The sequence below is a fragment of the Chroogloeocystis siderophila 5.2 s.c.1 genome (assembly GCF_001904655.1).
GTDB lineage: Bacteria > Cyanobacteriota > Cyanobacteriia > Cyanobacteriales > Chroococcidiopsidaceae > Chroogloeocystis > Chroogloeocystis siderophila.
Window position 1 is genome coordinate 1 of record NZ_MRCC01000022.1, and the last position, 57,671, is coordinate 57,671.

General features: G+C 44.0%; 51 protein-coding genes and 2 pseudogenes (1 of these 53 running past the window's edge). 26 read left to right on the forward strand and 27 right to left on the reverse strand.

Annotation, left to right across the window (positions count from 1 at the left end; translation table 11 throughout):
• Positions 1 to 39: 39 nt before the first annotated feature.
• The 6 genes from NIES1031_RS20585 to gloA all read right to left on the reverse strand — a co-directional run bounded on the left by NIES1031_RS20585 (position 40) and on the right by gloA (position 8,196).
• Entirely contained in the window at positions 40 to 1,068 is a 1,029-nt protein-coding gene (locus NIES1031_RS20585) for an NAD-dependent epimerase/dehydratase family protein (protein ID WP_073551333.1), read from the reverse strand.
• Between the two features lie 11 nt (positions 1,069 to 1,079).
• Complete coding sequence (lhgO, locus tag NIES1031_RS20590) at positions 1,080 to 2,297, reverse strand: L-2-hydroxyglutarate oxidase (protein WP_073551334.1); 1,218 nt, start codon at positions 2,295 to 2,297, stop codon at positions 1,080 to 1,082.
• 52 nt (positions 2,298 to 2,349) lie between these two features.
• On the reverse strand, positions 2,350 to 3,123 hold the full coding sequence (gene rfbF / locus NIES1031_RS20595) for a glucose-1-phosphate cytidylyltransferase (RefSeq protein WP_073551335.1): 774 nt from the start codon (positions 3,121 to 3,123) through the stop codon (positions 2,350 to 2,352).
• Between the two features lie 352 nt (positions 3,124 to 3,475).
• On the reverse strand, positions 3,476 to 6,136 hold the full coding sequence (clpB, locus tag NIES1031_RS20605; RefSeq protein ID WP_073551337.1) for an ATP-dependent chaperone ClpB: 2,661 nt from the start codon (positions 6,134 to 6,136) through the stop codon (positions 3,476 to 3,478).
• A gap of 44 nt (positions 6,137 to 6,180) precedes the next feature.
• The gene (locus NIES1031_RS20610; RefSeq protein WP_073551338.1) at positions 6,181 to 7,752 is read right to left on the reverse strand and encodes an iron uptake porin; all 1,572 of its coding nucleotides are present in this window, start codon (positions 7,750 to 7,752) and stop codon (positions 6,181 to 6,183) included.
• A 9-nt stretch (positions 7,753 to 7,761) separates the two neighbouring features.
• Entirely contained in the window at positions 7,762 to 8,196 is a 435-nt protein-coding gene (gene gloA, locus NIES1031_RS20615; protein ID WP_073551372.1) for a lactoylglutathione lyase, read from the reverse strand.
• A gap of 268 nt (positions 8,197 to 8,464) precedes the next feature.
• Here gloA and eno point away from each other — a divergent pair, with 268 nt between their 5' ends.
• A complete protein-coding gene (eno, locus tag NIES1031_RS20620) occupies positions 8,465 to 9,754 on the forward strand; it encodes a phosphopyruvate hydratase (RefSeq protein WP_073551339.1) in 1,290 nt (429 codons plus the stop codon).
• Between the two features lie 85 nt (positions 9,755 to 9,839).
• Here eno and argC read toward each other — a convergent pair whose 3' ends face one another.
• On the reverse strand, positions 9,840 to 10,898 hold the full coding sequence (gene argC / locus NIES1031_RS20625; RefSeq protein ID WP_073551340.1) for an N-acetyl-gamma-glutamyl-phosphate reductase: 1,059 nt from the start codon (positions 10,896 to 10,898) through the stop codon (positions 9,840 to 9,842).
• Positions 10,899 to 11,164: 266 nt separating this feature from the next.
• On the opposite strand from argC, the gene ribBA reads away from it, so the two are divergent.
• Entirely contained in the window at positions 11,165 to 12,868 is a 1,704-nt protein-coding gene (gene ribBA / locus NIES1031_RS20630) for a bifunctional 3,4-dihydroxy-2-butanone-4-phosphate synthase/GTP cyclohydrolase II (RefSeq protein ID WP_073551341.1), read from the forward strand.
• 33 nt (positions 12,869 to 12,901) lie between these two features.
• Here ribBA and NIES1031_RS20635 read toward each other — a convergent pair whose 3' ends face one another.
• The 3 genes from NIES1031_RS20635 to NIES1031_RS20645 form a co-directional block, all read right to left on the reverse strand.
• Positions 12,902 to 13,771, reverse strand: coding sequence for an aldo/keto reductase (locus NIES1031_RS20635; protein WP_073551342.1), 870 nt, complete (start codon positions 13,769 to 13,771; stop codon positions 12,902 to 12,904).
• Between the two features lie 197 nt (positions 13,772 to 13,968).
• Positions 13,969 to 14,445 carry a GNAT family N-acetyltransferase gene (locus NIES1031_RS20640; RefSeq protein WP_073551343.1) on the reverse strand — a complete coding sequence of 159 codons (477 nt, stop codon included), beginning with the start codon at positions 14,443 to 14,445 and terminating at the stop codon, positions 13,969 to 13,971.
• Between the two features lie 9 nt (positions 14,446 to 14,454).
• Positions 14,455 to 15,237, reverse strand: a complete 783-nt coding sequence (locus NIES1031_RS20645; RefSeq protein ID WP_073551373.1) for an ABC transporter permease — start codon at positions 15,235 to 15,237, stop codon at positions 14,455 to 14,457.
• A 95-nt stretch (positions 15,238 to 15,332) separates the two neighbouring features.
• Here NIES1031_RS20645 and NIES1031_RS20650 point away from each other — a divergent pair, with 95 nt between their 5' ends.
• Both NIES1031_RS20650 and NIES1031_RS20655 read left to right on the forward strand, forming a co-directional pair.
• Positions 15,333 to 15,524 (forward strand): hypothetical protein, encoded by a 192-nt coding sequence (locus NIES1031_RS20650; protein WP_073551344.1) that lies wholly within the window; start codon positions 15,333 to 15,335, stop codon positions 15,522 to 15,524.
• 8 nt (positions 15,525 to 15,532) lie between these two features.
• Complete coding sequence (locus NIES1031_RS20655) at positions 15,533 to 15,808, forward strand: hypothetical protein (protein ID WP_073551345.1); 276 nt, start codon at positions 15,533 to 15,535, stop codon at positions 15,806 to 15,808.
• Positions 15,809 to 15,818: 10 nt separating this feature from the next.
• Here the strand turns inward: NIES1031_RS20655 and NIES1031_RS20660 are convergent.
• Positions 15,819 to 16,418, reverse strand: a pseudogene (locus NIES1031_RS20660) (Uma2 family endonuclease).
• 230 nt (positions 16,419 to 16,648) lie between these two features.
• Between NIES1031_RS20660 and NIES1031_RS24550 the strand changes: the two are divergent.
• The 3 genes from NIES1031_RS24550 to NIES1031_RS25180 all read left to right on the forward strand — a co-directional run bounded on the left by NIES1031_RS24550 (position 16,649) and on the right by NIES1031_RS25180 (position 17,764).
• The gene (locus tag NIES1031_RS24550) at positions 16,649 to 16,822 is read left to right on the forward strand and encodes a hypothetical protein (protein ID WP_178378207.1); all 174 of its coding nucleotides are present in this window, start codon (positions 16,649 to 16,651) and stop codon (positions 16,820 to 16,822) included.
• A gap of 113 nt (positions 16,823 to 16,935) precedes the next feature.
• On the forward strand, positions 16,936 to 17,304 hold the full coding sequence (locus NIES1031_RS25175) for an ABC transporter substrate-binding protein (protein WP_218596897.1): 369 nt from the start codon (positions 16,936 to 16,938) through the stop codon (positions 17,302 to 17,304).
• Complete coding sequence (locus NIES1031_RS25180; RefSeq protein WP_218596898.1) at positions 17,282 to 17,764, forward strand: TroA family protein; 483 nt, start codon at positions 17,282 to 17,284, stop codon at positions 17,762 to 17,764. The genes NIES1031_RS25175 and NIES1031_RS25180 overlap by 23 nt, the downstream gene beginning before the upstream one ends.
• Before the next feature lie 56 nt (positions 17,765 to 17,820).
• Here NIES1031_RS25180 and NIES1031_RS26450 read toward each other — a convergent pair whose 3' ends face one another.
• The 4 genes from NIES1031_RS26450 to NIES1031_RS20685 all read right to left on the reverse strand — a co-directional run bounded on the left by NIES1031_RS26450 (position 17,821) and on the right by NIES1031_RS20685 (position 20,163).
• Positions 17,821 to 17,925: a DUF4351 domain-containing protein gene (locus NIES1031_RS26450; protein ID WP_084544421.1), complete on the reverse strand. Its 105-nt coding sequence runs from the start codon at positions 17,923 to 17,925 to the stop codon at positions 17,821 to 17,823.
• A 174-nt stretch (positions 17,926 to 18,099) separates the two neighbouring features.
• Positions 18,100 to 18,342, reverse strand: a complete 243-nt coding sequence (locus NIES1031_RS20675) for a DUF4351 domain-containing protein (protein WP_218596899.1) — start codon at positions 18,340 to 18,342, stop codon at positions 18,100 to 18,102.
• A 52-nt stretch (positions 18,343 to 18,394) separates the two neighbouring features.
• Positions 18,395 to 19,183, reverse strand: a complete 789-nt coding sequence (locus tag NIES1031_RS20680; RefSeq protein ID WP_073551346.1) for an ABC transporter permease — start codon at positions 19,181 to 19,183, stop codon at positions 18,395 to 18,397.
• A complete protein-coding gene (locus NIES1031_RS20685) occupies positions 19,180 to 20,163 on the reverse strand; it encodes an ABC transporter ATP-binding protein (RefSeq protein WP_073551347.1) in 984 nt (327 codons plus the stop codon). The genes NIES1031_RS20680 and NIES1031_RS20685 overlap by 4 nt, the downstream gene beginning before the upstream one ends.
• Positions 20,164 to 20,344: 181 nt before the next feature.
• Between NIES1031_RS20685 and bioF the strand changes: the two genes are divergently transcribed.
• The gene (bioF, locus tag NIES1031_RS20690; protein ID WP_218596902.1) at positions 20,345 to 21,538 is read left to right on the forward strand and encodes an 8-amino-7-oxononanoate synthase; all 1,194 of its coding nucleotides are present in this window, start codon (positions 20,345 to 20,347) and stop codon (positions 21,536 to 21,538) included.
• On the opposite strand, the gene NIES1031_RS20695 is transcribed toward bioF, so the two are convergent.
• Positions 21,510 to 22,178, reverse strand: coding sequence for a general stress protein (locus NIES1031_RS20695; protein ID WP_073551349.1), 669 nt, complete (start codon positions 22,176 to 22,178; stop codon positions 21,510 to 21,512). The two genes, bioF and NIES1031_RS20695, sit on opposite strands and share 29 nt — an antisense overlap.
• Before the next feature lie 523 nt (positions 22,179 to 22,701).
• Between NIES1031_RS20695 and NIES1031_RS20700 the strand changes: the two genes are divergently transcribed.
• A complete protein-coding gene (locus NIES1031_RS20700; protein ID WP_073551350.1) occupies positions 22,702 to 24,198 on the forward strand; it encodes a sensor histidine kinase in 1,497 nt (498 codons plus the stop codon).
• Between the two features lie 61 nt (positions 24,199 to 24,259).
• Positions 24,260 to 24,598 (forward strand): ArsR/SmtB family transcription factor, encoded by a 339-nt coding sequence (locus NIES1031_RS20705; protein WP_236738932.1) that lies wholly within the window; start codon positions 24,260 to 24,262, stop codon positions 24,596 to 24,598.
• A gap of 72 nt (positions 24,599 to 24,670) precedes the next feature.
• On the opposite strand, the gene NIES1031_RS20710 is transcribed toward NIES1031_RS20705, so the two are convergent.
• From NIES1031_RS20710 to NIES1031_RS20720, 3 genes are all read right to left on the reverse strand, one after another.
• Positions 24,671 to 26,065 (reverse strand): DICT sensory domain-containing protein, encoded by a 1,395-nt coding sequence (locus NIES1031_RS20710; protein WP_073551351.1) that lies wholly within the window; start codon positions 26,063 to 26,065, stop codon positions 24,671 to 24,673.
• Positions 26,066 to 26,171: 106 nt separating this feature from the next.
• Positions 26,172 to 27,692 (reverse strand): UDP-N-acetylmuramoyl-L-alanyl-D-glutamate--2,6-diaminopimelate ligase, encoded by a 1,521-nt coding sequence (locus NIES1031_RS20715; protein WP_073551352.1) that lies wholly within the window; start codon positions 27,690 to 27,692, stop codon positions 26,172 to 26,174.
• Between the two features lie 129 nt (positions 27,693 to 27,821).
• Positions 27,822 to 28,094 (reverse strand): glutaredoxin family protein, encoded by a 273-nt coding sequence (locus NIES1031_RS20720; RefSeq protein WP_073551353.1) that lies wholly within the window; start codon positions 28,092 to 28,094, stop codon positions 27,822 to 27,824.
• 111 nt (positions 28,095 to 28,205) lie between these two features.
• Between NIES1031_RS20720 and cysH the strand changes: the two genes are divergently transcribed.
• The 5 genes from cysH (at position 28,206) to recJ (ending at position 38,579) form a co-directional block, all read left to right on the forward strand.
• Positions 28,206 to 28,931 (forward strand): phosphoadenosine phosphosulfate reductase, encoded by a 726-nt coding sequence (gene cysH, locus NIES1031_RS20725; protein ID WP_073551354.1) that lies wholly within the window; start codon positions 28,206 to 28,208, stop codon positions 28,929 to 28,931.
• Positions 28,932 to 28,967: 36 nt separating this feature from the next.
• Positions 28,968 to 30,287, forward strand: coding sequence for an exonuclease subunit SbcD (sbcD, locus tag NIES1031_RS20730; protein WP_073551355.1), 1,320 nt, complete (start codon positions 28,968 to 28,970; stop codon positions 30,285 to 30,287).
• A gap of 828 nt (positions 30,288 to 31,115) precedes the next feature.
• Positions 31,116 to 33,800: an ATP-binding protein gene (locus NIES1031_RS20735; protein ID WP_236738933.1), complete on the forward strand. Its 2,685-nt coding sequence runs from the start codon at positions 31,116 to 31,118 to the stop codon at positions 33,798 to 33,800.
• Entirely contained in the window at positions 33,797 to 36,040 is a 2,244-nt protein-coding gene (locus tag NIES1031_RS20740) for a two-component system response regulator (RefSeq protein WP_073551356.1), read from the forward strand. Before NIES1031_RS20735 ends, NIES1031_RS20740 begins: the two co-directional genes overlap by 4 nt.
• A 490-nt stretch (positions 36,041 to 36,530) precedes the next feature.
• The gene (gene recJ / locus NIES1031_RS20750) at positions 36,531 to 38,579 is read left to right on the forward strand and encodes a single-stranded-DNA-specific exonuclease RecJ (RefSeq protein ID WP_073551358.1); all 2,049 of its coding nucleotides are present in this window, start codon (positions 36,531 to 36,533) and stop codon (positions 38,577 to 38,579) included.
• Positions 38,580 to 38,819: 240 nt separating this feature from the next.
• On the opposite strand, the gene NIES1031_RS24555 is transcribed toward recJ, so the two are convergent.
• A complete protein-coding gene (locus NIES1031_RS24555; protein ID WP_178378206.1) occupies positions 38,820 to 38,975 on the reverse strand; it encodes a hypothetical protein in 156 nt (51 codons plus the stop codon).
• On the opposite strand from NIES1031_RS24555, the gene NIES1031_RS26455 reads away from it, so the two are divergent.
• The gene (locus tag NIES1031_RS26455; RefSeq protein WP_407919513.1) at positions 38,946 to 39,146 is read left to right on the forward strand and encodes a hypothetical protein; all 201 of its coding nucleotides are present in this window, start codon (positions 38,946 to 38,948) and stop codon (positions 39,144 to 39,146) included. The genes NIES1031_RS24555 and NIES1031_RS26455 overlap by 30 nt on opposite strands.
• A 106-nt stretch (positions 39,147 to 39,252) precedes the next feature.
• A complete protein-coding gene (locus NIES1031_RS25190; protein WP_218596901.1) occupies positions 39,253 to 39,411 on the forward strand; it encodes an LbetaH domain-containing protein in 159 nt (52 codons plus the stop codon).
• A gap of 392 nt (positions 39,412 to 39,803) precedes the next feature.
• On the opposite strand, the gene psb30 is transcribed toward NIES1031_RS25190, so the two are convergent.
• On the reverse strand, positions 39,804 to 39,944 hold the full coding sequence (gene psb30 / locus NIES1031_RS20765) for a photosystem II reaction center protein Ycf12/Psb30 (protein ID WP_015189210.1): 141 nt from the start codon (positions 39,942 to 39,944) through the stop codon (positions 39,804 to 39,806).
• A gap of 204 nt (positions 39,945 to 40,148) precedes the next feature.
• Between psb30 and NIES1031_RS20770 the strand changes: the two genes are divergently transcribed.
• From NIES1031_RS20770 to NIES1031_RS20780, 3 genes are all read left to right on the forward strand, one after another.
• Positions 40,149 to 40,499, forward strand: a complete 351-nt coding sequence (locus NIES1031_RS20770) for a YkgJ family cysteine cluster protein (RefSeq protein ID WP_073551359.1) — start codon at positions 40,149 to 40,151, stop codon at positions 40,497 to 40,499.
• Positions 40,500 to 40,683: 184 nt separating this feature from the next.
• Entirely contained in the window at positions 40,684 to 40,995 is a 312-nt protein-coding gene (locus NIES1031_RS20775) for a TMEM165/GDT1 family protein (RefSeq protein ID WP_196797608.1), read from the forward strand.
• Positions 40,996 to 41,018: 23 nt separating this feature from the next.
• Positions 41,019 to 41,312, forward strand: a complete 294-nt coding sequence (locus tag NIES1031_RS20780) for a TMEM165/GDT1 family protein (protein WP_073551361.1) — start codon at positions 41,019 to 41,021, stop codon at positions 41,310 to 41,312.
• Positions 41,313 to 41,367: 55 nt separating this feature from the next.
• On the opposite strand, the gene NIES1031_RS20785 is transcribed toward NIES1031_RS20780, so the two are convergent.
• Positions 41,368 to 41,859 carry a hypothetical protein gene (locus tag NIES1031_RS20785; RefSeq protein ID WP_073551362.1) on the reverse strand — a complete coding sequence of 164 codons (492 nt, stop codon included), beginning with the start codon at positions 41,857 to 41,859 and terminating at the stop codon, positions 41,368 to 41,370.
• A gap of 194 nt (positions 41,860 to 42,053) precedes the next feature.
• Here NIES1031_RS20785 and NIES1031_RS20790 point away from each other — a divergent pair, with 194 nt between their 5' ends.
• Positions 42,054 to 42,632, forward strand: a complete 579-nt coding sequence (locus NIES1031_RS20790) for a DUF2808 domain-containing protein (RefSeq protein ID WP_073551363.1) — start codon at positions 42,054 to 42,056, stop codon at positions 42,630 to 42,632.
• A 55-nt stretch (positions 42,633 to 42,687) separates the two neighbouring features.
• On the opposite strand, the gene NIES1031_RS23495 is transcribed toward NIES1031_RS20790, so the two are convergent.
• Positions 42,688 to 44,604, reverse strand: a complete 1,917-nt coding sequence (locus NIES1031_RS23495; RefSeq protein ID WP_143167840.1) for an SBBP repeat-containing protein — start codon at positions 44,602 to 44,604, stop codon at positions 42,688 to 42,690.
• 284 nt (positions 44,605 to 44,888) lie between these two features.
• On the reverse strand, positions 44,889 to 46,610 hold the full coding sequence (gene recN, locus NIES1031_RS20805; protein ID WP_073551364.1) for a DNA repair protein RecN: 1,722 nt from the start codon (positions 46,608 to 46,610) through the stop codon (positions 44,889 to 44,891).
• A 286-nt stretch (positions 46,611 to 46,896) separates the two neighbouring features.
• On the opposite strand from recN, the gene NIES1031_RS20810 reads away from it, so the two are divergent.
• The gene (locus NIES1031_RS20810; RefSeq protein ID WP_073551365.1) at positions 46,897 to 48,933 is read left to right on the forward strand and encodes an ABC1 kinase family protein; all 2,037 of its coding nucleotides are present in this window, start codon (positions 46,897 to 46,899) and stop codon (positions 48,931 to 48,933) included.
• 167 nt (positions 48,934 to 49,100) lie between these two features.
• Here the strand turns inward: NIES1031_RS20810 and NIES1031_RS20815 are convergent, their stop codons facing one another.
• Together NIES1031_RS20815 and NIES1031_RS20820 are read right to left on the reverse strand one after the other, a co-directional pair.
• Positions 49,101 to 49,541 (reverse strand): hypothetical protein, encoded by a 441-nt coding sequence (locus NIES1031_RS20815; RefSeq protein WP_073551366.1) that lies wholly within the window; start codon positions 49,539 to 49,541, stop codon positions 49,101 to 49,103.
• Between the two features lie 235 nt (positions 49,542 to 49,776).
• Positions 49,777 to 52,503, reverse strand: coding sequence for a valine--tRNA ligase (locus NIES1031_RS20820; RefSeq protein ID WP_073551367.1), 2,727 nt, complete (start codon positions 52,501 to 52,503; stop codon positions 49,777 to 49,779).
• Between the two features lie 95 nt (positions 52,504 to 52,598).
• Between NIES1031_RS20820 and NIES1031_RS25840 the strand changes: the two are divergent.
• Positions 52,599 to 52,859, forward strand: a pseudogene (locus tag NIES1031_RS25840) (GxxExxY protein); the annotation flags it as partial.
• 205 nt (positions 52,860 to 53,064) lie between these two features.
• Here NIES1031_RS25840 and NIES1031_RS20830 read toward each other — a convergent pair.
• Positions 53,065 to 54,075 (reverse strand): phosphoribulokinase, encoded by a 1,011-nt coding sequence (locus NIES1031_RS20830; RefSeq protein WP_073551368.1) that lies wholly within the window; start codon positions 54,073 to 54,075, stop codon positions 53,065 to 53,067.
• A 540-nt stretch (positions 54,076 to 54,615) separates the two neighbouring features.
• On the opposite strand from NIES1031_RS20830, the gene petH reads away from it, so the two are divergent.
• From petH to NIES1031_RS20845, 3 genes are all read left to right on the forward strand, one after another.
• On the forward strand, positions 54,616 to 55,923 hold the full coding sequence (gene petH / locus NIES1031_RS20835; protein ID WP_073551369.1) for a bifunctional rod-capping linker CpcD/ferredoxin--NADP reductase PetH: 1,308 nt from the start codon (positions 54,616 to 54,618) through the stop codon (positions 55,921 to 55,923).
• Positions 55,924 to 56,097: 174 nt separating this feature from the next.
• Positions 56,098 to 57,396: a homoserine dehydrogenase gene (locus NIES1031_RS20840; protein WP_143167841.1), complete on the forward strand. Its 1,299-nt coding sequence runs from the start codon at positions 56,098 to 56,100 to the stop codon at positions 57,394 to 57,396.
• Positions 57,397 to 57,507: 111 nt separating this feature from the next.
• On the forward strand, positions 57,508 to 57,671 hold the 5' portion of the coding sequence (locus NIES1031_RS20845) for an S-layer homology domain-containing protein (RefSeq protein WP_073551370.1). Its footprint extends 823 nt past the window's final position; only the first 164 of its 987 coding nucleotides appear in the window; the start codon lies at positions 57,508 to 57,510; its stop codon lies off the right edge, out of view.

Consider the following 57,671-nt stretch of genomic DNA (forward strand, 5'->3'; position numbering starts at 1 on the left):
CAATAATGTATGCGCCTTTGAGTGAGGTTTCGATAAATTTCATGCTTTTCTCCAATAGAAATCTTTGTCTATTTGTTGCGTGCGCATTAAATATTCCAATTGTTTTAAGCGAGTGAAACCTCGGAATAAAAAGGTTTCTTCTGACATATCAATTTGAGTAAACAAGTTATATAGTTGCCTTGCACCACGCACGGCATCCCATTCGCATTTGAATCCTGGTAAGAGTGTGTTAATTTTCTCGAAGGAAACACGGTAGCTACGGTTGTCGGCACCATTGTCCCCAAAACTCACTTGGCAATTGGGGAACACCTCTGCAATAATCTCTGCAATCTCTTTGACACGGTAATTATGTGCGGTATCCCCAACATTAAAAATTTGGTTATGCACGATGTCGCGCGGTGCTTCTAGCGCACAGATAATTGCCTGACAAATATCAAGTGCATGGACTAGAGGACGCCAAGGAGTGCCATCACTTGTCATTTTGATTTCGTTCGTTGTCCACGCTAGCCCCGCGAGGTTATTCAATACGATGTCAAAACGCATTCTGGGCGAAGCACCAAACGCGGTCGCATTGCGCATAAAGGTGGGCGAAAAATTATCGTCTGCAAGTGCTTGCACGTCCCGCTCAACGAGCGTTTTGCACTCGGCATAGGCAGTTTGGGGATTGACGGGTGATTCTTCGGTGACATCAACGCCTGTGGCGACGCCGTACACGCTGCATGACGACATATACACAAAGCGCCGCACTCCTGCCGCTTTGGCTAGTTCGGCTAAACGTACTGAACCTTTGTGGTTAATTTCGTAGGTAATATGCGGTGCGAGTTGTCCAGTAGGGTCGTTTGACAACTCTGCCATATGTACTATGGCTTCCACACCTTGTAAGTCTTCAATTGTTATTTGGCGAATGTCTTTGTTAAGCGTTTTTGCAGTGAGGTCAGTGCCATTGTATAGCCAACCAGCTTTGTAGAATCCAGTATCTACGGCAATAACTTCATGTCCAGCTTCCATTAGCATAGGAGCCAATAGCGAGCCAAGATACCCCTCAGTACCAGTAACGAGTATTTTCATTATCAGAAATCCTAAACTTGAACTAATGTCGATTCGAGATGTGATTGTTGGGGAATCGCTAAGGCAATTGCCTTGCCAATTTCCAAAGAAGACGTTGCCGCCGGAGACGGTGCATTACATACGTGCAGTGCGCGATCGCCAGGCACAATCAAAAAGTCATCAACTAACTTGCCATCCGCTTGCAGTGCTTGCGCGCGTACGCCTGCGTGTGTGGGAACAACATCATCTGCTGTCACCTCCGGTATCAACTGCTGCAAACTTTGCACAAACGCTGCTTTCGACACCGAACGAATCATCTCTTTGATGCCTTCATCGGCGTGTTTTGCCGCTAACTTCCAAAATCCCCGATACGTCAATACCTCAGTCAAATCGCGCACATTGATATCCGTTTTGTGATATCCTTCACGCTTGAGACTTAAGACAGCATTCGGTCCAGCATGGACGCTACCATCAATCATCCGCGTGAAATGTACGCCCAAAAATGGAAAGTTGGGATTTGGTACCGGATAAATCAAGTGTTTGACCAAATACCGTTTTTCGGGGGTGAGTTCGTAGTATTCGCCGCGAAATGGCACAATACGAGCTTGCGGATCGGTTTTTCCTATACGGGCGATGCGATCGCTAAACAGTCCCGCACAGTTAATCACAAAGTGTGTTGCAATCGTACCTTTGTTCGTTGTCAGTACGGTAAAGTCACTGCGCGTCTCGATGTTGGTAACTTTTGTCCCTAGTTGCAGTTCACCACCTTGCGCGGTGACAAGTTCAACGTATTTTTGCGCGACTTGCCGATAGTTGACAATCCCTGTTGTGAACACGCGAATTCCGGCTGTGCACTGTACGTGCGGTTCAATCTCACGCACTTGTTCACTTGTAAGTTTTTCAAGCTGTAAGCCGTTTTCAATTCCGCGTTGATAGAGATTTTCGAGTCGTGGTAGTTCTTCAGCTTGCGTCGCGACGATCACTTTACCGCAGACTTCGTGTGCAATACCATGTTCGCGGCAGAATTCTACCATCGAACGGCTGCCGTCGCGGCAGAATTTTGCTTTGAAACTGCCTGGCTTGTAATAGATTCCTGAGTGAATCACGCCACTATTGTTTCCGGTTTGGTGGCTGGCGATCGTGGCTTCTTTCTCGATGACAACAATTTGAGCGTTAGGATAACGCTTGCCAATCGCTTTTGCTGTTGCTAATCCAACGATTCCACCACCAATGATTGCAAAGTCGTACATGAAGCTTAGTGTATTGTGTTGAATGGTTTGAATTCGTGAACGTGGCTGCGGACTACCACACTTTCCAAGGTGCAGAGCCTTTTTTCCACAAGTCTTCTAGATAATTCTTGTCGCGCAGTGTATCCATTGGTTGCCAGAAGCCATCGTGCTTGTATGCTGATAGCTGTTCGAGATGCGCAAGTTTTTCGAGCGGTTCTTGTTCCCACACCGTGCTGTCATCAGCAATGTAGTCGATTACTTCGGGTTCGAGGACAAAGTAGCCGCCGTTGATCCACGCGCCGTCACCACCTGGTTTTTCTTTGAACGATGTAATTAGGGTTTGTTCTTCGGCTAGACAAATTGCGCCGAATCTTCCTGGTGGTTGCACTGCTGTGAGTGTTGCTTGCGTTTTTTGTTGACGGTGAAATTCGATGAGTTTGGTAATGTTGACGTTGCTGACACCATCACCATACGTGAAGCAGAATGTACTATTACCAACATGTTCTTTGACGCGCTTCAATCTTCCGCCGGTCATTGTCGCTTCGCCAGTGTCAACTAATGTCACGCGCCACGGTTCGGCATACCCGCAGTGGACGTTCATTTGATTGAATCGCATATCAAATGTCACGTCGGACATGTGCAGAAAGTAGTTCGCGAAATATTCTTTAATGACATATCCTTTGTATCCGCAGCAAATGATGAAATCGTTTATCCCGTGCGCTGCATAGATTTTCATGATGTGCCACAGGATTGGCTTGCCCCCAACCTCCACCATTGGCTTTGGTTTGATTGTTGTCTCTTCACTGATCCTTGTCCCCAATCCCCCTGCTAGTATTACCGCTTTCATAGGTTTTCCTATAGTTTTTTATGACAGCTAGGCGTAATTCATAAAGTTAACTTTCTACGTACCTATACTAATGCGGAGGTTATGGATGAAACCGTAAAGAATGCGTGAACAATGAGCGTTTTCTCTAAAAATTTGGTGAAAATGTCAAGTATTAAAACTAGCAATGTCTCAAAAAATCTGCGTTGTATGGCTCTATTCAATAGAGTTAGGACATTATCGAAGCTCCTAGTGATTTCCCTGAATAGAGTTTCATACCATTTCTCCTCTGCACCTCTGCCATATTGCTGAAATGTGCAAAAAAAAATAGGCTGTGGTTTTCCCCCAAGCCTATCAAGGATAAATGCTGAATGAATCAATTTCCGCGAGTTGCTTCGGTTAGTACTGAGCGATCGCTCTGAGCTTTTCCTTGTGAATTAAAAGTCAGACTACCATCGTGATAGTCAACTAGAATTGTTTCTCCTTCATCAAACGCATTTTCTAATAATTTAGTCGCAAGTGGATTTTCAAGTTCGCGCTGGATGGCACGTTTTAAAGGACGCGCACCGTACACTGGATCGTAACCAACGTCAACTAAATGCGCTTCAGCCGCTGGAGTTAACTCTAAGCCAAGTTTTTGTTCGGCTAAAAGTCTTTGAACGCGCTTGAGTTGAATGCGAATAATTTGTCCGAGTTCGCTGCGATTGAGCGTATGGAACAGAATAATGTCATCAACGCGATTGAGAAACTCTGGACGAAAGTGCGATCGCAACGCATCCATAACGCGTTTGTGCATAATTGCGTACTTACTATCGTCACCGGACACATCTAGAATATGTTCGCTACCGATGTTACTCGTCATCACAATCACGGTGTTGCGAAAATCGACTAATCGTCCTTGCGAATCGGTAATCCGCCCATCATCAAGAACTTGCAACAAGATATTGAAAACGTCTGGGTGAGCTTTTTCAACTTCATCAAATAGCACAACCGAATAAGGACGACGACGAATCGCTTCTGAAAGTTGTCCCCCCTCTTCGTATCCAACGTATCCTGGAGGCGCGCCGACTAAGCGCGAAACCGAATGCTTTTCCATGTACTCAGACATATCCAAGCGTACTAAAGCATCGTCCGAATCAAAGAGAAACTCAGCTAAAGTACGAGCTAACTCGGTTTTTCCTACCCCTGTAGGTCCCATAAATAAGAACGAACCAATCGGACGACCAGGGTCTTTCATTCCAGCGCGTGCGCGGCGGATTGCCGCTGATACCGCTGATACGGCTTCGGATTGCCCAATGACGCGTTCGTGTAAATGACTTTCGAGTTGCAAAAGTTTTTGCCGTTCGGATGCTAAGAGACGGTTAACTGGAATTCCCGTCCACTTGGCGACAATTTCTGCAATATCAGCTTCGGTAACTTCTTCGCGCAACAGTGTCGAACCACGCGCTTGCAAATCGATCAGCATCGTCTCTTTCGCTTCGCGATCGCGGCGGACTCCTTCGAGTTTTCCATACTTTAGCTGCGCCGCTTTATTCAAATCGTACGCGCGTTCAGCTTGTTCGATTTGAACTTGTAGTGCATTTTCTTCTTTCTTTAAAGCGCTAATCGCATCAAGGAGTTGTTTTTCACCTTGCCATTGCGCGTTGAGTTCTTGCTGTTTTGTTTTGAGTGCAGCAATTTCTTGCTCAATGCGTTCTAAACGTTCGCGATTTTTTGCCGCGCGTTGGTCTTCACCTGCAACTGACAACTTTTCCATTTCTAGCTGCATCAACCGTCGATCGATTGCTTCAACTTCTGATGGCTTTGAGGTAATTTCCATTTTCAATTGCGCCGCTGCTTCATCGACTAAATCGATGGCTTTATCGGGTAAGAAGCGATCGCTGATATAACGATTGGAAAGTGTCGCCGCTGCAACGAGGGCTGAATCGGTGATTTTAACGCTGTGATGCACCTCGTAGCGTTGCTTGAGTCCCCGCAAAATTGAGATCGTTGTTTCTACTGAGGGTTGATCGACAAAAACTTGTTGAAAACGGCGTTCTAAAGCCGCGTCTTTTTCAATATATTTACGGTACTCGTCTAAAGTTGTTGCGCCAATACAACGCAGTTCGCCGCGTGCGAGCATGGGTTTAAGTAAATTTCCTGCATCCATCGCGCCTTGTGTCGTTCCACCCGTACCAACAACGGTGTGCAATTCGTCGATGAATAAGACAATTTGACCGTTGGAGTCGGTGACTTCGCGCAATACAGAACGCAAGCGGTCTTCAAATTCACCACGATATTTAGCACCTGCAATCAAGCTACCTATGTCTAAGGCAATTAATTGACGGTCTTTCAACGATTCGGGAACATCGCCGTTGATAATCCGTTGGGCTAAACCTTCGGCGATCGCGGTTTTACCGACACCAGGTTCGCCAATTAACACAGGGTTATTCTTACTACGACGCGATAATACTTGAATCACCCGCCGAATTTCGTCATCGCGTCCAATCACGGGGTCAAGTTTACCAGCTTTTGCCTGTTCGGTGAGGTCGCGTCCATATTTGGTTAAAGCTTCATAACGGGCTTCAGGAGTGGGATCGGTAACTTTCTGACTGCCTCGGACTGCTTTGATTGCCGCTTCTAATTTTGCTTTATCTAAGTTCAAACCTCGAAACAAACGGCGACCGATTCGTTCATCCTCGGCAAAGGCTAGCAGAAAATGTTCAACCGAAATCAGGCTGTCTTCCATTGTCACTCTAGCCGCCTCAGCGCGGTCGAGCATGACATCGAGGGCGCGACCGAGATACAGTTGGTCAGCTTTTCCCAAAAACTTAGGTTGGCGTTTTGTAAAAGCTTCGAGTTGTTGAAGAACTTGTGAAGCTTCGACACCGGATCGATTGAGAAACCTATGTGCTATCCCTTTTTGGTCTTCCAATAGGGCGATCATCAGATGTTCGACTTCCATCTGTTGTTGTTGGAAGCGACGTGTGACATCTTGCGATTGAACGATGGCTTCCCAAGCTTTATCAGTGAACTTACTAGGATCGGTAGGCTGCATTTTGACGATTTACGATTTGGGCGTGGAAATTGGATTTAATTAAATTAAAAAGAAAATACTGTGCGCAGAGTACCTTGCCAAATGGTGCCGCTGGAACGGTCGTTATTTGCGTATTTCACGAGTTGCAGGGCAGGAGTAACACTAATATTTTCGCTTAGAGTCAAATTGTAGAATGCTTCGACGTTTGTTTGAGTAGCATTACCTAGATCGCTTTCGATAAAAGGTTGACCAAATGCAATTCCAGCAATTGTTCCAGGAATCGCTAAATTGCGTACAGTTAAACCAACTGCCCACGCGCTAGGGTTGAGGTCAAGTTCTTGCGCAACAGCAGTGTTGAAGCCTTGATAGCTGCCAAAGCCGAAGCGTCCATAAACCGCAGCATTGCGATTGAAAGCATACTCAGCGTTGATCCCCGCAGCTTGAATATCGGTGTTGTTAATCACAGCGTTAGTATATTGCAGTCGTACGGCTAAGTTAGCGCTAGAAGAATATTCCATTTCCACACTGCCTTGATAGCGATCGCTAAACAATCCTCCTTGAGTAAGGGTTGTTGAATTAGGTTGATGACTATCCGCCGCGATATAAAGCGATCGCACCGTGAACGCACCGCCATTGATATTCCACGCCATCGCTGCCCCTGCGCCACCTTCGCGGTCAATCTGATTTTGGATAATCAACGGATTATTAATCAAAAAGCTCGAGCTAAAATCAACAGCAGGATTATTTGCGGAGCGATTGCGGTCAATAAAATCACTCGGAGACATTTTTGCTCCTAGTGTAACTGCTAAGTCGGTACTCGGACGAAACGTGTAATAAAGTCGCCGCAACCGCAGATTATTAATCTCCGCGTACTCTAAGCCACCACCATCTGCGAGTAAACCACTTGTTCCCAAAAGATTTTGTTCGCGGTTGTGCGCGACAGAGATCGCATCTTGTCCGCGATTACCCGCTTCGAGTTGTGTCAGCAGCATATCGCGACTTGCAAAACTTGTTAATAAATTCAGTCGCTGTCGAGCAACTACCGTGGCATTTGCATCTGTACCATCGGTAAAACCCAGAATGACTTCACCATTAAGCTTTGTCGTGGTGGAAAACTGGCTAGACTCTAAGAGGTTTGTGCGACTCTGAATCGTGTCAAGCCGAGTGTGCGTTTCTTGTAATACCGAATTGTATTCTCTTTGCAACCGTTGTAGGGTTATCAAATCTTCTTGACTTACTTGCACCGCTTCGCTGGCGATGAGTGTATTGACTTGATTGAGAACTTGATTGAGCGCTGCCGCAAATTCATAACGTGAAAGTGGGCGATCACCGCGAAAAGTGCGATCGCTCAACCCAACCACAACACCATAACGCGAAGCTAGCGAAAGCGTCGCTTGCACTTCCCAATCGCTTGGTGCTATTTCATCAGCTAACTCGCTCACAGCAGGAATGCGTGTCATCGAGGCTTCTCTTGGATTTGCCCTTTCAGGTGAAATCTCTTGACAATTAGCAACCGCACATCGGATTTTTGTCTGTACCAGCGGCACAGAGTTGGCACTAACTGGTACAGTTTGGCTCAACACTACCCAACTTGTTATTCCAGTTAACCAGTACCAAGCAGTCCAGCACTTTGACATCGTGAAGTACTACTGAGATACTAACTGTGGTTGTTCTGCCTTTTGTTCGGTAGTTCCTTGAGTACCCAGTTGAATCAGTTCGACTTTATACCCGTTGGGATCTTCTGCAAAAGCAATCACTGTCGAGCCATGTTTCATCGGTCCTGGTTCGCGGACAACTTTACCACCACGGGCTTTGATTTCCTCGCAAGTGCCATAAATATCATCAACACCAATGGCAATATGACCATAAGCATCACCTAAGTCATACTTATCCGTACCCCAGTTATATGTCAGTTCCAAGACGGTATGATCTAACTCATCGCCGTACCCGACAAATGCTAACGTAAACTCGCCGCCAGGATAATCTTTTTTCCGCAGCAGTTTCATGCCTAAAATATCACAGTAGAATTTCAACGATTCTTCCAAGTTACCAACGCGTAACATTGTGTGTAGTAATCTCATGACAAACTCCTGATGTCCTTTTTTCATTGTAAAGAGCGCAGCAAGCACGTCTAGAGGAGTGATGCAACGAGTGCGGCGTAAGCTAGGAGGATAGAACTTATGACAAGAGTCCAATCGCTCAACCCGAAAAAGTGATCTAAACCCCTATCCTAACTATCAAACTTGACCGTAGCATCAATAAATTGACAAAGTTGGTAATTGGTCATTGGTGATTGAAATCTTGGAGCCATTACCCATTACCCATAATTAACTTGAGGTGCCAGAGAGGATGATTAACACGTTAGAAACTGCAATCGAAAATATTACTGCCCGCGAAATTCTTGATTCGCGGGGACGTCCGACAATAGAAGCTGAAGTTCGCTTGATCAGTGGTGTTGTTGGAATTGCGCAAGTTCCTAGTGGCGCTTCAACGGGAACTTTTGAAGCTCATGAACTACGCGATGATAATAAAAGTCGCTATGGCGGTAAAGGGGTACTGAAAGCTGTTGAAAATGTGAAGGAGAAAATTACCCCAGAGTTAATGGATTTGGATGCCTTGAACCAAGAAGTTATTGATCGCACGATGATCTCCTTGGATGGATCGCCAAACAAAGCAAATCTCGGTGCGAATGCGATTCTAGCAGTGTCGCTTGCAACTGCTAAAGCAGGTGCTGAGTCTTTGGGATTGCCGTTGTATCGTTATTTAGGAGGTCCTTTAGCTAATTTACTGCCCGTTCCCCTAATGAACGTGATTAACGGTGGTGCGCACGCAGCTAATAACGTCGATTTTCAAGAATTTATGATTGTGCCAGTTGGTGCGCCTTCTTTTCGGGAAGCTTTGCGCTGGGGTGCTGAAGTGTTTGCGACATTGAGCAAAGTTTTAGACGATAAGGGTTTACTCACAGGTGTCGGTGATGAAGGGGGCTTTGCACCTAACTTAGAGTCGAATCAGGTAGCGCTGGAATTATTGGTAGCGGCGATTGAAAAAGCAGGTTACAAACCTGGCGAAGAAGTTGCTTTAGCGCTTGATGTGGCTGCAAGTGAGTTCTACAAAGATGGTCAATACGTTTACGATGGCGCAGTTCACACACCGACGGAGTTAGTTGATTATCTTGCTGAATTAGCCGCGCAATACCCGATTGTATCAATTGAAGATGGCTTACATGAAGACGATTGGCAACATTGGCAATTGTTGACACAGAAAATAGGCGCTCTTATTCAGTTAGTTGGAGATGACTTATTTGTGACGAATCCTACGCGCTTACAAAAAGGCATCGAACAAAAAGCTGGTAACGCGATTTTGATTAAACTTAATCAAATTGGTTCGCTGACTGAAACTTTGGAAACAATCGACTTAGCGACGCGTAATGGCTTGCGATCAGTGATTAGTCATCGTTCGGGAGAAACTGAGGATACGACGATCGCCGATTTAGCTGTCGCTACCCGCGCTGGTCAAATTAAAACAGGTTCGCTTTGTCGCAGCGAACGGGTGGCAAAATATAACCGACTGCTCCGCATTGAAGATGAACTTGGCGATCGCGCCGTTTATGCAGGTGCAGTGGGTATGGGACCGAAATAGGAGCAGGGGAGCAGGGGAGACAAAAAGCAGGGGAAAAATCATATGATGTTCTCTTAGCCTCTCACCCCTCACCTCTCACCCTTCTTTAAGGATAAAATGCTAGTCTTGGTAATCCTAGCGTTTCTTCCCAGCCCATCATGATATTTAAGCACTGAATTGCTTGACCTGCTTGACCTTTAATTAAGTTGTCAATCGCGGACATGACGATCGCTCTACCTGTGCGTTGATCAACTTCGATGCCGATGTAGCATAAATTGCTGCCACACGCCCATTTCGTTTGTGGATATACGCCGCTATCGCAGATCGTGACCCAAGGACAATTACGATAAAAGGCTTTGAAAATTGTAATCAAGTCGTCGCGGACTAATCCAGGGTCGCGTAACGTTGCGTACACTGTTGCCAAAATGCCGCGTACCATCGGAATCAAATGCGGGGTAAACTGTACCATCACTTCATGACCAGCTAAATCGCTGCAAATTTGCTCGATTTCTGGAATATGGCGGTGGCGCGCGACACCGTAGGCTGCCAAAGAATTATCGGCTTCAGCAAGTAATAACCCTGTTTTTGCTTGACGTCCGCCGCCCGAAGTCCCCGATTTTGCGTCAATAATCGCCGTTTCAGGAACAATTAACCCTTGCTTGAGTAGAGGAGCAAGTGCTAGTAAACTTGCGGTAGGATAGCAGCCAGGACAGCCGATGAGTTGGCTATCAGCAATGCGATCACGGTACAGTTCGGGTAAGCCATACACTGCCTTCGCTGCAATTTGGCGATCGCTGCGTTCAGTTCCATACCAATTTTTATAAGTTTCTAAATCAAAAAAGCGATAATCGGCACTCAAATCGAGTACCATTAATCCTTTTTCTATTAAAGTGGGTGTAATTTGACAGGCAAGACCGTTTGGCAGCGATAGAAATACTACTTGACAACGAGTCGCAATTGTGCTAACTTCTACTGGCTCGATGGCGAGGTCAACCTGATGCGCTAAATGCGGGTAAAGGTCGGCAAAGGTTTTGCCCGCACTACTCTCGCCGCCCAAGTACGCTAGTTCCACTTTGGGATGATCCTGTAAAAGTCGTACTAGCTGCACCCCGCCATAGCCTGAAGCGCCGACAATTCCGACGGAAACGCGCCCCATATCGCCCATGATGCAAAATTCCTATACACTTACAAATGGGTAAAAACTGATAAGCTTTCGCTGCATTGTAGTACTAAAACAGAAGTTTGGGCGCATCAATTTTGGCAGATTTTGGAAAAGGAGCGAGTGGCTGTTGATGAGTGGCTAGTTGTGAGTGTTGAATTTTGAATTAAAAGACTTTTTTTTGATAACTTAAAACTCACAACTCATAACTCCAATTGGAGCTACAATCAATTTAAGAGCTTCCTTTAAAAAAGTTTACGGTTTACTTATCTGTGCAGCAGCCTAAAACCACCTCTCATCCGTTTCAGTTTGACTCAATCGAAGCCGCGTTAGCAGACCTCAAAGCTGGTCGTTGTCTCGTGGTGGTGGATGACGAAAGCCGCGAAAATGAGGGTGACTTAATCTGTGCTGCGCAATTTGCTACGCCAAGTACAATTAATTTTATGGCGGTGGAAGCGCGGGGGTTGATTTGTCTAGCAATGATGGGCGATCGCCTAGATGAATTAGATTTGCCCTTAATGGTTAGCACCATCCCTATCCCAGAAAGTCACAATACTCCCTTTACCAACCAAACCGCGTTTACGATTAGTATTGATGCTGCGCCACACTTGGGTGTGAGTACAGGCATTTCCGCTGAAGACCGCGCCCGTACAATTCAAGTAGCGATTAATCCTGCAACACGTCCTGAAGATTTACGCCGTCCTGGTCATATTTTCCCGATTCGCGCGCGCGAAGGTGGTGTATTAAAACGCGCGGGTCATACCGAAGCTGCGGTAGATTTAGCACGTTTAGCTGGCCTTTACCCAGCAGGAGTTATCTGCGAAATTCAAAATAATGATGGTTCAATGGCGCGCTTACCACAGTTGATCGAATATGCCAAGCGTCACGATTTAAAAATTATCAGTATTGCGGACCTCATCAGTTACCGCCTGAAGCACGATCGCCTGGTACGTCGTGAAACGGTGACGCAATTACCTACTCAATTTGGACATTTCCAAATCTACGGCTATCGCCACACTCTCGATAACTCTGAACACGTTGCGATTGTCAAAGGCGATCCTGCAACTTTTGCTGACCAACCTGTAATGGTGCGCATGCACTCGGAATGCCTAACAGGCGATGCTTTGGGTTCGCTGCGGTGTGATTGTCGGATGCAACTGCAAGCGGCATTGAAAATGATCGAAAACGCGGGGAGTGGTGTTGTTGTTTACCTACGACAGGAAGGACGAGGAATTGGACTGATTAACAAGTTAAAAGCTTACTCGTTGCAAGATCTAGGCTTGGATACGGTGGAAGCAAACGAACGCTTGGGCTTTCCTGCGGATTTGCGCAACTACGGTATGGGCGCACAAATGTTGATGGATTTGGGGATTCATCAAATTCGCTTGATTACCAATAATCCACGTAAAATTGCTGGATTGAAGGGCTATGGTTTGGAAGTCGTTGATCGCGTCCCGTTACTGATTGAAGCGACAGACTACAACTCAAACTACCTAGCAACCAAAGCGCAAAAGCTAGGTCATATGTTGTTGCAAACGTATCTTGTGACAGTTGCGATTCACTGGCGCGATGAACTCAACTCAGTGACAGAACGTTATGAGCGATTAGAGAAAGTCCGTCACATCGTCAAAACGCATAACTTGTTGCTACAAGAAGAAGCAAGACCTGTTGCGATCGCACTTTTTGGCAAACCTTCGCTGACGGTTCATTTGGGATTAGACCAAGCACACCTTGCTGCACCAGATTGGTATCGCGATGGTAGTCATCCTTACGTCGAAGCGATCGCGCGGATTCTAGATAATTTAATTACTTTACCTTACATTCGCCAACTCGAATTTTTAGTTTCTTCCGGTAGCGATCCTTTAGCTAACTTGCAAGTGCAGCTAGATCGACAGAAGTTAAGCGCAGATCAATTACCTTCTAGCGTATGTCATGAATTGGAAACGCAGAAAATCTATAGTTTTGGAGAACTGTAGGCGAGGAAAAGGGAATTCCCCTTTCCATGTTTTTTAAGCCGAAGCTTGGTCTACTTGCCGAATTTCAGGTTCTGATAAAGTTACATCCAGCGACACAACTGAGTCTTTAATACTGGCAACCTTACTTGCGCCAGGAATAGGGACAACGCACGGCGACTTGGCACGCAGCCAGGCGAGAACAATTGCGTAGACTGAAAAACCTTTTTCTTTGGCGAGATTGGCGATCGCCGGAATATCTTCTAAACGGCTAACGCGCCGACTTCCACCTAAAGGACTCCAAGGTAAAAACGTCAAACCTTCGTTTGCACAGTATTCTAAAACCCCATCAAATTCCGGCTGACGATGCCAAGGATTGTATTGATTTTGAACGGAGACAATCTCGACAACATCTCGCGCTTGCTTGATTTGGTCTACTGAAAAGTTAGAAACACCAACAAAGCGGATTAAACCGGATTCTACAGCTTCTTTGGCGGGTGTGAGTGCTTCCTCAATAGTGTAATTAGGATCAGGTGCATGATATTGCCAAACATCAATTGGTTTATCGCCACCCAACGCCTCAAAACTGACTCGAATAGTTTCACGCAAGTGATCTGGATTGCCATTACGTGTCCAATTGCCCTTAGGACGCATCAAGCCACCCTTCGTCGCAACTGTTACCTGACTTGTATCGCCTTCATACTGCTGTAACGCTTTCGCAATTAATCGCTCGTTATGGTGCTTATCCGACTCATCCTTACAATAAGAATCTGCCGTATCAATCAGCGTCACGCCCAAATCCAAAGCGCGATGAATGACCTCAATCGATTGCGACTCTGGAGGTCTACTACTCAAAGACATTGGCATTCCCCCCAAACCGATCGCGCTGATTGTCACATCAGTATTTCCGAGTTGTGTTGTTTGCATCGGTAATCTCCTAACATAACATAATGGGCGATGATTCTCTTCTGGCATCAATATCTCTATCGTAAGGGCTTGGCAATGCTAAACACTCTGCGATCATGCCGATACTGCCACGCCGATCATCATGCCAACTTGATCGTAAGGGCTTGGCTAGTGCCAAGCCCCTGCTATGACGTGGGTACTACCAGATCACGGTAGGATCATCTCAACTCGATCAACATCTCCACCGTACTAACCCGAAAACCGCACGCGCTAAATAACCGCCGTCCTGCTTCGTTAGCCGCCGCAGTATCCAACCGAATTTGCTGAACTCCAAGACGTTGAAAATGCTCAATTGCCAACAGCACCATTTGCTTTGCAACTCCAGCATGACGATATTGTGGTTCTACCCATAAATCGTGAATAAAACCAAATTCGCGTAGTCGATAAATTGGGATTTCTCGCTCTACAGTACCAATTAAAAACGCTCCTAATTGCTTTGTTTGCGGATCTTCAGCCACTAAAAAAACGCTTTTGTCATTTTTAGCCTGCGCGATTAACCATTGCTCATAACGCTGTTGCGGTTTAGGTAAGAAGCCATATTTCGCACTGTCCCAAGTTTCGTGCAAAGCGCAGATTGATGCAACCATGGGTAGAACTGCGGAGACATCAGTAACTTCAGCAGGACGAATTTGCATATGATTTATTTAGCTAGAAGCACTTGTGTAAAAACGCAGCGCAAAATTCCAGAAAATTCTAGCAATATATAACAAAGATAACGCGAGTCCACCTGCACCGATAACCCAGCCTAACTCAACGCGCCCTAACATCGCTTCGGCGGGAACTGTTGTTAAAAACGTGACGGGAACAACGAATGTAAAGAAAAAGCGGTAAGCAACAGGATACGCGACAATGGGGAATCTTCCCGCTTCTAGCAAGCCTCTGAGAACTTCTGTAACGTTGTAGATTTTGACAAACCAAATACTTGTCGCGCCCAGCATAAACCACAGGCTGTAGAGGCTAGCAAGTCCAAATAGCAAAGGAATGGCACTGAGTAGGTAGTCTTGTGGCGTTAAACTCAATCTTCCGCCTGCGTAACCGATGAGAATACCGCCAAAGATGATATCTGGTAATCCCCACGGTGAAAGCGTGTGACTAGAAAGCCAAAATTGACTACTGATTGGTTTGAGTAAGATAAAGTCTAGTGTGCCTTGTTGTACGTGGTTAACGATGCTGTTGAGGTTAGGTGCTAAGAAGGTACTAGAAAATCCCTGTAATATCGTAAAGATCGCCAGGACAATTAGCGCTTCTTCCCACGCCCATCCTTGAAATGTGTAACCAGTTCGGTAGAATAAAAATAAACTAAATAAGCTACCTGCAAGATTTCCGAGGCTTGTGAGTGTCGCCAAGATGAAGTTAATTCGATACTCTAGTTCAGCGGCGATCGCTGCACCCCATAATAGCTGTAATACTGCTAAATAGCGTTTTATCACGAATCAAGTTTTTATAGTGTTTGTGGTTCATTTTCAATTGTGGCAGTTGTACAGTTAGCTGTATTGCCTAGTGTAAAATCGCACATAGGGAAGTGGAAGTTGATTTATTGATAGTGGAACCTACAGATGCACAATACTTAATCTTGAATGCTTTGGAAACTTTAGATTTGCTTCAATTTAGACTTTATAATGAAAATATAGGTATTTGGTTAATCATAACTGCTAGCTCTGTCTTACCAAGAGCTTATTTGCTGCCAAACGGCGATATTATCCCTGGTGAATAGATATCGGAATGATGAAACAAACTGAACAGCAACAAGACGCGAGACTAGCTGAAATTGTAGCATTAGGTCAACAGCGCTATTTGGATGCAGGCGGCGATCCTAGGTCTTGTACTAGTGGAATGCATGGTGATGATTATTTAACTAATGAAGAACGGCAAGAAGCTTTAATGTTAATGCAAAAACTTGCTAGTATTTATATTAAAAATGGATATGCGTATTGCCAAGGGCGATCGTGGAAGCTAGCTAACAATAGAGTAAACTGCGAAGACAATAAGAGTATTTGACAAATTTTGATTAGAGCGCGATCGCTTCAAGGGTGAATTGCAAATTGGGAAATAAATGAGATGCGATCAGATCTTTTAAGCGATATTGTCTTTGCTGGTATGCACCATCGATGAGTTGACAAGTAAAAGTTGGTTGTTTGGGCTTACCGATGAATTGCAAGCCACCTAAACCGCGAAAGTCTACAATCCAATACTCTGGTATCTCAAGCAAAGCATATTCTTCTACTTTTCGTGCGTAATCATCTTGCCAATTGGTACTAACAACTTCAGCGACAAGTTCAGTTGTCCTGCCATTACAAATAATCGGTTGTTTTTGCCAAAGAGGTTCGGTGCTAAGCTTTGCTTTGTCTAAAACAATGACATCTGGACACAACGCTGTTGCTGAAGCAGCAGGTGGCTTAATCAAACAAGTTTTGGGAATTAACCAATTTAAATTAGAACAAAGAATTTCCGCATAAATTCTACCAGCAATACTGCCTGCAACTTCTTCATGGGAACCTGTAGGTTCCACGTCACGTAGTTCTCCATCAATTAATTCGTAGCGCGGGTTATCTCCGTATGAGGCTCAAAATTCCTCAAAAGTTAGAAGTTTGGGTGGGGTGTAGGTCATAGCTGGTGAGGTTTGCGTAGCCTTATTTTAGCGAAGCTTACGTACTTAAAAAGAGTAATTTGCCCAAGCAATGTTTGAGTAATCGCGGTATATTATTGCTAATTTCTTCTATTAATTAGAAGTGTGGGGCAAGCAAGATGCCTACCCTGCTTACTTGGACAGCCGAGACGGCTATCCCACATTTAATTAAGTTGACTTACTGAACTAGCACTGTTGCTCATAACCTACCAATGACTCTCATTTTTCCGATGAATCAGTGGGGTGAACTAATTTATCGCTACCCCTGTACAAGTAACTTGGATGCATTTGAGACGTGCTACAAATTTCCTGAAGATCTAGGTCATGGGTTTATTCGGGAAATAGAACTCTCGTCGGAAATATGGTTGGTAATTGCCAATTATTGATATCGCGACGACGTAATGTTGAAAGCAGCGGTGCATAAGCACTTAGTGCAATTTATAGTTGACTCTGTTTCATGGGAAGTTTAACACTTTATCTGAGAAGCTGATAACGTCAGATGAAAAATTGGCTTAATCTTTATTTTAAGCTATTCTTACTATTAGCTTTTTCCTTTTTCTTGGTTACAGCTTGCCACAGTCAGATAACTCAAAAAGCAGATATTCCAAAGACACAGTTAGCAATTTCTAATTGTCGATTTGTTGTGCATCAATTAGGGAAAACCTGTGTTCCACTTCAACCCCAACGTATCATTGTTACGGATGAAATCATTTTAGATGCAGTCTTGGGGTTGGGCTTAAAACCTGTAGCAACAGCAGAACCAAATATTGCAGGTCGTCGAGGACGACATTTAGCAGGTAAGGTAGATAGCGTAGCGTCTTTAGGAACGCGTAGCCAAATTAATATTGAGCAGAACCCAACAAGCTGAAGATGCCCTTGCACAGTATCAACAACGAGTAAAACAATTACGAAAAGCCATAAAAGAAAAACCTGAAAAGATAGAGATTTCTGTGAGCCGTTTTTATAAGGGTGAATTTTTACCACAGTTTGATACAATTTTCTCATTTTCGGGAGGTATCTTACAGGAAGTGGGTTTTTCTGCACCACCTCATCAAGTTGAACTGGCGATCACTCCAGATACAGCCTATGTCCTTATTAGTTTAGAACGATTAGATTTACTAGATGCAGATGTTTTATTTGTCATGCTTGATCCAGGCTCACAAGACAATTTCAATCAATATCAAAAAAGCCCACTGTGGCAAAAACTAAGCATTGTTCAATGCAATCGCGTTTATACCGTAGATTCAGGTTACTGGTACGCGGGAAATATCTTAGCTGCAAATGCCATTCTTGATGACTTGGAAAAATATCTCGTCAACACACCTTAAACTGATGTCTTCCTCCGCAGCAACACTCAAACGATCAAGTAGTGCAATAACTTGCATTAACACGCATTTTGTGCTGGGCAGTTCTCTAAATCAGGCAAAGTATCAAATTCTAACAAAGCTATGCTAAGGTTTTCCAGGACGGGTAAGGGTAGGGAAGTGATGCGTAATTATGCTTTGTACACACTACGCGTTGCGCATTTTCTCAGATTATTGCCCTAATCGTCGTATCAACTGGCATGTAACTATTGATGCGATCGCATTTTCTCAGATTATTGTCCTATTAGTCGTAGCAACTAGCGTCTTATCTCGCGTTAACTTTTGCCCTCAAACATCAGTTAGCTTTCGAGTGCTGCCAACCAAGCTTGTAAATCTGTCATGCTAGTAAAATCAAGCAATGCTTCACCAAGATTTTCGAGTTGTTCTAAAGGCAAAGATTCAACAAGCTGACGTACATCCGATGCTAACTCTCCCACCCGTCGATGTAATTGACGCAAAATGAGCGATTTTTCTCCTTGTTGTATTCCTTCCTGCTTGATCTCTCGGTAAACTCGTATTTCTTGCAGTATGATTCCTAACATTGCTTCTACCTCGCGTTGACAGAACTCTGGATTGCAAATATTAAAAATATAATTATGCACCCATACCTGAATATTGTTTTACTCCACGTCGCCATAACCAGCGATTAATAACAAAAAATAACGCAATCCAACCCAGCATAACTAAAAAGCCTTGTAATACATTCACTGGTAAACCGATTAGTATTGATGCGGGGAAGTCAATTAAATAAGGAAATGGTGTCCAAAGTAATACATTGCGGATATTTTCGGGAAACATTTCTAAGGGTGCAATTAAGCCTGAAAAAAAGAGATAAAATAAAAACCAAAAGTTCTCAATTGCGTTAGCTCTTTCAGTCCAAAAGGCAAATAAAGCAAACGTGTACTGAATGAGAAATCTTAAAATAAATGCCGAAACAACTGTTACTACAAACAATAAAATATTACTAAAACTTGGTATCCAAAGAGCTTGCGGATAAAGAAAGAAAAACAACGCTACTAATAATAAAGCAAACGGTAGACGTGCTAATCTTTCTGAAAGATGCGCAGCGACATGATGCCATACAGGATCGAGTGGTTGTAATAATCTAGGAGAAAGTTTTCCTTCGACAACTTCTTTCTCAAATTCATAAATTACCCACACTACAGTAAATTGTCGGACAACAAAAACCGTAAGAAAGTAACGTGCAAAATCTTCGGGACTCAACCCAAATTGTCCGCTTTGAGCCGCTTGTGTCCACACTCCCATTAAAATCAGTGGTAAGCTACCAGACAAAGCCCATAAAAATAGCTCAGCGCGGTATTCGAGCATATATGCATAATAACTGGTAAGCAAAACGCTAGCTTTTTTCAGAAGCGAGTTCATGACACACCACCAGCCCTAAAGACACGACCAATAACTTCTTCGACGGGTGGATCAGTTACAGTTAAATCTATGACTTCTAACTCTGCCAAAATTTGGGCAACGGTACGAGTTAAGGCTTCGCGTTGCACTAAAAAACGTGCTGATTGTCCTTCTATAGACTTAATTTCGCCATAATGCATCAGCTTCCCTTCGGGTAAAGGGTGGGCGAGTTCTACTTGTACTTCGCGATAAGGTGCAAATCTATCAATTAACCCTGTTAAACTGCCATCGTAAATCAATTGTCCTTGGTGAATGACAAGGACGCGATCGCACAATGCGCTAATATCTGCCATATAATGACTTGTTAATAAAATCGTCGCATCGTATCTTTTGTTATATTCGCGTAAAAATTCGCGGACTCCAACTTGGGCGTTAACATCAAGTCCTAGCGTTGGTTCGTCTAAAAATAGTACCTTGGGTTGATGAAGTAACGCCGCCATTAGTTCGGCTTTCATGCGTTCCCCCAGCGATAGTTTGCGTACGGGTTGGTTTAGCTTCCCTTGTAGTGACAGCATTTCTGTGAGTTCGCCCACACGCTGACGATATTCTTTATCCGAAAGGTTATAGATTGCTGCGTTGATCTTTAATGTGTCTAGCGCGGGTAAATCCCAAATTAACTGTTGCTTTTGCCCCATGACAAGCGTGATTTGTTTCAAAAATCCTAGCTTGCGTTGAAACGGGATGTATCCAGCGACGCGTACGCGCCCTGCTGAAGGGTGAATCAAACCTGTCAACATTTTAAGCGTAGTAGTTTTCCCTGCACCATTTGCCCCTAAAAAGCCGACAACTTCCCCAGGTTTAATCTCAAAGGAAACTTGTTTGACTGCTTCTACCATGCGATAGGTACGGCGGAAAAAGTGTTGTATGGCTCCTTTTAATCCAGGTTCTTTAACGGCGACAGGATAAACTTTACTGAGGTTCTCAGCCGAAATGATGGGCATAAAAAGGGGTGAGGGGTGAGGTGTGAGGAGTGAGTAGCTAGTGGTTAGTCAAGTCATTATTGATTCAGTGGTGCGGGCATCTTTCCTGCGTTTAACTTAGGTAAATTGGACATAAAGAAAATTGCAGATGATTTGTTGATGTTCTCCATGAACAATAGTAATAAAAATCTTAGTAAGAATGCTGAGTGACGCTTACGACTGGATCGAACAATCCCTCGCAACTATCCATAAAGCTGATTGGTATCGTAGTGTACAGACAATTCAAGGACGTTCAGGGGCTACTGTAGAAATCGATGGGCGATCGCTTGTCAATTTTGCGAGTAATGATTACCTTGGATTAGCGAGTGACGATCGCTTAATTCAAGCTGCGATTACGGCAACACAAAAATATGGTACAGGTAGTACAGGGTCGCGATTACTCAGCGGACATCGCGAATTACACCGCGAATTAGAATGTGCGATCGCCGCGCTCAAGCAAACCGAAGATGCTCTTGTCTTTAGTTCGGGCTATCTTGCAAATATTGGCGTCATTTCGGCAATTGTCGGGAAACGCGATTTAATTTTATCAGATCAGTACAATCACTCATCGTTAAAAAGTGGGGCGATTCTTAGCGGTGCAACGGTAATTGAATATTCGCATTGCGACCTCGCATCGATTCAAACGCATCTTCAACAACGCGATCGCTATCGTCGCTGTCTGATTATCACCGATAGTGTTTTTAGCATGGATGGCGATTTGTGTCCTCTACCAGAGCTACTTGATTTAGCCCAACAACACAATTGTATGCTGTTAGTTGATGAAGCTCATGCGACTGGGGTATTAGGAGATGGTGCTGGATGTGTAAAACACTTCGGCTGTATACAACGTCAGTTAATTCAAGTTGGTACGCTCAGTAAAGCTTTGGGGAGTTTAGGCGGCTATGTTGCTGGAGGCAAAACTTTAATCGATTTCTTGCGCAATCGCGCTCCTAGTTGGATATACACTACTGCACTTTCACCTGCAAATACGGCAGCAGCTTTAGCAGCAATTCGCATTATTCAGCAAGAACCCGAACGACGTCAACAATTATGGCGCAATATAGACGAGTTGAAGTTACTTCTACATCAACAGTTACCGCACTTAAAATTACTACCGTCTGAATCTGCGATTCTTTGCTTATTATTACCAAGCCCCGCGAGTGCTTTGACTGCGGCTCATCGTTTGCAAGATGCGGGGATTTTTGCGCCAGCAATTCGCCCCCCCACAGTACCCACAAGCCGGATTCGGATTTCACTCATGGCGACGCATACATTCAGTCACATGAAGCAACTTGTCGATGTTTTGAGTGCCATCAATATAGTTTCATCTAAACCTGCTCGCGGCGATCAACAATAACAACGTTGGAATCGTCACTAACAGGTTCTACGTACTCTGTACTGCGAGTTACTTCGGGTGTTGCATTGTGATGAAGATTTTGAACTTCAGTAGCAGCTGGAATATCGTAAACCCCAAACTCTTGAATGCCTCGATTCATTAAAATTGCTTCGGCGTTGATGATGTCTTGTGTCGTACCATCGACAATTACTAAATAACCACCACCAGCAACTTGTTCATTGTAGATTCTTGCTCGTTCTTCGGGAATACCTAAACCAAGCAATGCACCGAGTAAACCGCCTGTTGCAGCACCAACTGCACCTGCGGCAATCGCACTCGTTAAAGCGGAAGCGACTTCGCCAGCAAATAATACTGGACCGACCCCAGGAACGACAAGACTACCCAAACCAACGAGTAAGCCTGTGATTCCTCCTAATATGCCCCCTGTCAGCGCTCCGGCTGTTGCGCCTTCACCAGCTTTATTGTCGAAGGTGTCGTTTACATCAATTCCGGCGATTTCGTCTTGAGTTGCTTCGTCACGAGCAATGATCGAAACTTTATCCATTGAGAAACCGCGATCGCGTAAATCATTGATTGCTTGTTCTGCATCTAAATAACTAGAGAATACACCAATTGCTCGTCTTCTTATGTCATTTACCATTTTTTACCACCTTACTTAGGCTTTCAACAATTTATTTGATATGACACTTGAATTTCTATCAAATTAATGACTAAAACATCATCAATCTAAGGAGATACACTACAATATAAAAAAATAATGACTTTACAAAAGCTGTTATTTTTATTTTATCTTTAATATGCAAACAAACTTTTTGGTTTAGGTAAAAACAATGAGAAATAAAGTAATTTTAGAGTGCAGAATAATTATTAATGTATGGCAATCATAAATTAGAATTTTATTTCAAAACAAAAGATATGTAAGTTAAAAAGCGTGTAATTCGCTGTCTTGATATATATAAAGGTAGCTAAAACAACAATCTATCAAACTAAAGCTTACTTGCGCGAGGTAATTAGTTATTAGAGAAAACAACTAGCCTCAACGGAAATTGCGACTCATGAGTTCGGTTCTACGACTGCCCTCGATGACCAAATCCCGATATCTTATGTATTGAGATCGAGATTAAAGCACTACAAACAATGGCGAGTTGAAGGGGTGAGTACTGGTGCGCAAATGGATAATCCCAACACTGAGTGAAATACTAGCGAGCAACGACGCACAGCACGGCGGCTATGGTAGCAATTCTTGCCTAGTGTCTCCAACTAGCGAAGAATGTACTTTGGCAGATAAGCCTGTCAAAGCAGCGCAGCAATGGCACGTTGCGATCGCCGCCTTAGAGAACCTACTACGACAAACACTTCTTCAAGACACGGTTGATGAGAATTGCAGTGCATCGCCGCAGGGAGTTGTGTTGGCAAGTTTTGCACCAGCGATCGCCAATCCCCAACTTATTAGCAAGCTACCCGCGTGGACTTTTACTAAAGATTCTTGGCAGCATCAACTACTTCCAGCAGATGTCACTTGCGTTGCGGCACACAAAACTTTACAAGTAGCTGCCGAATCAGGAATTCCATTACCGTTGCTTCCTGGAGATCCGCTAGCACAGGAACAGTTTTGTTTAGTGTTAACCGCACAGTTTAGCTTTGTGATGGTTTTAGCCGAAAACGGTGGCGTACCAATATTTTTATTTTCGTTTGAACCAGAAGTTGTTGAACAGGCGTGGTATGCGCTGCGAGCAAGAGCCGTGCTGACAACTTCTGAGTCAGTATTACATCTTGATAAATTAGTTCAACAATATTATCCCATAGCGCCAGATTACCAAACAGTCATGCACTTTAGTCGCTTGCTGTTGCGGCATATGCCAGAAGTGCCACACGAAGAAGTGCGTGATAGTGCAATCCGAAATCATAACTCGGAACTCAGTTCCTCCGCACCGCGATCTGATGTGGAGTTACTGCAAGCATTTGCGCATGAAGTGCGGACACCGTTAACAACGATTCGGACATTGACTCGCTTGCTCCTGAAGCGCCGCGACTTGGCAACTGATGCGATCAAACGGTTAGAAATCATTGACCATGAGTGTACCGAGCAAATCGACCGCATGGAACTTTTATTTCGTGCAGCAGAACTAGAAAAGTGTACTGCTAAGCACTCAGGTACTTATTTAACGGCGATGTCATTAACGCAGGTACTACAGCAAAGTGTTCCGCGTTGGCAAAAACAGGCGAGTCGGCGTAACTTGACTTTGGATGTTGTTTTACCGCAGCAGCAGCTACCAACCGTCGTTAGCGATCCAAAAATGCTGGATCAAGTATTAACAGGGCTAATCGAAAACTTTACGCGCAGCTTACCGCCAGGAAGCCATATCCAAGTACAAGTTATTCCTGCGGGAGATCAGTTAAAGTTGCAATTGTTGCCTAAGTCTCAGCTAGGCGAAAACGATAAAGGACACCAATCTACAGTTCCACCGATTCGCAAGTCACTAGGGCAGTTACTCACGTTTCAACCCGAAACAGGCACTATTAGTTTGAACATTACAGCTACTAAGCAGCTATTTCAAGCAATTGGCGGTAAACTCATCGTGCGCCAACGCCCCCATGAAGGCGAAGTTTTAACGATTTTCTTACCATTGGACGTTAAGCAGACCGAATATTGCAGTTAGACTTAGTAAAACGACAACTCATTCGATAAACTTCTAATTAGATATCGGTTCAATTAGAGAAATGGAACAAGATATCATGCAATTGCTGCTGCGCTTTTTTAAAGTGCTAGCCGACGAAAGCCGATTGGGACTTCTAGGGATTTTAGCGAATCAAGAATGCAGTGTGGAAGAATTAGCCGTATTACTGCAATTGAAAGAACTAACGGTATCGCATCATCTCAATAAGCTCAAAGAGTTGCAGTTGGTAAAAATGAGCACTGAAGGAAACACCCACCTGTATCAGCTAGCCACTGAAGCTTTACAAGGTATCAGCAAAGAGATTTTTTCGCCAAAGCAGATTGCTACGTCGCGAACTGATCGGCTATCAATTCATGCAGAGCGAGATCAGATGAAGAAGTAGAGAGTGGATAGTGACCAGTGCGTAGGTTTTGAGTTACCCCTCATTTTATTCTTCCTCTGCCCCCCTGCTTCTTCAACTTTCTGACCCCCGATCCCTGAACCCTGACCTCTCAACAGGATCTACAGGTAAAAGCACATTGAAAGTCGAACCTTCTCCCAAGCGGCTTTTGACTGAGATCGAGCCACCACAGCGCAAGAGAAGTTGTTGCACAATAGTTAAGCCTAGCCCTGCACCACTACCATCTTCACCAGCGGCGGGGCGGACGCGATAGAAGCGATCAAAGATCTTAGGAATTTCAGTCGGTGCAATACCAATACCTGTGTCGCGAAATTCGAGTTGGACAAAATCACCTTGCAGACGCGATCGCACCCAAACTTGACCGTTGGTAGGGGTAAACTTGATGCTGTTGTGCAATAAGTTAATCACAATTTGTTTGAGCCAAGCACTCACACAGGAAACGGGAGGTAAATCCTCAGGTACGGTGTAAGCAAGCATAATGCCTTTTTCAGTTGCTAATGGCTGATATGTACTGACAACGCCAGGCACAATTTCACTCAAGCGCACTGATTCTAAAGGTGTTTGTACCGCACGTTCCAACTGGATTAAGTCTAATAAACCATTAATGAGCGAGTTTTGGCGATCGCATTCTGTACTCAGTACTTGCAAATACCTTTGTTTTTGTGCAGGTTTAAGTTGCGGAGAATTGAGTAAACTGAGTGCCATTTTCATATGCGCCAAAGGTGTCCGCAGTTCTTGACACAACTCACTTACAAACTCATCTTTTAAAGAAAAACTACTTTGCTTTTTTGTCCGAGTTGCTTTATTAAGTGCGCGATCGCGGCGTAATTTAGTCCGACTGCGAATTTGTTCTTGGTGATGAATTTGTTTGGTTAAGATTTGATTTAAAAATAACGGTTCAGGAATTATTGGAACTTCTAGAGTTAACGACGTAGCTGATTGACTGATGCTTTTGAGACTATCAAGTACTGGTTGAATTACGCGTCCTTCAAACGAATAAGACGCGACCAACGGCGGCTTTTTGCGGCTTGTAGTTGGTGATGCATTTTCTTTGACTTTCTGTTGTCGCTGCTTTGGTCCTAGTCGATATGCCAGGATTAGACCACAGAAATTACTAGAGGCGATCGCCAAAAAGTATTCTCGACGTAACTGATTATTTAGTTTAAGCGGAATGGGAACGTTAGGAGACTTGAATTCGTCAGCGTTGTCGCCGCCTTGGTGAACAATCATGTATGTAATATGCGGCTGCTGTACTTGATTGTGATAACGCTGAATTTCTGCGTGCCAAATTTCACCTGGTGGTAGCTTTAACCACAGTGTTGCCGAAATTTGATTTTCAATCAAAACATCAATTGTCGCCCTGACTAATGAAAGCAAAGTTGCAGCGCTAACAGCTAAAAGTTGCGGGGGTGGTTCTACGTTGAGAATAGACTTATAAAGCGAATCCATAGTGAGTAATATTGTTTTGCTTTAAAGTTGCTACTTAGGAGAAGCAGAGGAAGAATAAAATGAGGGGTAACTCAAAACTCGCGCACTAGTCACTAGCCACTAACTACTAACCACCACTCCCTTGTATCTTTTGGACGTTGTGTCTTTCTTGCAAAGCAAATCTTGCTTGTTCGCGATCATCAAAGTGGATTTTTTCTGTTCCTAAAATTTGGTAGTCTTCGTGACCTTTCCCCGCAATGAGTACGCCATCTCCTGGTTGGGCTTCGAGGATCGCTGTACGAATCGCACTCGCGCGATCGCAGATTACTTTTGGCTGTATGGTTTCGGGGATTCCGGCTAAAATATCTTGCAAAATGCGTTCGGGGTCTTCGGTGCGCGGGTTATCTGACGTGACAACCGCGATATCTGCAAGTTGCGCCGCAATTGCTCCCATTCTCGGACGCTTCGTGCGATCGCGATCGCCACCACAACCAAACACGCAGATCATTTTGCCTGGAATAAAAGGGCGTGAGGCTTTGAGTAAATTTTCTAAACTATCAGGTGTGTGCGCGTAATCGACAATCACGCTAATATCTTGCTTAGCATCGATTTGCACGCGTTCCATTCGCCCAGGAACTTCCGTAAATTTTGGTAAAGCTTGGGCAATTAATTCTAAATCTACACCCAGGTGTAACGCTGCGGCGACAGATGCCAACATATTTGAAAGGTTGTACTCGCCGACTAAAGGCGAACGAAACGCAATATCTCCTTTGGGTGTATGCAGCATTCCATTTACACCCGTCGGTTCATAGTTTAGATCGCTCGTCCAAAATTCAGCTTCTTCCGCATTGTGGACGCTATAGCGCCATAGTTGCTGTGCAGGTATTTGTGCAATGAGCCTTTGTCCGTAAGCATCATCTGCATTAATCACCGCGCGTCCTTGAAGATAATCAGGGCTAAATAACAGTGCTTTCGCCGCAAAATAATCTTCCATATCCTTGTGGAAGTCAAGGTGGTCTTGCGTTAAATTTGTGAACACCCCAACTTCAAACGGACAGCCCATCACTCGTCCTTGGGCTAAAGCATGCGAACTGACTTCCATTACGCCCCACTGACAACCAGCGTCGCGGGCTGCGGCTAATTGTTGCTGAAGTTCGACTGCAAAGGGTGTGGTGTGCGTTGCGGTTTGCTCATAACCTTGCCATCGCGTGTAGAGAGTTCCCATCAATGCGGTGGGAAACTGCGCTTGTGTGAGAAAAAATTCAATGAGGTGCGTTGTTGTTGTTTTGCCATTCGTACCTGTCACACCCACAAGTTTGAGTTGTTTTGCAGGGTAGCCATAGAAAGCCGCAGCCGAAGAGGCGCACGCTTCTACCATATCAGTTGCCGCGATAACGCAAGCATCTTTAGTTGCAGGCTGTTTTTTTGCTGCATCGGTGGAAATTAACGCGGCGATCGCTCCCGATGCGATCGCACTTTGCCAAAATTCACCGCCATCAACTCGCGTCCCTGGCATTCCAATAAACAGATCTCCTGCTTGGCAAGCATGAGAGTTTGTTTTTAATCCCGTAACTTCCGTATCGATTGCTGCGTGTTGGGGTACTTCGACAACACTTGCAATATTTGTTAACAATTCGCGCAATTTCATGGCATCAACTCCTCACAACAAAAACTCAAAAGACCCTAAAATCCCTCACCCGCTGACCCCTGTACGGGCAAGGCACTGCCTTGCCCGTCTGACCTCTGACCCCTGACCGCTGCCACAAACACACATCCTTTACTCTGAATCATGAGTTTTGAGATATTTCTGTAGCAATTGCTCCAACTGCGACACACTGGCGCGGGGAGAAGGACGAGGAATTTGCGTTTCTTTGCCATTATTGTTTTGACACAGGACTGGAACTTCATACTGATACGCCTCAACCCAATCTGCACGAGTTGTAATGTCTCGTACTTCCAAATCGAAGCTGAATGAGTGAATTTGTGCCAATTTTTCCTCCAATCCCTCACACAAATGGCACCCTGGCTTACTGTATAAGATTAATCGCATTTTAGAGAAACCACTTCATAAAAAACAAAGGCTCGACGTAAAAAATCAAAAGCTTTCACCCATGCCATATTTAGATATTCTGGATGTAGGAGAAATAACCAAAGAATTGACATGAGCTTTTCGACCGAATCTCAGACGCAGACTGATAGTTTTGATTTAGATCAACTTAACCAGAGATTTGACACTGCTCATCCAAGAGAGATTTTAGCTTGGTGCGTTGAGCATATTGTAAAGGGACTAGTGCAAACGAGTGCCTTTAATGTTGATGATATGGTCATCACTGATATCTTATACCGCGACCTCAAGTACGCAGTTCCAGTCATTTTTCTCGACACGTTACATCACTTTCCCCAATCATTAGAATTTGTTGCCAAAGCGAAGGAAACGTATAACCTTGACTTGCGCATCTATAAAACTCCTGATGTAAACACGCGGGAAGCATTTGCCGCTAAATATGGTGAAGCCTTGTGGAACAAGGATATCGAGAAATTTCACCACGTCACAAAAATTGAACCTTTGCAGCGTGGTTTAGAAGAACTCAACACCGTTGCTTGGATTACGGGGCGACGTCGCGACCAAGCTGTGACCCGTGCCGATATGCCAGTATTTGAATTAGATGCCCAACAGCGTCTTAAGGTGAATCCTTTGGCAAGTTGGATGCGTAAAGACTCCTGGAATTATGTTTTCCAACACAATGTCATTTACAACCCACTCCACGACCAGGGTTATCCCAGCATCGGCGACGAACCAATCACCACCCCCGTCGCTGAAGGCGAAGACGAACGCGCAGGACGCTGGCGCGGTATGGGTAAAACTGAATGCGGAATTCATATTTAGTAAGTGATTAGCAATTAGTAGTTAGCTATTAGCGAAATGATTAAAATCCTCCACCTATCCGATATTCATATGGGCAGTAGCTTCTCCCACGGACGCATTGACCCTCAAACAGGAACTAACACACGACTAGAGGATTTTGTCAAGACTTTGGCGCGGTGTATTGACCGTGCGATATCAGAACCCGTTGACCTTGTTGTTTTTGGTGGCGATGCGTTTCCTGATGCAACCCCACCACCGTTTGTCCAAGAAAAATTTGCGAGTCAGTTTCGCCGCTTGGTCGATGCGCAAATTCCCACAGTTTTATTAGTTGGTAATCACGACCAACACTCGCAAGGACAAGGCGGGGCGAGTTTGTGTATTTATCGAACTTTGGGTGTACCAGGATTTATTGTGGGCGATCGCCTCATGACGCACCACATCCAAACGCGCAATGGTTCGATTCAAGTCATCTCGCTACCGTGGCTAACGCGTTCAACGCTGCTAACACGCCCCGAAACCGAAGGACTGTCTTTAGCTGAAGTCAATCAGTTACTCATTGATCGCCTGCGTGTCGCCCTCGAAGGTGAAATTCGTAGCCTTAACCCAGAAGTCCCAACGGTGTTATTGGGGCATCTCATGGTTGATAATGCTTCCTACGGTGCTGAACGCTTTTTAGCGGTTGGTAAAGGCTTCACAGTACCACTATCCTTGCTGGCGCGTCCTTGTTTTGATTACGTCGCGCTAGGACACGTCCACCGCCATCAAAATTTGAATAAATCAAACGATCCGCCAATTATTTACCCAGGAAGTATCGAACGTGTCGATTTTAGCGAGGAAAAAGAAGATAAAGGCTATGTAATCGTCGAAATCGAACGTGGTAAAGTGCAGTGGGAATTTTGTCCTTTACCCGTGCGTACATTCTGCACAATTGATGTTGATGTGTCGAATGCTGCTGATCCGCAAGCAAAAATATTAAAGGCGATCGCCCAAAAAAATATTAATGATGCTGTTGTACGTCTTATTTATAAACTCCGTTCTGAGCAACTAGACCAAATTGATACAGCACTGCTGCATCAAACATTAAGCCCAGCGCATACTTATACCATTCAACCCGAATTAATTAGCCAACTCGCACGTCCACGCGTACCCGAACTAGGAACAAGTAACGCGATTGATCCTCTAGAAGCTCTAAGAACTTATTTAAACAATCGAGAAGACCTCAAAGATATCTCAGCCCCAATGTTAGAAGCTGCACACAAGCTATTAGCGGGTGATAATGAAGAATGGTTCAACCTAGATCCAAACAACACAGACAACAAAGCTGCTAGTAGTCAAGAAGCTATAAACCTTACAGATCGTCAACTGCGCTTACTTTAAAGAAGACCTAACGGGTTGCTCAATACTTAGTTGCTATATTGGACTAGCGATTCGCTGGCGTTCGATGAAAAATTCTATTATTGATTAACTTAATTACTAGTGACTAAGTGCCAAAGTTATAGACGTTACTATTTAGTATTAAGCTATCTAAGATCAAAACTTAAAAGCGAAAAATTCAGTAATTATTCTTTATTTTCGCTAGGCGATTGAGACGCCGCTGCGCTTCAATCTGAGAATTATTAGCACTAAATAATTGGTAATTAACTACGCACTTTTTTCGTTAAAATCTCAACACTAAATGCTTATCGATTACCTCTTTTGAATTACCCAACCAAGAAAAGTGTAACTCCCAATACTTTTGTAGAATTAGACAATTCTTAGGCAGTTGAAATGCGAATCTGATTTTTCAGCATAATTACGGATGTGCTAGGAATTTATGGCTTTTATAAGTAGATAAGATGCGAAATTTTACAGATGAAGCTGTACGCAGCATCGTAGACAACACTCAACTTTATTGGTTTTAAGCTCTCTATATTGTCAGCGATCGCCAACCTTCTGTGAAAACTAGTAGGTTTTACTTAAAATATACCAATCATACTACTAAAAACTACCGGCACTTATCTAAAAAAAAGAATTTGATCAATCAATGCTTCAGACAAGATAATGTAAACAGCTAATAATTGTAGTGAACTATGTTACTTAAACAAAGTATAATTTATTACTAGTTTTATTAAATATATGAGGGTGCCGAAACCAAACCTATTGCTGAAAATACCTAATAGTAAGGCGCACGAGTCGCGTGGAGTTACATTACATCGATTGCTTATTGTGCCTTTTATACTACAAATTTTTACAGTTGTAGGAGTGGTAGGATATTTCTCGCTGCGTAACGGACAACAAGCAGTCAACGACTTGGCGTATCAGTTGATGGATAAAGTCAATCGTCTTGTGACGCAGCATCTTGATAGCTATCTATCAACTCCTCAGCAAATTAATCAGCTGAATATTGATGCCATTCAACTCGGAATATTAGACTTACAAAACTTTGACACAGCAGGGCATTATCTGTGGAAACAGATGCAAGTGTATGATGTGAGCTACATAGGTTATGCTCTCACCACAGGGGAACTGGTTGCATCTGGGCGGTATTTAGATGGTAGAGGCGTGACGATTGATGAGCTTTCGTCGCGTACTCAAGGAAAAGCATACACTTACGCAACGGATAATCAGGGCGATCGCACGCGAGTTTTAAGAGTTTATGACAACTATCAACCGTTGACAGAATCTTGGTATACGTATGCAGTAAAAGCCGGAAAACCCGTGTGGAGTCCAGTATATACCTGGAACGATCCGGCAGGTCACTTGTTGATTACGGCAAGTCATCCTATTTACAATCAAAATAACAAACTTATTGGTGTGTTTGGAGCAGATTTTTTACTAACTAAAATTAGTCATTTTCTTCGTAGTTTAGATATCAGTCCTTCCGCCAAAATTTTTATTATTGAACATGATGGCAAGTTGATTGCTAGTTCTAGTACAGAAAAACCCTTTACACTGCTTCAAGGCAAAGCTCAAAGACTTAATGTTTTACAAAGTCAAGATGCCTTAATCCAAACTACAGCAAAGTATTTATACAATGAATTTAGCAGCTTTGCCACAATTAATATTAGCCAAGAACTAAGTTTTCAGCACGATAATGAACGTCATTTTGTTCGTGTAACACCGTGGAAAGACACACTTGGACTTGATTGGTTAGTGGTGGTTGTCGTGCCTGAATCTGACTTCATGGCACAAATTAATGAAAATACAAAAATCACAATTATTTTCTGCTTCTCGGCAATGCTACTGGCTACGCTTTTAGGAATGTTGACCTCGCGATGGATTACCCAGCCAATTCGAGAACTCAGTGCAGCTAGCAAAGCGATCGCCTATGGAGATTTAGACCAAAAAGTTGAGATTAAAGGAGTCAGAGAACTGGATGTCTTATCGCAGTCATTTAATCGGATGGCATTACAACTTAAAGAATCCTTTGAACAGCTAGAAACAAGAGTAGAAAAACGCACAGCCCAACTCAACGAAGCTAAACAAGCTGCCGAAGCTGCGAATCGTGCTAAAAGTGAATTTCTTGCTAACATGAGTCATGAATTGCGTACTCCTTTAAATGCAGTTCTTGGGTTTACAACATTGATGAATCAAGACGCCTCCCTCACCGCTGAACAACGAGAAAATCTAAAAATTATTAATCGCAGTGGCGAACACTTGCTGACATTAATTAATGACGTTCTTGATATGGCAAAAATTGAGGCAGGTCGTATGACATTAAATAAAAAAAACTTTGACCTATATAGCCTTTTAGATACAATTGAAGAAATGTTCTCCTGCAAAGCTCAGTTAAAAGGCTTACAGCTACAAATTGAGCATACCGTAGAAGTCCCTCGCTACATTAATTCAGACGAAATCAAATTACGCCAGATTCTCATTAATCTTGTCGGTAATGCGATTAAATTTACGCAAGAAGGTCATGTGTTTTTGCGTGTAACAACCGTAGAGAATCAAGATACAATACCAAAGCTCACTCCACAAACAACACTACATTTTGAGGTAGAAGACACTGGAGTAGGAATCGCAGCACATGAAACCGAAATGCTATTTAAACCTTTTGTGCAAACAGAAACGGGACGAAAATCCGAACAAGGAACAGGGTTAGGTTTAGCGATCACGCACAAATTTATTCAACTGATGGAAGGAGCAATTACGCTTAGTAGCCAGTTAGGAAAAGGCACAATTTTTCAGTTCAATATTCCTGTTGAACTTGCTGAAGCTACATCACAGGAAACTGAGACTCAACGCGTTATTGGTTTAGAGCCAGGACAACCACAGTATCGGATTTTAGTCGTTGACGATCACTTAGCGATGCGCCGCATTCTGAAACAAACGCTAACTAACATTGGGTTTGAGGTACGCGAAGCTGAAAATGGTCAAGACGCGATCGCGCTGTGGAACATCTGGGAACCACACTTCATCTTGATGGATATGCGGATGCCGATTGTCGATGGCTATGAAGCAACTCAATATATTAAATCCCAACCAAAAGGTCAATCAACAATTATTGTTGCTTTCACGGCTAGTGCGTTTGAGCAAGAACGAGCAACTGTCTTAGCAACAGGTTGCGATGATTTTATTCGTAAGCCGTTTCGCGAAGAAGTCATTTGGGAAAAGCTCAAGCAACATCTTGGTGTCCGTTATATTTATGAAAATCCACGTTCAATTCGCGAAACGCTGCAAGAAATAGCCCCAGGTTACGCGCTTAATGCTGATAACCTCAACGTTATGCCGACCGCGTGGATTGCGCAACTGCACAATGCTGCGGCGAAACTTGACGCCGAAACTATAGCTCAACTGATTACAGAAATTCCTACAGATTATGCGTTTCTCGCCCAAGCATTGCAACAAAAAGTAAATAACTTTGACTTTGATCAAATTATCGACTTAGCTCAGCCATCCTCGTTATGAATAGCTCTCCCCTTGATGCACCACGCACAATTTTAATCGTTGACGATGTTCCTGAAAACCTGCGCGTCTTGTCCAAAACTTTGTTAGGACAAGGCTATCAAGTCCGCTGTGCGAAGAATGGTGCTATGGCATTGATGGGAGCTAATACCGCCCCACCCGATGTGATTCTCCTCGATATTAAAATGCCCGATCTTGATGGCTACGAAGTTTGTCGTCGCCTGAAAGCTTCGCCCACAACGCACGATATTCCAGTGGTTTTCTTGAGTGCTTCGGATGATGTTCTTGATAAAGTCAAAGCTTTTGAAGTTGGCGGAGTAGATTACATTACGAAACCATTTGAGATTGCAGAAGTTTTAGCCCGCGTTCAAAGTCAGATTGCGCTGCGAAGTGCCAAAGCAGAAATTTCTCAACTCAATACCCAACTAGAACAACGTATTCAACAGCGTACAGTACAGCTACAAGCAGCTAACCAACAGCTACAACGCGAAATCAAAGAACGCAAACTTGCAGAAAAACGGCTACAAGAAAGTGAAGAACGACTTGAAAGTATTTTAAATTCCCTAGAAGAAGTTGTGTGGTCAGTTTGTCCAAAAACCCGCAAGCTTTTTTATCTCAATTCGGCTGCGCAAAAAGTTTATGGTCGTCCTGTTGCTGAATTTTTTGAGAATCCCAATTTGTGGTTAGAAGCGGTGCATCCAGAAGATCGCCGCAAAGTTGAGCGATCGCATCAAATGCTACTTCAACAAGGCAGTGCTGAGTTAGAGTACCGCATTTTACAACCTGACGGCACGCTACGATGGGTGAGTACTCGTAGCCGCGTTATCTACGAAAATAGTGTTGCTGTTCGCCTCGATGGCATTGTTTACGATATTACACGCCGCAAGCAAGCCGAGGAACAATTAGTGTATGATGCCTTACACGATGCGTTAACGAGTTTACCCAATCGCAATTTATTTATGGAACGCTTAGAAAGCGCCTTACACCGCGCCAAGCGAAATTCTAATTATTTATTTGCAGTACTTTTTATCGACTTAGATCGCTTTAAGGTTGTTAATGATAGCTTAGGTCATACTTTAGGCGATCAATTATTATGTGCGATCGCCGATCTTCTTCAACAATGCTTACGCTCTACTGATACAATTGCTCGGTTTGGTGGTGATGAATTTACAATTCTCCTCGACGATATCAAAGATATCACAGATGCGATCCGCATTGCTGAGCGACTCCAAGCACAACTTACCGCACCATTCCAACTTGAAAACCACACAATATTTTCGAGTGCAAGTATCGGAATTGCCCTCTCTTCGCCAAGCTATCTTGAAGCACAAGATTTACTCCGCGATGCTGATATCGCTATGTATCAAGCTAAAGAACAAGGTAAGGCACGATACGCAATCTTTGACCAAGAAATGTATCAAAAAACTCTAAAACTCTTACGCTTAGAAAGCGATCTACGACAAGCGTTAGAACGTCAGGAGTTTTGCCTCCACTACCAACCAATCATTTCGTTAACGACAGGTAAATTAACAGGTTTTGAAGCATTAATTCGGTGGCGACATCCTCAAAGCGGGTTAATTTCCCCCACAAAGTTTATTTCTGTCGCTGAAGATATTGGCTTGATTGTGACTATCGGCGAGTGGGTGCTACAAGAAGCTTGTCGTCAGCTTCACGTTTGGCAAGCACAATTTCCGCATTTGATGCCGCTGAAATTAAGTGTTAATATCGCTGGACAACAAATTAGAGAACCGAATTTTATTCACCAAATCGATCGAGTTTTAACTGAAACTGGATTGGATGGCAGTTACTTACAATTAGAAATTACTGAAAGTACACTGATTGAGTATGCACAAGAAACTGTTCGGACTTTACTAGAAATTAGGTCGCGACGAATTCAGTTAAGTATTGATGATTTTGGTCAAGGTTATTCATCTTTAAGCTATTTACATCGATTTCCGATAAATAGTTTGAAAATAGATCGCTCTTTTGTGAGTGGAATGCATTCCAATGGTGAAAACTATGAAATTGTCCGCACAATTACGACGCTTGCGCATATTTTAGGAATGAATGTAGTCGCAGAAGGTGTGGAAACACCTGAACAATTTTCAGTACTAAGAACTTTAGGCTGTGAATTTGGTCAAGGATATCTCTTCGCAAGATCTTTGAATTGCGCCTCAGCTACTGCTTTAATGGCTAATAACCCTCAATGGTTAGAATTGACTGAGCTAAACCAGCCTTTGTAAATAGTGCTAAATATAACATCTTCAGTTTTGCAAGATCTTAATCTTCAGAATTATTGTCATCTTTTGATTGAATAATATTTTGGGAATACTCGTTCTTTAGAAGAAATTTACTAATCCTAAATATTTGTTTCAATAAAAATAAAGGTAGGATAACAATCAAGCCTAATAGGCTAATGCAAGCAAGAGTAAATAAATAGAATACACGCTCAAATGTGTTGTAGCTATCTACATTTTTTTTATTATGCTCTGTGTGTTTCATTTAGGGAATTATGTTCTAGATAGTTAGGAGTATTGTTAAGGATGCAAGCCGGTTGTGAAATACTTGAAAAGTAGAAACTAAAAACAAAATCATCGATTAGCTTTAATCAAGTTCTGTTTTAACAAAAAAATATAAAAAATAGATTGAATCTAAAAGCGTAACCAAAGAATTAATTTTAAATTAAAGCAACTAAGAGTTAAAATATTTGGCGAGTTGCTTGTCGTATACACTGTGCTAAATCGCTCTAATACAAAATCGTCTCATCGTTCCCAGCGTCTACCAACTCAGCGCTGGCAAATTTATTCGGAACAAACGGAACTCGCCCAGAAACTGGCTGAGGCTACTCAACTATCGCCGATTGTCGGTCAATTACTGACTAATCGTGGTATAGAAACACTCGAACAAGCACAAGCATTTCTAGAACCCGAATCGCAAATCCTTCCTTCCCCCTTAGAGGAATTTTCCGATCTGGCGTTGAGTGTTGAGTTGTTGCACAGTGCGATCGCACATCAGCAAAAAATCGCAATTTGTGGCGACTACGACGCCGATGGGATGACTAGTACTGCGTTATTACTGCGATCGCTACGCTGGTTGGGTGCAAACGTTGATTACGCGATTCCTAGCCGGATGCACGAAGGCTATGGCATCAATCAGCGTATTGTCGAAGAGTTCAAGCGCGAAGGCGTAGAGTTAATTCTCACAGTTGATAACGGGATTTCCGCCTTCGATGCGATCGCCAAAGCTAGAGAACTCGATCTCAAAGTGATTGTCACCGATCATCACGACATCCCGCAACAACTACCCCCAGCTAACGCGATCCTTAACCCTAAACTCATTCCAGAATCCTCCCCGTATCGCGGACTTGCAGGCGTGGGAGTAGCATATATTCTGGCTGTCTCGCTGGCACAAAAATTAGGACAAATCGCTGGATTAGTCAAACCTCTGCTTGAGTTATTTACCCTCGGTACAATCGCAGATCTCGCGCCCTTAACCGGTGTTAATCGTCGCTGGGTAAAGCGTGGCTTACGGTTACTTCCGCAATCACAACTAGCCGGAGTGCAAGCTTTAATTCAAGTTGCAGGCGTACAAAATAACACGAATAGCGCCGTCAATGCAAAATCGCTTAAGCCTGATGATATCGGTTTTCGTCTAGGTCCAAGAATTAATGCTGTAGGGCGCATCGCCGATCCGCAAATTGTCATTGATTTACTGACAACAGACGATATGGGAATTGCGCTAGAACGCGCGATGCAGTGCGAACAAATTAACCAGCATCGTCAACAATTATGCGAACAAATCGAACAAGAAGCGATCGCCTATATTGAACAAAACCAAATCGATTTACTAGAAGAACGCGTTTTAGTCGTTGTGCAAGCTGATTGGCATCATGGTGTTATCGGGATCGTTGCATCGCGCTTAGTCGAACGCTACGGTGTTCCTGTTTTTATTGGTACGTATGAAGACGAACATCATATTCGTGGTTCCGCGCGAGGAATTCCCGAATTTCATGTTTTTGCCGCTTTAGAGTTTTGTCAAAGCTTATTAGGTAAATTTGGCGGACACAAAGCTGCTGGGGGCTTTTCGTTACCGGTGGAAAACTTAACCGCGCTGCGATCGCGGTTGCGGGAATTTGCGCATCAATGCTTGCAAGTCGAACATCTCAAGCCACTAATTAAAATCGATGCACAAGTACACTTCAGTCAAATTGATCGTCAATTATACAAGCAATTAGACGCGCTGCATCCTTGCGGAATTGATAACCCTAATCCGCTATTTTGGACAGCAAATGTCGAGGTGATCGAACAGCGAATTGTCGGTAAAGGACATATCAAACTGAAACTAGCACACAATGAAGGTACGCAACGATTTGAGGTGAATGCGATCGCCTGGAGAAAGGCTGGCGATTATTTTCCGCTACCACCACGCATCGATATTGCCTACTGCTTGCGCGAAAATACCTGGAACGGTAACACAACAATTGAACTTGAACTAGTTGGCGTGCGCCTACCAACACAACCCATTAAAATCGCATCGCCATCTTCAAAAGCTGTATTCTATTACAATCAACGCCGTTATATCTGTGGCATATTTGCGAGTAGTTCAACAGCCGAATTGCGCATAAAAAACGATCAAGGTCAAATATTGGCGATCGCGCAAGGAGATTCCACAGGATTTTTAGGAACTAAGCGCGAAACTGCTCAACAAGTTGATATCACGCGATCGCACTTTCACCAATTAGTCATCGCCGCGTATACTGCTTTAAATCAGTTACCTAAGTGAATTATTCTGTTGTTAGGTGACTTACGTTATTAGAGTTGCGTAAGTTCCCTCTCAAGCAGCATCCATATGGCGTTTGAATTCGACCATCTTTTGATTTGTACTGATGTCGGGGCTGATGAGGCGGATCGTTTAGCATCATTCGGTTAATTGAAGGCTCGTCTAACACCCATGCTGAGCAAGATACAGCCAATCGCCGTTTTTTCTTCCCTTCCACAACGCCATGTTGGAACTGTTATGGATTCACAATTCTGAAGAAGCCAAATCCGAGCCAATTGCTCCCACTTGCCTTTGGGAACGGTGGCGCGATCGCAACAATAGTGCTTGTCCGTTGAGCCATACATCGCCATTGATCCTGAGCTTGAAAGTATGCACAAAAAAGCACAAAATCTCTTGCATATTTTCAATGTGTCACTTCCTGAGGAGTGCGAAAAACGGCGCGAGATTGTGCACATCTTTTTGGATCAGTCGGTCAAGTTTTTGAGGTTAAGCCGCCCTTTCATTGCGATTATGGTTGCCACATTTATGCTGAAGAGAATTTATATATTAATTACGATTGCATTATCTTAGACTGCAATAAAGTTTATCTTGGTAACAATGTATTGCTTGCTCTAAAGTACAAATCTACACAGCGTACCATTCTCTCGATCCAGAAATGAGAAGATCCAGTTTGGAGATGGCTGCACCGATTGCAATTGGCGATGACGTTTGGATCGGCGGTGGAGCAATTACTTGTCCAGGAGACACAATTGGCGCAGGAAGCATTGTTACCAAAAATATTCCTGCTAACGTCGTTGCCGCAGGAAATCCTTGTAGAATTATTAGAAACTTATAGCTTCGATAGCATCATAACTTCACAGATCAAAGCAACCATATTATCTCTGGTAATAACTAGATTAGTCGTTAGTAACTAGTCACTAGTTTTTTATCAACAATCAACTGGATTTGACATCATTAATACTGGACGCTGCTGTTATCTTTTCTTTTTAAATTTGAATAATTGAGTGAGGAATAAGAGGGCGATCGCTAACCGCAGAAGAATTGAGGAAGGCAGAAGGAAAATTTATTTTTGCTCTCGCTTCATGGTTGCAAGCCCCTAAATTTATTTATGAAAAACAAAAAGATGTTCGAGACGCGCAGCGTTAGAAATACGGAGTATATCAAAAGTTAAATCTCCTAAATTTATTTATGGAGATACATAATCGCCTTCTGCCTTCTTGACTCCTTCTACATATTGCCGCCGCGTGCTGCCAAAATAAAGATGATAATTGGACCAGCAAGCATGATCAGCGCAACACTGACTAGCTGAAAAAAGGTTTCCCATTGAAAAGTGCTGAGTCCCTCAAAAATTCCAGATACAACGTCCATTTTTCCTCCCATTACCTAGCCGAATCAGTAACTCAGATAAAGCTCCGCACTCGATCTTACCTGGATGACGATGACTCGATTTAACTAACTTAATAAATCTATAAAAAACAACAAACAATCATTGCCGCTTTCTCATACTACTGACTTACCGAATAAAACCGTTAAACTCGAAGTGCAAGAAAAATCATAGCCCAAATTTGACTTATGGCTACCTGGCGTTGTGTAAAGCAATGTGGAGCCTGCTGTAATCTTGACCCAGCAGAGCGTCCAGATATTGAAGATTATTTATCACCCGCAGAACTCGAACTCTATTTGAGTATGGTTGGTGCAGACGGCTGGTGTATCAACTACAACCACGTTACACGCGAATGCCGCATTTACCCAAATCGTCCGCGCTTTTGCCGCGTAGAACCTGCAATATTTCAAGATATGTACGACATTCTCCCAGAGGAATTAGATGATTTTGCCATCGAATGCTGTCAGCAGCAAATTAGTGGCGTTTACGGCGATCGCAGCCTTGAAATGTTGCGCTTCGATCAAGCTATTAAAGACTAATTTCTCACATTCCTGCGAACGTGGGGTTGATTTTTTTAACCAAGATCAGAGAAAATGAAAAAAATATGAAAGCGCTGCGACGTTTTGAATACCTGTGAAAATTGAATTACCCACCCAGTTACTTGAAGAATCTCAACTCGAACCTGAGCATATTGCAATCGCCGTTGAAAAGCCTAACGATCCGATAACGGAGACACAATCGCATTCAGCTTCTGCACAATCTTCATGGACAGTATTCGCAACAACCTTCGTCACGATATTTTTAGCCGAGTTTGGCGATAAAACACAACTATCCACGCTCTTGATGAGTGCTGAATCTCAATCTCCTTGGATTGTCTTTAGTGGTGCAGCGGTAGCAATGGTCATCACAAGTTTACTAGGTGTTCTCTTAGGGTGCTGGATTGCAACTCGCATTGCACCCCGAACTGTAGAAAAACTTGCAAGTGCTAGTTTACTCTTGATTTCCATGATGCTGCTTTGGGACGTCGTGCAGTAGTCTCGCTGTTTAGGGTTCAAAAAATGGATTGGAATTTACTTGGGCTAAGTTTTATCACGGTATTTTTATCCGAACTCGGCGACAAAAGCCAATTAGCGGCGATCGCCCTCAGCGGACGTTCTCGATTTTCCCGTGCAGTCTTTCTGGGGACAGTAGCCGCGCTATTATTAACTAGCTTACTCGGTGCTTTAGTCGGTGGATGGACTGCTGAACTATTACCTGTAAAAACAACAAAAATACTCGCGGCGGTAGGATTTACCTTTCTTGCAATTCGCTTGTGGCACAACTCTGAGTTATCTCACAACGAAGAAAACTAAAAGTCCCTTACTTAGTGTAGGAGACTTTTTTGCACGCATACTCATTTAATTCAACTTATCTGCGGATTCCCCGCCACAAAAGAGTACCACCAGCAATAAATTTTACAGCTTCTAATACCCAGTAGCCTGCGTGTAACAGGTTCATTGTCGTAGGAACCTCGGTTGCTGAGTCAAACAAATTCAACTGTAATCCTGTTGCAGACATTTGCGGAGTTAAAAAATAAGTAGCAAACAAAGGTACAGCTAGTAAAAGTAAGGCTAAAATCGTTGTACCGCGTTGCCAATTATCTTCGGTAAATTGTGTTTTATTTAACACTAAAACCCCAGTCACTACCAAAGCTGCTGCTAATAGTTCGATGCGATTATAATTCCAGAAAATCAAGTAGCCTGCTGTCGTAAAGCCAGTTTGAGTCATCATTCCAGAAATATATAAACTGGGCATAATTACCCAATCTAAAATGAGGCTAGTACTTAGCCAGAACCCCATAGTTAAGATGACAACGTTCTGCCAAACAGAACGTTTGAATTGAATACTAGAAATAGTCATATAATTGCCTTGATTTACTTTTATATTTTTAGCTTAACGAATTTGTTATGGCATAAATGTGAAATATCTTTTAAAACTTTGGAGATGCAGCGCAAAAGTACTTTTTATCTATTTACGAAAGTTTAAATAAGAATTATTAAAAATACTATTCAAGTCATAATTAATGAAAGAGCGCTCAGAACAACATTAAAGTAATGAATCTGCTAAATCCGAGTGTTTTACTTAGCACAACACTTATCTTAATGACAGGGATAAGTGGAATCACTCCACGAGTGGCGCAAGCAGTTCAGTTGAGAGACGGTACAGTTTACTTTGTACAGCCACCAGATTTAGTTGCTGCGACAACGACATTCAAGGGCGTTAGCGCTTGGGGTGCAACATACTACTTCACAGTTAATGTTCCAGCGAATGCTGGTGAACCGCTGCAAAGAGTCACAATTACGCAACGCGACGGAAGCGATAATATTCGCTTTAGACTTGATGATAGCCGTGCATTTGAAGGAACACGCGATCACCGAGGTACACAATTAACTTTAGGTGAAGTCACACGCGATCGCGAAACGAGAACTGTTAATGTCACATTTGACCCGCCAGTTGCGCCAGGAAGAACAATTACAATCGGCTTACGCCCTGTCCGCAATCCGCTATTCTCTGGCGTTTATCTCTTTGGTGTTACAGCGTTTCCCCCAGGCGAAAAAGCCCACGGTCAATTTCTCGGCTTTGGGCGGTTTCACTTCTACGGTAACAATCGACCATTTCTCTTATGGAGGTAATGACGATGATCAACAAGCCGATTCCATACTCGTACTATACGGTTCTCATGCCGTATTAGAACTTAGCAACAAAGACATCTGTACCACCTGCACTTGCATCTGCGAGTGTCCCAAACGTAGTACCAGTAATATAGACATTACCTAAGCTATCCAAAGCAATACCAGACGCTCTATCTGTAGAAGTTGTACCAAGCGTTGTTCCCTGTTGCATCACGCCATTACTGTTAAACTGCAAGAAATAAGCATCCCAAGTTCCGTAAGCAGTGCTACCAAATGAATTCTGACTCGCACCAGCTACATAGATGTTACCGCTGGCGTCAACTTTGACATCAGATGCACCAGTAGGCAAATTTCCCCCAAATTGAGTTGTCCATAGACGCGATCCATTGCTACCGAATTTGGTCAAGTAACTTTGACCGGTTCCTGTACCCCCTAGGTTGCCAAAAGAATTACCTGTAACATACACATTACCACTCGCGTCAACTGCAACTCCATTGCCCGAATCATTACTCTTAAGACCAAATTGGCGAATCCATTGCTGAGTACCCGTGCTGTTGTACTTAACTAAGAAAGCATCATCGCTTCCCGCATTTGTCGCACCTAGATTCCCCGCAGTTCGCCCGCTAATGTAGACTGCACCTGTGCGATCGACAGCAATTCCATATCCTTCATCCCAAGCATTAGAATTTGGAGTTCCTACACGCTTAAACCATTGCGTTGCACCATTGCTCGTGCGATATTTGCCAACAAAAGCATCAAAGTTGGTACTACCACTATTCGCGGTTCCTGTTACGTAGAGAATACCAGCAACATCTACAGTGAGATCGTTGACTTGCGCATGTCCACCCAACCCGATCGTTGCGCCAAGTCGTCGTAACCAGGTTTGATTACCATTGCCATCATACTTGGCAATAAAAGCATCTCCAGAGACATTAGCAGCGACAGCAGCACTTGATCCACTTCCCCCAATGTAGACGTTGCCAGATCCATCTACCGCAACCGCATTAACATCATCGTTAGTCCAAGTCTCAATCTCTCGAATCCACTGGAGCGTACCGCTGCTGTTATACTTTGCCAGAAAGCCATCCGTAAAACCTGCATTATTACCTAGTAACTGACCAGGAGTTTCGCCCACAACATAGACATTTCCTGAACCATCAACTGCTACATCTTTCGCGCTGTCAAAGTTAGAAGCTGTACCTAGTTGCTTAACCCACTCCAAGCTAGAACTTATCGGAGGCGTAGCAATTGTGAGTGTATAATTGGTGCTGTTTGTAACCGCCGGAGTCACGCGCAGAAAGTAAGTACCTGGATCAATGAATCGAGCGATCGTTTGTGCTGGCGTTACCCCATGAAACCCATTGAGCGCACTCTGAATGACATTACCGTTACTGTTTAGAAGTTGAACGTTCGCATTGGCTCCTGCATTGGTTAGAAACGCATTCAAATTGCTGCGAGTTGTCACATTGAAGCGATAAACATCTGCTGTGTCAGTAACTCCTGTTCCCGTATTTCCGACAAAATCTCTATAAGTATTGGTGAACTCTGTAGGAGGCGTACCAATGTTGCGCGCTGTTACTGTTGTTGCACCCGCAGCATCGGAAACTAATGTCAGGTTATAGTTTGTGTCACCACTAACTTGGTAAACTCGAACATAGTAGTCACCTGCTGCCAAATTTGAGAGATTGATCTGTTCGGATGCTGTACCAGTGCGTGTTGAGCTACCGATAACTTCGCCTGGATCAACAGTTCGATTAAAGTTAGCATCGCGTATGACTTGCAAATCGGCATTTGCGCTCAAGCCACTTAATAACACACTCAGACTACTACTAGATGCGCTAAAACTGAACCGAAAATAGTCATTGGGGTCAGCAGTGCCGACTGCATCACTCAACACAGCACTTCTACCACTTATTGTTGAAAGTCCATAAGCTGTACTCAGCGTACTACCTGGATCTGGCGTAAGAACCATGTTTAAGTTTATACCTTTATTTAAAGTTTTAAGTTTCTTATACAAACAAGCAATTGTAGATACACCAACTTGCAACGTTTGCACAAAAACTAACCTAATTGGCTGCTGACCGAAGAGGAGAGGAAAGGTGAAAGAATGAATTATGCCTCTGACCTCTGCGACAATCTCAAATTTCAACAATCTAATCAGATTTTTTCACTACTTAATTCTAAAATGCGTTTTAATTCACAATGATTTTGGGATTGCTACAGATAAGATTATTTGCTAGTTGGCAAATCGCTTACCTACAATGGCACGCGACGTTGCGCAGCTTGAGTGAGTAGCGATTCAGCAAACGCGATCGCATCATGTGCTGATTTACCACCCGCAAGCGTTGCGAGTTCTTCGCGGCGAGTCGTGAAGTTATCAAGTGCGGTGACTCGCACGATTGTACGCAAATCAGAAGTTGTAGAAGTTTCCTCCACAACTTTATCAACACGAAAGTGTCGATCTGCCATTGCTGCAACTAAAGGTTGGTGTGTGACACACAACACTTGATGATGTTGACTGAGTTGGTGTAATTTTTCAGCGATCGCCTGTGCAACTCTTCCGGAAACTCCAACATCAATTTCGTCAAATATTAATGTTCCTACAGCGTCGGCTTCAGAAAAACATGATTTCAATGCCAATAAAAAGCGGCTCATTTCGCCCCCCGATGCGATCGCCGTTAGCGGTTGTAATGGTTCGCCTGGGTTTGGACTAAACAAGAACGTTATTTTATTTGCGCCCATTGCTGTAGGAGATGTCGCCATCACTTCCACCTGAAACTGTACCTTTTCCATTGCCAAAGGTTTAAGTTCTGCAACCAATCGTGCTTCGAGTTGTGCTGCGGCAGTTTGACGTAGCTCTGTTAATTTGTGACAAGCTTGATTTAATTTCTTAAGATATTTTTGTTCTTGTTGTTCTAAAACTTCAACCGAGTATTCGCTGCTATTGAGTTCTGCTAATTCGGCAGCAATTTTCTGATAGTAGGCGATCGCATCGGGTAATGTCGGACCATACTTCCGGCAAATTTGCTTGAGTTCGCGAATGCGTTCTTCGACTTCAACAAGTCGCTGCGGATCAGCTTCTAAACTTTCACCATAAGCATTAATTTGTCGCCCAGCTTCGGTGACAGCGGCTAAAGCTTCACTTACCAAGTCTAAAATCGGCTGTAACTGCGCATCATACTGTACCATATCGGTTAACTTTGCTTCCGATTGCGCGAGTAAATCAGCACTAGCAGGCGCGTCATCGTCGTTTTGATACAACGCTTGGTAAACTTGGTAACTCAATTGCTGCAACTCGACAACGTGACTGAGACGCTGGCGTTCTTGTTCGAGTTGTTCAAATTCATCCGCTTCAGTGAGATTTGCGGTTTTGAGTTCTTGGACTTGATATGTAAGTAAATCGAGTTGTTGCAAGCGATCGCGTTCTGATTGTCGCCGTTTTTCGAGTACGGTTTTTGCTTGCTGATAATCCGCAAAAGCTGCGGTAACAATTTCGCGCTGTTGAAAATGCGCTTTACCACCATAAGCATCTAACCAATCGCGAACTTGTGCGGGTTGTCCAACTTGTACTGTTTGCCCTTGTGCGGTAATTTCGACGATGCGATCGCGCAATTCTGCCATTAATTGACGATTGACAAGAATACCATTCACCCGCGATCGACTGCGGAGGCTACCGCCGGTTGTCGTCATTTCGCGACTACAGACAATACAATCTTCATCGATTAGCTCAATTTCTTGCGCCGTCAACCAAGAAATCATCTTCGCGTCGAGTTTAAACGTTGCTTCTACCAACGCCCGACTTGTTCCAGTGCGAATCACGCGACTAGAAACTTTACCGCCCAACGCCGCATCGATCGCATCCAAAATAATTGATTTTCCTGCACCAGTTTCGCCCGTTAACACATTTAAACCAGCGCCAAAGTCTAGTTCTAACTGGTCAATCAACGCAAAGTTTTCGATCCGCAGGCAGATTAACATAATAAAGTTGAATTCACCGTGAGGGCAGATGCCGCAAGCTGACAATCTAGAGGAGACTATTTTTCATTATGAGGAACATGCGACAAGCTCGATCGATCTTTTTTTTGCGCCATCGCCGATTTTGTACCAAAATTTCATGAATGCCTTCTGGCGAATTGTTTAAATAGATTGGCGATTCATTCACAGCCCCAACTGCTGTATCTTTCGCAAAAAACTGAAACTGAAGCTTATTGCAAAAAAAATGTTACAATTATTAACATAGTTCCGCTACAGCGGTTAGAGATTCATGAACGGAAAATACTACTCTTCACAACTTAATGAGCCTGTAATTACCCTAGCTATGCAAGTAAATGACCTAACCGTCGTAGAGGAGCGACCATCACATCATACCGTTCTTCCCAGTGTTGTAGAACCAGAAATGCTGCGCTACGACCCTGATGAAATAGCCGAATATTTTCGTCACAGACCACTTGAAGTTCTAGGGCGAATCTTCAGAGTCATATTTCCTATTCTCAGCTTTGCGTTTGGTTTATGGTGGGATCGCCAACGCAACCGCGCAATTGAAAATCAACAGCGTCGGGCAATTCAGTTACGTGAATTGTTAACTCGATTGGGACCTGCGTATATCAAAATTGGTCAAGCGTTATCTACGCGACCTGATTTAGTTCCGCCATTATATTTAGAAGAGTTAACACAGCTACAAGACCAACTTCCGCCTTTCCCGAACGAAATTGCGTACCAATTCATCGAAGAAGAACTCGGCGATCGCCCCGAAAACATCTACGCCGAATTATCGCCACAACCACTTGCTGCTGCTTCTTTAGGACAAGTTTATAAAGGTAAGTTAAAAACAGGCGAGACAGTCGCGGTTAAAGTTCAACGTCCCGACTTACGCGAGTGCATCACCGTAGACCTGTATATATTGCGCCGCATCGCAGCGTGGGCAAACAAAAATATCAAGCGCGTGCGCAGCGATTTAGTCGCGATTTTGGACGAATTCGGCTATCGCATCTTTGAAGAGATGGATTACATCCACGAAGGAGAAAACGCCGAACGCTTTGCTCAGCTTTACGGTCACATCAAAGATATCTACGTTCCCAAGATTTATTGGCAGTATACGCAGCGTCGTGTCCTGACGATGGAGTGGATCGTCGGAACCAAGTTAACTCAAGCCGAAGCGATTCGCGTGCAGGGAATTGATGCGCGTTATCTCGTTGAAGTCGGCGTTCAGTGTTCGCTACGCCAATTACTTGAACATGGCTTTTTCCACGCCGATCCACATCCAGGTAACTTGTTAGCAACTCCTGATGGCAAATTAGCATATCTCGACTTTGGCATGATGAGCGAGATTGAACCGCATCAACGCTATGGTTTGATCGAAGCGATCGTCCACATGGTTAACCGTGACTTTGAGGGTTTAGCCCACGATTATGTCAAACTCGACTTTTTGACTCCAGATACCGATTTAACTCCGATTATTCCAGCGTTAGCGCGTGTCTTTAATAATGCTTTAGGCGCAAGTGTTGCCGAGCTAAATATTAAAAATATCACCGACGAGCTATCGGCATTGATGTATGAGTATCCCTTCCGCGTTCCAGCATACTACGCATTAATTATCAGGTCGTTGGTAACGTTAGAAGGAATTGCGATTAACATCGACCCTAACTTTAAAGTTCTCAGTGCGGCTTATCCATACGTTGCGAAGCGGTTACTCACCGATCCAGCACCCGAATTACGCGCCTCGTTACGCGATCTTCTGTTTAGAGATGGTCGTTTCCGTTGGAACCGGTTAGAAAACTTATTACGCAATGCGCGTAGTAGCCAAGAATACGATTTCAATCAAGTTTTAGAGCAAACAATCGAGTTTCTCTCGTCCGAACGCGGTGCTTTCATTCGCAACAACCTTGTCGATGAAATTGTCAAAGGAATTGATGCTTTAGGTCAAAATACTTTACACAACGTCACAAGTAACCTACGCGATCGCATTCTCAAAGCGCCTCTAGCCAACCGCCTCGCGTGGGCAATTGAAGAAGCACCCAACGCCCCCGTTGAGCAAGAACAAACGCTAGAACACATTAGACGCGTGTGGAATATCCTACAAGAAACACAAGGCTTTGACACCGCCAAAATCGCGCCCCAGATTCCACAACTTTTGTTGAAACCTGAATTACAACGCATGGGTCAACAAGTTGCTAGCCGCTTAGCCCAACGCGCGATCGCTCGTTTGATTCGAGAAGTATTAGTTTCGCCCGAACCAGCCTACACTAACGGTCAAGTTAAAAGACCTGCCCTCGCGCCTGTTCCAGCTAAAAAAATAAGATAGCCTAGCGAATAAATTCGCGGCTAGTAAACAAAGTCCGCCTGCGCGGACTACGCCACGTTTTATCCTCTCAAAACACCGTTTCAGTGTGGCTTATCACACTTAGTTCAAATAGCCCCCGACTTCAGTCGGCGGGCGTCTGCGATTTATGGAAAAGATTTTGTAGCTACTCAATTTTCCCCTTCGCGTTCGCGCTTTAAACTTTCTTCCAACGCTTGAATTTGTTCGCGACGTGCTTCAACCTCAAGCGATCGCCGTGCTAATTCTTGAGTTTGTAAAGTTAAAGTTTGTCGCCACTGTTCTGCTCTTTCGGTTTCCTGCTGCAAAAACGCTGGAGTAATGCCACTCGTTAAATAAGTTTTGATCAAATCCAGCACCCAATTTGTCGCATTTTCGATATGTTTAATTTCCCCTGTAGGAGATAACTCCAATAAAATAAGTAAGCCTTCGTGCAGTTGTTCAGCATCAGAGCTTTTCAACACCTCAGCCAGAGGAATGACTTTTTCCTCAGTAAGAATTGCCCAGGTGTACTCGGCTTCTTGAACTGCCAGTAACCGAAGATTCAACTTACCAGATAATTGGTGTTTTTGCACCTGAGCCAAATGTCGCATTGCCCATAGTAGATTTCAGAGGTTTAGAGTTCAGAGGTCGGAAATAAAAGCTAGTTGAGGCAACGCTTCTAAGCTTCCAGAATTTCCTACCTTGTTGACCATTGCTATAGTATATGAGTTACAAACGAAGGTGAGTAAAATTGTATCTAGAAAGTACCCCAATCATTTCTAAAAACCTCTCCTTATTCTTCCCTCAGTGTGCTCTGTGCCTCTGTGGTTCGTTAAAAAAGAGAATCTAAGCCAAACGCCGCAACCGTTCTTGAAGAATCTGCAACTGTGTTTGGGCTTCTGCAAACGCATCTCTTGCACCTTGAACAACTTCAGCCGGAGCCTTATTCACAAAATTAGGATTATTTAGCCGTGTAGCGAGTGCTGTGACTTCAGCTTCAAGCTTCGCAATATCTTTCTTAAGCTTAGCCCGCAACGCTTCCACATCAACGACACCTGTAAGCGGAATGAGTACTTGGATCGTACCAATAACCCCAGCAATTACCGATTCAACTTGTTCGACAGTAGCCGTAATCTTTAATGTTTCGACTTTCGCCAATTCCTGAATGTAAAATTGTCCTTGTGTCAAAATTTCGCGCTCATGAGCGCTTTCACTTTGTAAAAAAGCGGTGACTTTAACTCCAGGCTTAATATCCGCTTCAGCACGTAGATTCCGAAGTGTGCGGATAGTACCAATGAGTAAATCAAACCGTTGTTCCAACTCTGGATCGATGAGGTTTTGATCGACCTCTGGATACGATCGCAATGCTAAAAATTGATTTGTATCTGCTTGCGTCAGCGTGTGCCAAATTTCCTCAGTAATATGCGGCATAAATGGATGCAGCAGTTGTAGAATTCCTTCTAAAACATAACCTAGAGTTTGTTGCGCAACTTGTCGCGAAGCGGTTGTCGATTTGTTTTGCAGACGTGATTTCACAAGTTCAATGTACCAATCGCAGAAATCACCCCAAATGAAATCGTAAAGTCCCTTCGCAGCTTCTCCTAATCCATATTTATCGATATAATCACTCGTTTGTTGCACAACTTGATAGAACCGTGACAGAATCCAGCGATCGCTTAATTCTAATTCGCAGTTAGGTGCACCTAACTGCTGCGGTGTTTTTCCATCCAAATTCATCATCACAAACCGCGCCGCGTTCCACAGTTTATTCGCAAAGTTACGCGATGCTTCGACTGAAACTGATTCATTCGTTTTGCGGTTGTATTCGAGTCGAATATCTTGTCCCGCGCCTGCGACTTCTTTAATTAAGGTGTAGCGAAGTGCATCTGTACCATATTTATCAATTAAAATCAAGGGGTCAATGCCATTATTTGCCGACTTCGACATTTTCTTATTATTTTCATCGCGCACCAAGCCGTGGATATACACATCCTTGAATGGCATTTGTCCGGTAAAATGTCCTGCTAGCATTGTCATGCGCGCCACCCAGAAGAAAATGATGTCAAAGCCTGTAACCAACGTAGACGTCGGGTAATAAAACTCCAAATCGCGAGTTTGCTCAGGCCAGCCCAAAGTCGAAAATGGCCATAATCCTGAAGAAAACCACGTATCTAAAACGTCAGGGTCTTGCTCTAGTTTGACATCTTCTCCAAACTGGGTAGTAGCTTTTTCTTGTGCCTCCGCTGCACTGCGCGCCACGACAAACGGCGTTGCATCCGTAATTTCTCCATTCGTTTCACTAACAGCGTACCAAGCAGGAATTTGATGTCCCCACCACAACTGACGCGAGATACACCAATCTTTGAGATTAACCAGCCAGTCGCGATAAACTTTCGTCCAGCGCTGTGGAATAAACTCTGGCGAATTGCGTTCATCAAGAAATTCCAGTGTGCGATCTGCCAGTGGGCGAATTTTGACAAACCACTGCGTTGAAAGTAAGGGTTCTACAGGAACCTTACCGCGATCGCTATACGGCACGGTATGTTTATACTCTTCTACCTTGACTAAAACTCCGTCAGTTTCTAATCGCTGCACGACATTCTTCCGCGCCACAAACCGATCTTGCCCTTGAAACGGTCCCGCATTTTCATTGAGCGTACCGTCCTTGTTCATGATGTTGATAAACGGCAAATCGTGGCGCTTACCCATCTCAAAATCATTCGGATCGTGCGCTGGAGTCACCTTAACGCACCCTGTACCAAACTCCATCTCAACTAACTCATCCGCAATTATGCGAATTTCACGATTGAGAATAGGGAGAGTCAGCGTTTTACCAATCAAATGCTTGTAGCGATCATCATTCGGATTCACCGCCACCGCTGTATCACCCAACATCGTTTCAGGGCGCGTCGTCGCGACTTCTACATAACCGGATCCATCGCTCAACGGATAGCGAAAATGCCACAAATGCCCGTTAACTTCCTGGCTTTCCACCTCCAAATCTGACACCGCCGACTGCGTAGCCGGACACCAATTCACCAGATAGTTTCCGCGATAAATCAACCCTTCTTCATACAGCCGAACAAAAGCTTCTAAAACTGCCTTCGATAAACCTTCATCCATCGTAAAGCGTTCCCGCGACCAATCTGCCGACACACCCAAGCGTCGCAGTTGGTTGACGATTGTCCCGCCCGATTCTGCCTTCCATTGCCAAGCGCGTTCGAGAAACTTCTCGCGTCCCAAGTCGTAGCGCGTTTTACCCTCCGCCTTGAGTTGTTTTTCCAAAATTGCCTGCACTGCAATACTCGCGTGATCCGTCCCAGGAAGCCACAGTGTATTGCGTCCTTTCATGCGGTGGTAGCGCACCAGCGTATCAATCAAGGCACTTTCAAAGGCGTGTCCCATATGCAAACTACCCGTGACATTTGGCGGGGGAATGACGATGCAATAGGGTTCGCCGCCGTTTTCCGGGTTGGCTTGGAACGCTTGGTTTTCTTCCCACGCTTTTTGCCACTTGGCTTCGGTGGAGAAGGGTTCGTAGAGGCTGGGCAGATTGGTCACAGTTGCGGTCATGGAGGGAAGACTATATGAGAACAGCTTATATAAGATTTTGCCACAGGGTGATGGAAGGAACGAACTACAAAGGCGCAGAGAACGCAGAGGAAAAGATGTTAGGAGAGAATGTGAATCAGTTGACCGAGGCTTTGATTGGAGCGGCAATTGAGGTTCATCGGTTGTTGGGACCAGGTTTTTTAGAGACTGTTTACGAGGAGGCTTTGTGTGTTGAACTTCGGCTACGTAAAATACCGTTTACGCGCCAGCCAGTGGTTGCAGTGCGTTATAAGGGAGAGCAAGTTGGTGAAGGTAGATTAGATTTACTCATTAGCAACACTTTAATCGTTGAATTAAAAGCTGTGGAAAAACTCGCCCCAATTCACGAAGCGCAAGTCCTCTCCTACCTAAACAGGTTATCCACTCGCCTTACTTATCAACTTCAACGTTCCTCTCCTCAAAAATGGCATCAAACGCCTAATTCTCTCTTAATCTTTTCTCTGTGTCCTCTGTGTCTGGAGTGGTTCGTTAAAAAAAAGGACGCATTCTGCTGCGCCCCAAAAACTTACAAGCCGCTTACTTCTAAACTTGAACCGCAACTTTTTCTTTATTCTTCGCTGCCATCAAACGCTCATAAGTTGCCCGCATTTTCAAGCCTGTCAACACCTGGAATAACCCTGTGCCATTGTTCGAGCCAGGATACTCGCGGTGCTGTAGCAATAAATGCGTCATTTCACCAGGATACTTGGTCGAAGTATTGCTCAAATGCGTCTCGATGTAGCTGACTTCTTCCAATCGGTCGAACTGACCATCGACTTCTAGTACCGAAACATAGCGACCATAATAAACATCTGAGCCATAGAATAGTCGCATTCCAGGATACGAGCAAGTCAGTTTGCGACCACAAGGTGTCCAATGAATTGTTGATCCTTCGTCAAATAAATATACTGGATCGAAGCCTTCTTTTCCTTCGCGTTGAAGCATCCGTACGCGTAATACTTTGCGTTCGGTGTCGTCTTTAATCAGATTTGTAGGTAATACCTGTAATACGACATCTGCAAATTCTCTTTGTGGCTCGATGTACGCTTGAAAGTCAGGACGACGCGCATTAATCGCTTGAAGTACGTCTTCGTAACGATGACCCCGTTCTGCCATGTCGCGTTGAATTTTCCAGGCAATTTTGACTTCGTCGCTAATGTCCAAGTAAACGCTGAAGTCGAGGAGCGATCGCACCCGCTCGTCATATAACGGATGTAAACCTTCGACCACAATAATATGATTCGGCTCGACCCGCTCTGGCGGGTCGATCATGCCGGTTTCGTGGTTATAAATCGGTTTATCAATCGCTTGACCGTTCTTGAGCGCTTTAATCTGCTCGTACATTAGGTCAAAATTATTTGCTCTAGGGTCAAGTGCAGTTATTCCGGTTTCTTTACGCTGTTTGCGATCCAAACTATGATAGTCGTCAAGACAGATGACTGTGAGAAACTCTTCTCCAAATAAATCTGTTAAACGGCGTAAAAATGTGGATTTCCCGCATCCGGAGTCTCCGGCAACGCCAATTAGAACCACGCGGTCCGGCTTACTGGTCATAGGTGTCCTCTAACAACAAGATGAGTCAATTGCTAAGTTTTCGCTTATCTTTAGCCCAGGGGTTATTCTGTTGGTTAGCTGGCTGTGGATACGAAACCACAGAGCTTTTGACAGGAGACAACGTATTCGCGTAACACTCCAGCAATCCCCAACTTGGGAGACGGGAGATATAGCTGTTAAGTATTTAGTCCTACCGTTATAGTAGATCCTACCAGAATGTAAACTACTCTACAAGGCTGACGCGAGCGTTATCGTCTGTCTCAGTACTTATGCTAAGGTTTAGTTGCGCATTTTTATAAAAAAATCAAAACTGACTCACTCTTGACATTATGCAAGTTGTTTACCCGATAGGGTGGTAAAAGCTTAATTGTCATTGCTGCAATTGCTGCTGAGTAAAGAGTGAGTGTCGTAGGGTTCAGTTTATGAATAAAGGCTACTGTCTTTAAATATTTTTTACTTCCGCGCTCCGGCGGTAAAATTTGTTTTGGGCAGAAACTTTTTTTAGTAACAAGTTAAGTAGGGATCGGAGAAAATTCATCGATGTACAACTCAAGCGCCGCTGATGGTGCTGCCAATACAGTATCTGGTAGCCGCGTTTTTATTTACGAAGTAGTCGGGTTACGCCAGAACGAAGAAACTGACAAAACCAACTATCCTATTCGTCAAAGCGGTAGTGTTTTTATCAGAGTGCCTTACAGTCGTATGAATCAAGAAATGCGGCGAATCACTCGTCTCGGCGGCAAAATTGTTAGCATTCACCCCCTGAACGGTGATGGCGTAGCTAATGGTTTTTCAGTAATGAAAACACAAGCAAGTCACAGCCAAGGAAATGGCGCATCAGCCACACCCGCGACTGCGACAAGCGAATCTAATGCCATCAAATCAGACGACCAACAGCCAAAAACTTCTGAAAAAAAAGGCAAGCCTATGACTCAAGCAAAGGCTAAAGAATCGCACGCTGATGTTCCGGTTAACATCTATCGCCCGAATGCTCCTTTTATTGGTAAGTGTATCTCGAATCAAGAGTTAGTCGGTGAAGGTGGTATTGGTACTGTCCGCCACCTGATATTTGATATCTCTGAAGGCGATTTACGCTATCTAGAAGGTCAAAGTATCGGTATTATCCCCCCTGGAACTGACAAAAACGGTAAGCCAGAAAAACTTCGCCTATACTCGATCGCCTCGACACGTCATGGCGATTATGTTGATGACAAAACGGTATCACTTTGCGTTCGCCAACTAGAGTACAAGCACCCAGAAACGGGAGAAACTGTTTACGGTGTTTGTTCAACTTACCTGTGTCATCTAGAACCTGGTGAAGATGTCAAAATTACCGGTCCTGTCGGTAAAGAAATGCTCTTACCGAGTGACCCAAACGCGAATATTATCATGTTCGCTACCGGAACAGGTATCGCACCTTTTCGGGCTTATTTGTGGCGGATGTTTAAGGATGAAGAAAAAGCCGCTAACCCTGATTATGAATTTAAGGGTTTTTCTTGGCTCATCTTTGGAATTCCTACAACTCCCAATATTCTCTACAAGGAAGAACTTGAAGAAATTCAACAAAAGTATCCTGATAACTTTCGCTTAACATACGCGATTAGCCGCGAACAGAAAAACTCTCAAGGCGGTAGAATGTACATCCAAGACCGCGTAGCCGAACACGCTGATGAATTGTGGAAAATGATTCAGCAAGATAACACGCATACTTACATTTGCGGTCTCAAGGGTATGGAAGGTGGTATTGATGAGGCACTATCAGCAGCAGCAGCTAAAGATGGCGTCAACTGGATAGACTACCAGAAACAAATGAAAAAGGCTGGTCGCTGGCACGTAGAAACGTACTAGAGATCAGGGTTCAGAGGTCAGAGATCAGAGGAGGAAGATAAATTTATACCTAAAGGCGTAGTCCAAAGTATGAGGCGTCTTGCTCAAATTCAGAAGCTTGACATTAAAGGCGTTCCCTGACCTCCGACCTCTAGCCTCCGACCCCTTGTGTTTGGTGAACTGGTACGAAAAACTGTGACTTTTAAAGTTGGTTTGCTAGGATTAGGAACCGTCGGCACGGGTACTGCACAGGTACTACTCGATCCTACTGGACGGCATCCGTTATTACAAGAAATCGAAATTTACCAAATCGGAGTGCGATCGCTCGCCAAAGAGCGTGGTATAAATCTTCCGAAAGATATATTGACAAAAGATTTAGAAGCAATAGTTACTGCGTCAGAGGTGGATATTGTTGTCGAAGTTCTAGGTGGATTAGAACCCGCGCGCTCGCTCATCCTCAAAGCCATTCATCACGGAAAACACGTCGTTACCGCCAATAAAGCCGTAATTTCGCGTTATGGGGACGAAATTTTTACAGCGGCGAATGCGGCGGGTGTCTACGTCATGCTAGAAGCGGCGGTAGGTGGCGGTATTCCTGTGATTCAACCACTCAAGCAAGCTTTAAGCGTTAACCGCATTCAAGCCGTAACAGGAATTGTCAACGGCACAACGAACTACATCCTGACACGGATGCAAACCGAAGGTAGTGACTTTAACGCAGTTTTAGCCGATGCCCAAAAACTCGGTTACGCCGAAGCCGATCCCACTGCGGACGTAGACGGGTTAGACGCCGCCGATAAGATTGCGATTCTTGCTTCTTTGGCGTTTGGCGGGCGCATCAAGCTACAAGAAGTTTATAGTGAAGGAATTCGTAACGTCAGTCAAGCAGATATTGCGTATGCCGATAAACTCGGCTTTGTGATTAAACTCTTAGCAATTGCCCAACGAACTCCATCCTCGTCAGCGCTTTCAGTCAGAGTCCACCCGACGCTGGTGGCGCGATCGCATCCTTTAGCGAGTATTAATGGCGTCTACAACGCGATTTTAATCGAAGGCGAACCTTTGGGACAAGTGATGTTTTATGGTCCTGGCGCAGGGGCTGGGGCGACGGCAAGTGCTGTCGTTTCAGATATTATGAACGTTGCCGCTGTTTTGAAAACAAAAAGCGATCGCGTCCAAACGCAATTCAATCCTTTACTTGCTTGTTCGCATCAAGATTATTGCGCGATCGCCCCAATGGCGGAACTTACAACGCGATTTTATGCCCGCTTTTTGACAAAAGATCGTCCTGGTGTCATTGGTAAATTAGGAACTTGTTTTGGCAACTACGGCGTCAGCCTAGAATCAATCGTGCAAATTGGTTTGCAAGGCGATTTAGCCGAAATCGTCGTTGTCACCCACGATGTCCGCGAAGGAAATTTTCACTCATCTTTAACTGAAATTCGTACCCTCGAAGCAGTAGATAGCATTCCTAGCGTGCTACGAGTTCTCTAGAGGCAAATTTATTCGCGATTTTTCGGTAAAATTCCCCAAATTGGAGTATTTCAAAATTTGCACCTGTGGGTTACTTTTTTAAGAGTTAGATTTACCTATTTGGTAGTTCAGATGACAAATCTCCCTCCCGATCCGCCGTCATCGCCAAGAAGTCCCTTAGGATTTGATGAGTTTATCGCCATTTTGGTTGCTTTAGGTGCCATTGGCGCTATTTTGCTTTGGTCAATTGGTCGTCGCGATCGCGGTTTCGACTGGGTTGGTATTCCTGGATTATT

Coding starts and splice junctions, on each gene's coding strand:
- NIES1031_RS20585 (WP_073551333.1), bottom strand. CDS start 1,068: ATGAAAATACTCGTTACTGGTACTGAGGGGTATCTTGGCTCGCTATTG.
- lhgO (WP_073551334.1), bottom strand. CDS start 2,297: ATGTACGACTTTGCAATCATTGGTGGTGGAATCGTTGGATTAGCAACA.
- rfbF (WP_073551335.1), bottom strand. CDS start 3,123: ATGAAAGCGGTAATACTAGCAGGGGGATTGGGGACAAGGATCAGTGAA.
- clpB (WP_073551337.1), bottom strand. CDS start 6,136: ATGCAGCCTACCGATCCTAGTAAGTTCACTGATAAAGCTTGGGAAGCC.
- NIES1031_RS20610 (WP_073551338.1), bottom strand. CDS start 7,752: ATGTCAAAGTGCTGGACTGCTTGGTACTGGTTAACTGGAATAACAAGT.
- gloA (WP_073551372.1), bottom strand. CDS start 8,196: ATGAGATTACTACACACAATGTTACGCGTTGGTAACTTGGAAGAATCG.
- eno (WP_073551339.1), top strand. CDS start 8,465: ATGATTAACACGTTAGAAACTGCAATCGAAAATATTACTGCCCGCGAA.
- argC (WP_073551340.1), bottom strand. CDS start 10,898: ATGGGCGATATGGGGCGCGTTTCCGTCGGAATTGTCGGCGCTTCAGGC.
- NIES1031_RS20635 (WP_073551342.1), bottom strand. CDS start 13,771: ATGCAAACAACACAACTCGGAAATACTGATGTGACAATCAGCGCGATC.
- NIES1031_RS20640 (WP_073551343.1), bottom strand. CDS start 14,445: ATGCAAATTCGTCCTGCTGAAGTTACTGATGTCTCCGCAGTTCTACCC.
- NIES1031_RS20655 (WP_073551345.1), top strand. CDS start 15,533: ATGATGAAACAAACTGAACAGCAACAAGACGCGAGACTAGCTGAAATT.
- NIES1031_RS24550 (WP_178378207.1), top strand. CDS start 16,649: ATGACTCTCATTTTTCCGATGAATCAGTGGGGTGAACTAATTTATCGC.
- NIES1031_RS25175 (WP_218596897.1), top strand. CDS start 16,936: ATGAAAAATTGGCTTAATCTTTATTTTAAGCTATTCTTACTATTAGCT.
- NIES1031_RS20675 (WP_218596899.1), bottom strand. CDS start 18,342: ATGTTAGGAATCATACTGCAAGAAATACGAGTTTACCGAGAGATCAAG.
- NIES1031_RS20680 (WP_073551346.1), bottom strand. CDS start 19,183: ATGAACTCGCTTCTGAAAAAAGCTAGCGTTTTGCTTACCAGTTATTAT.
- NIES1031_RS20685 (WP_073551347.1), bottom strand. CDS start 20,163: ATGCCCATCATTTCGGCTGAGAACCTCAGTAAAGTTTATCCTGTCGCC.
- NIES1031_RS20695 (WP_073551349.1), bottom strand. CDS start 22,178: ATGGTAAATGACATAAGAAGACGAGCAATTGGTGTATTCTCTAGTTAT.
- NIES1031_RS20705 (WP_236738932.1), top strand. CDS start 24,260: ATGGAACAAGATATCATGCAATTGCTGCTGCGCTTTTTTAAAGTGCTA.
- NIES1031_RS20710 (WP_073551351.1), bottom strand. CDS start 26,065: ATGGATTCGCTTTATAAGTCTATTCTCAACGTAGAACCACCCCCGCAA.
- NIES1031_RS20715 (WP_073551352.1), bottom strand. CDS start 27,692: ATGAAATTGCGCGAATTGTTAACAAATATTGCAAGTGTTGTCGAAGTA.
- NIES1031_RS20720 (WP_073551353.1), bottom strand. CDS start 28,094: ATGCGATTAATCTTATACAGTAAGCCAGGGTGCCATTTGTGTGAGGGA.
- cysH (WP_073551354.1), top strand. CDS start 28,206: ATGAGCTTTTCGACCGAATCTCAGACGCAGACTGATAGTTTTGATTTA.
- sbcD (WP_073551355.1), top strand. CDS start 28,968: ATGATTAAAATCCTCCACCTATCCGATATTCATATGGGCAGTAGCTTC.
- NIES1031_RS20740 (WP_073551356.1), top strand. CDS start 33,797: ATGAATAGCTCTCCCCTTGATGCACCACGCACAATTTTAATCGTTGAC.
- NIES1031_RS26455 (WP_407919513.1), top strand. CDS start 38,946: ATGCACAAAAAAGCACAAAATCTCTTGCATATTTTCAATGTGTCACTT.
- NIES1031_RS24555 (WP_178378206.1), bottom strand. CDS start 38,975: ATGCAAGAGATTTTGTGCTTTTTTGTGCATACTTTCAAGCTCAGGATC.
- NIES1031_RS25190 (WP_218596901.1), top strand. CDS start 39,253: ATGGCTGCACCGATTGCAATTGGCGATGACGTTTGGATCGGCGGTGGA.
- psb30 (WP_015189210.1), bottom strand. CDS start 39,944: ATGGACGTTGTATCTGGAATTTTTGAGGGACTCAGCACTTTTCAATGG.
- NIES1031_RS20770 (WP_073551359.1), top strand. CDS start 40,149: ATGGCTACCTGGCGTTGTGTAAAGCAATGTGGAGCCTGCTGTAATCTT.
- NIES1031_RS20780 (WP_073551361.1), top strand. CDS start 41,019: ATGGATTGGAATTTACTTGGGCTAAGTTTTATCACGGTATTTTTATCC.
- NIES1031_RS20785 (WP_073551362.1), bottom strand. CDS start 41,859: ATGACTATTTCTAGTATTCAATTCAAACGTTCTGTTTGGCAGAACGTT.
- NIES1031_RS20790 (WP_073551363.1), top strand. CDS start 42,054: ATGAATCTGCTAAATCCGAGTGTTTTACTTAGCACAACACTTATCTTA.
- NIES1031_RS23495 (WP_143167840.1), bottom strand. CDS start 44,604: ATGGTTCTTACGCCAGATCCAGGTAGTACGCTGAGTACAGCTTATGGA.
- recN (WP_073551364.1), bottom strand. CDS start 46,610: ATGTTAATCTGCCTGCGGATCGAAAACTTTGCGTTGATTGACCAGTTA.
- NIES1031_RS20810 (WP_073551365.1), top strand. CDS start 46,897: ATGAACGGAAAATACTACTCTTCACAACTTAATGAGCCTGTAATTACC.
- NIES1031_RS20815 (WP_073551366.1), bottom strand. CDS start 49,541: ATGCGACATTTGGCTCAGGTGCAAAAACACCAATTATCTGGTAAGTTG.
- NIES1031_RS20820 (WP_073551367.1), bottom strand. CDS start 52,503: ATGACCGCAACTGTGACCAATCTGCCCAGCCTCTACGAACCCTTCTCC.
- NIES1031_RS20830 (WP_073551368.1), bottom strand. CDS start 54,075: ATGACCAGTAAGCCGGACCGCGTGGTTCTAATTGGCGTTGCCGGAGAC.
- petH (WP_073551369.1), top strand. CDS start 54,616: ATGTACAACTCAAGCGCCGCTGATGGTGCTGCCAATACAGTATCTGGT.